Below are 57,671 nucleotides of genomic sequence, written 5' to 3'. Positions count from 1 at the left end.
CGCCGCTGACGAGGGTGCCGCCCACGCCGACGGCGAGGGCCAGGCGCGGGTTGGAGCGGTCGCCGAGGGCGTCGAACTCGCGCCGGCCGAGCAGCAGCGCGGCGACGAACAGGCCGGTGAGGGCGGTGGAGACCCAGTTGAAGGCGTGCTCGCGGAAGGGGGCGCGGGTGAGGGCGACGGCGTAGAGGCCGAAGAGGGGGCCCGCGAGGAGGAGGTTGAAGAGCCAGGCGGCCCGTTTGCGGCGGCGCATCACCACCGCGAGGAACAGGGCGAGGGCCGCCGAGACCAGGCCGGCGGTGGCCAGGTACGGGGTGAAGTACTCGCCCGCGTTGTGCTCGTGCACCTCCTCGCGGAACGGGAGGGACACGACCGCGGCGAGGTTCAGGACGGCCAGCAGCCGCAGGTACCAGACGGTGGCCGTGGCGGCGTGGCCGGGCAGCCGGCCGTCGCCGCCGAGGGAGCGGAAGCGGGGCGGGAGCAGACGGATGCCGCGGGAGGGGTTGCGGGGAGCGGGAACCTGTGGCGGGATCAGGGTCGTCTGTTGAGCGGGCATGGCGACGGGTCACCCTTGGGGACGGGGACGGGGCATGCAGACCCTACAGCTTGTAGGGTCCTGGGGGTACGGGCTGCGCACAGCCGGGGCACAGCGTCTCATCCGCCGGCTGCCATCGGGAAACCCGGCGCGGGTCCGCCGTCAGGTGCCGCAGTCGCCGCCCCCGCGCCGGGCCGCCGTCAGTATCCAGGCCAGGTTGCCCACCGCCGCCCCGGCGGCCACCGCGGCGGCGATCACCCCGCCCGTCGCGAGGCCGTCGCTGAACAGGTGCGGGCGCCGGTCCAGGCTGTGCAGGCCGAAGCCGCACAGCTCGTACACGCCGACGGCGGCGATGACCAGGCTGACGACCAGCAGGGTCAGCGTCGGCGCCAGATCGCGCGCAGCCGCCTCCGTGCCGGGTTCCGGTTCCGTGGTGTCCTGCATGGGTCCCCCGTTGAACAGGCGTGTGAACAGCCCGGTAGGTGCGGGCGGTTGGGAACCTACAATACGTAGGGTCGGTTAGGGTCGACGCCGTGCGGATCTACATCAGCGTGGACATGGAAGGCGTCACCGGGCTCGTCGACGCCGAGGACGTCCAGCCGGGCGGCCGGGACTACGAGCGGGGCCGCGCCCTGATGGCCGAGGACGTGAACGCCGCCGTACAGGGCGCCCTCGCGGCCGGTGCCGCCGACATCCTCGTCAACGACGCCCACGGTCCGATGCGCAACATCCTCCCCGAGGCGCTGCACCCCGCGGCCCGCCTGGTGCGCGGCAGGCCCAAGCAGCTGGGCATGCTGGAGGGCCTGACCGGGGAGTACGACGCCGCGCTGTGCGTCGGCTACCACTCCCGGGCCGGCGCGCTGGGCGTGCTCAGCCACAGCTTCATGGGTCATGAGATCGAGGACATGTGGCTGGACGGCCGCCCGGTCGGCGAGATCGGCCTCGCCCACGCCACGGCGGCGGCCCTCGGGGTGCCCGTAGTGGCCCTCACGGGTGACGACGCGGCGTGCACGGAGATGACGGAGTGGGACGCGTCGGTCGTCACCGTCCCGGTGAAGTACGCCCACGACCGCTTCGCGGCCGAGCTGCGGCCGCAGGCGGAGGCCCACAAGGCCATCGAGGAGGGGGTCGCCCGCGCGCTGACCCCGGCGCCGCGCCGCCCCGCACCGCCCGCCGCCGCGGCGACCCTCGCCGTCCGCTGGCAGTCCGCCTCGGTCGCCGCCACCCTGCTCGGCATCCCCGGCGTGACGGCCGAGGACGCGAGGACGGTCCGGGCGACCGGTCCGCTGCCCGCGCTGTACCGGCAGTTCGGGGTGTGGATGCGGGTGGCGACCGCGCTGACCAACCAGCCGCCGTACTGCTGACGCCCGCCGCCGTGGCGCTGCCGGTGCCCGTGGCTGCGCTGCGCGCGTGTTCCTGCGGATCCTGGCCGACGGCTTCGGCCCCCTGGAGGTGATCGACGCCGACGACACGGCCGTCACCTTCCGTCCGGACCGGGAGCGGGGCGTGGGGGTCAGTCCGTTGTGGGGTGGGCGGTGCGGCGGGCGTAGGCGCGGGCCGCGCGGGCGCGGTCGCCGCAGCGGGTGGAGCACCAGTGCCGGCGGCCGTGGCGCAGCAGGTAGCGGTTGCAGGGCGGGGAGCCGCAGGCGGTGAGGCGTTCCGCGTCCGGCCCGGTGAGCAGGTCGGCGGCGTCGGCGGCGAGGGCGGCCAGCGCGTGCTCGACGATCTGGGTGGTGGGGTGGGCCGCGGCCCGGTACAGGCCGCGGTCGGGGGACCAGTGCAGCAGTGAGGCGGCCGGGGCGAGGGTGAGCGCGTCGTTCAGGGCGGCGAGCGCGGCGGGCGGGGCGGGGGCGCCGTCGATACGGGCGGCGAGCAGCGCGCGGACCGGATCACGCAGGGCGCGCAGCCGGCTCGCGCAGGTCTCGCGCAGTTCTGCGCCGGCCGGGGCGAGACCGCGGTCCACCAGCCAGCGCTGGGCGGCGGCGGGGGTGTCGAGCAGATCCGCCGACTGGCCGCCGGGCAGGGTGATCGCGGCGTTGGCGAGATCGAGCGCCGGGTGCTGCTCGGCGCCGGGGGCGGGGGGCAGGGGCGGCTCGGACGCCGCGTCGCTCTCTCTCACGTATCTCATGGTAGGTCTTGCCCTCATCCGTGAGAAGGGGCTACCGTCTCTCACGGATGAAATCCCATCTATCCATGAGGTGAGTCGGCATGCAGATCCCCGTCCAGGTCCTCGGCGGCCCCACCGTCGTCATCGAGTACGGCGGCCTCCGCTTCCTCACCGACCCGACCTTCGACGAGCCCGGCGACTACCCGGCGCCCAGCGGCCGGGTCCTCACCAAGACCGCCCCGCCCCGCGTCGCCCTCGCCGAACTCGGCCCCGTCGACGTCGTCCTGCTCTCCCACGACCAGCACGCCGACAACCTCGACCACTCCGGCCGCGCCCTGCTCGCCGACGTCCCGCGCACCTTCACCACCCCGGCGGCGGCCGAACGCCTCGGCGGCACCACCGAGGCCCTCACCCCCTGGCAGTCCGTGGACCTGCCCCGCCCCGACGGCGGCACGGTCACCGTGACCGCCGCGCCCGCCCTCCACGGCCCCGAGGGCTCCGAGCCGATCGTCGGCGAGGTCACCGGCTTCCTGCTGACCGCCGCCGACCTGCCCACCGTCTACGTCAGCGGCGACAACGCCTCCCTGGACCTGGTCAAGGAGATCGCCGCCCGGTACGCCCCCGTCGACACCGCCGTCCTCTTCGCCGGCGCGCCCCGTCTGCCCGTACTCGACGACGCCCTCCTCGTCCTGGACGGTGCCGGTACGGCGACCGCCGCCCAGCTCCTCGAAGCCCGCCGGGTGGTCCCCGCCCACTGCGACAGCTGGGCCCACTTCACGGAGACCCGCGAGGACGTGGTGCGGGCGTTCGAGGAGGCGGGGCTGGCGGACCGCCTCCAGCTGGACTGACCGGCCGGTCACCGCACCCGTTCCGAGGCCGCGCCGACCCCGAGGACGTCCAGCATGGCCCGGGTGGCCGGGCTCGGGTTGAAGCGGCTCCAGGCCAGATACTCGACGCGATGCGGCCCGTCGACCACCGGGACCAGCGCGAGACCGGGGTCCCGGGCGGCCAGCGGCCGGATGAACGCCGAGGGCAGCAGCGCGATCCCGAGCCCGCGCCCGATCAGCCGGGTGATCAGCTCGACGACACCGGCCTCGTACGCCACATCGCGGACCAGGCCCGCCGCGGCGAACGCCTGATCCGACTGGGCCCGGGCCGGCGTCCCCGCCACGAAGTCCACGAACGTCTCCTCGGCGATCTCCCGCAGCGCGACCCGGGACGCCCCGGCCAGCCGGTGCCCGGCCGCCACGACCAGGACATGCTCATCGTGGTCGAGCACCAGGCTCTCCACCCCGGACGGCCGCTCGTCCTCCGGCAGCCCGAGGAAGGCGATGTCCAGGTCGCCGTCCCGGATCGCCGCCGCGAGCTCGTCACTGCGCCCCGACCGGAGCATCACCCGGACGTCCGGGTGCTGGGCGCGATACCGCTGCAACACCTCCGGTACGTCCACGGCGGCGGTGGTCACGATCACGCCGACGGCAAGCCGGCCGCGCACCACGCCCGTCGCGGCGGCGGCGTCCGCCACGGCGAGGTCGGCGGCGGCCAGCGCCTCCCGTGCCCGGGCCACGAACGCCTCGCCCGCACGGGTCAGTTCGACACGCCGGCTGGACCGCGCGAACAGCCGCACCCCCAACTCCCGCTCCAGGCCGGCGATCCGGTGACTGAGCGACGACTGCACCACGAAACAGCGCTCGGCGGCCCGGGTGAAGTTACGGGTCTCGGCGACGGCGACGACGTACCGCATCTGCTGAAGGTCCACACAGTCCATCGTTCTCGTTCATGGCTGCGATGACAACCATGTCTTGGACGCATGGCGTCGCGCTGCCGAGACTCATCACATGCCCGCCCACGCGCACCGATCGGCAACCGTCCTCCTGACCGCCCTCGCCCCCGCCTCCTGGGGCACGACCTACGTCGTCACCACCGAACTCCTCCCGCCCGGGCACCCGATGTTCGCCGGCCTCATGCGCGCCCTGCCCGCCGGGCTGGCCGGCCTGGCGCTCACCCGGGTCCTCCCCCGCGGGGACTGGTGGTGGAAGGTCCTCGTCCTCGGTGTGCTCAACATCGGCGGGATGCCTCTGCTGTTCGTGGCGGCCGAACGGCTCCCCGGCGGAGTCGCCGCGACCCTCGGTGCCTCCCAGCCGCTGCTGGTCGCCACCCTGGCCATCGCGGTGCTCCACGACCGGCCGACCGCCTGGCGGTGGACCTGGGGCGCGCTCGGTGTGGCCGGCGTCGGACTCGTCGTGCTCGGGCCGCATGCCCGGCTGGACGCCGTCGGCGTGCTCGCCGGTCTCGGCCATACGGCGACCATGGCGGCCGGGGTCGTCCTCACCAAGCGCTGGGGCCGCCCCGCGGGCGCCGGCCCCCTCACCTTCGCCGCCTGGCAGCTCACGGCCGGCGGCCTGCTCCTGCTCCCGCTGACCCTGACCACCGAGGGGCTGCCGCCCCGCATCGACGCCGGCGCGGCCGGCGGCTATCTGTGGCTCGGCAGCATGGGCGGCCTGATCGCGTACACGCTCTGGTTCCGTGGCATAGCCCGCCTCCCGGTCGGCGCCTCCGCGCCCTTGGTGCTGCTCTCGCCGCTGGTCGCCACGGTCATCGGCACGGCCAGGGGCGAGTCCCTGAGCCTGCCCCAGACGTTCGGCTTCGCCCTGTCCCTGGCGGCGATGCTCGCCGCACAACTCGACCCGCACAGAAGGAGAGAAGACCCGATGCCGGAAACAGCAGGCATGACGATCGCGGTACTCGGCGCCACCGGTATGGTCGGCAGCCGGGTGTCCGCCGAGGCCGCCGCCCGCGGCCACAGGGTGCTGGCCCTGTCCCGCAAGCCGGCGGGCGAGCACCCGAACGTGACACCGGTCCCGCTCGACGCGAACGACCCCGACGCCGTCCACCGGGCGCTGGCGGACTCGGGCGCGCACGCCGCCGTACTGACCGTACGCACCCACCCGGTGGACGAGGACTTCCTGCTCGGCACCACCCGGACACTCCTGGACGCCGCCGCCCGGCTGGGCATCCGCGTCCTGGTCATCGGCGGAGCCGGTGCCCTGCGCAGCCCCGACACCCCCGATCTCCTGGTGGCCGACGACCCGGCGTACGTGCCCCCGGAGTGGCGGCCGGTCGCCGCGGCCGGAGTGGCCCAGCTCCGCACCTGCCAGGCCCACCCCCACACCGACTGGGTCTACCTGAGTCCCCCGGCCCTCCTGGAACCCGGCTCCCGCACCGCCCGCTACCACCGCGGCACGGACACCCTCCTCACCACACCCGACGGCCAGTCCTGGATCACCGCGGAGGACCTGGCCGTGGCCGCCGTGGACGAACTGGAGACCCCGGGCCGGGACCGGCACATCACGGTCGTGCACGCCGACGAGGAGTGAGACGGGGACGCGGGCGCTGCCGGGTCAGAGCAGGAAGTCCAGCAGCGCCCTCGTCAGGGCCCCCGGAACCTCTTCGGCCAGGAAGTGGCCGGAGCCGGGAAGGACCAGGCCGGTGGCGACCTTGCGCATGTCCTGGGGCCGGGGGGGGTACCGGTGGTGACGGTGTGGCTGGTGAACGTGTCTGCGAACCCGGCGGGCAGGTTCGGCACGTCGTTGACGGTGAACGGCACGGGGGCCTCCTCGTGACGCGCGTGTGCCTGGAGACACGTGTGCCTGGGCACAGGTGGGCCGGGCACAGCGGCGTCACGCCGAAACGGATAAAGCCCTGGTCGCCCGCGCCGAACGAGCACTGACCGAGGGCGACCCCTGGCGGGCCCTGACGGGCTTCCTCGACATCACCTTGGAGGCGCAGCTGACGGACTCCTCGATCTCCCTCGCGCACCGCGGGGGTCGTGCGCGGCGTCGTCACCTGGGACGACCTGCGGCCACTCATGTGCGGCGTCGCCTACGCCGCGAGCGTCCACGCCGACGACCAGCAGACCCGCCAAGCGGCCACATTTGGCCATTCCGCCGGCCAGACGGTTTCCGCGGCGGCTACGGGGCAGTGTGAGGGCGGGGCCACAACTGGAGGCCCCGCGCCAGGGCACCCAGCCGACTCGCTGTCTCATCGAGACAATCCGCACGATGACACTGCATGTCATGCCAATTCAGGGCATGCCTGTATCTGATTGTCATCGGAGCGAGTGATTGAGGCGCGCAAACCAGAGCCAGAGCGCCCCGGGCAGGCATTTTGCAATTCTTTTACACTACCTCTTCACCTCGCGTGCTAGCTTTCCCGGCAAAGATCATCTTGCATGTTTAGCGGTGGTGGGGGTTGGGGGAAATGCGCAGGGTGCTTCCCGTTGTCTTGGTTTCCTATGACATCGGCGCAGCCTCTCCTGTAAAAATTGCTGCTGCCGCGAGGCGCGTCTGCGATGTGGTCTTTCTCGCCGACCGGGCCCGCCCGCATGTGGCGGATCAATATGAAAACCTGCTCCAAGTCGGACGGGTTGTCGATATCACGGGGTTGACGCGAGCGGACATCATCGCCGCGGTTTCGGAAATGAATCCGGCTGGCGTTGTGAGTTTCAGCGAGTTCCAGCAGTCACTGGTGTCCGACCTTGTCGAGGCGCTGGGACTCCGGGGTAACAGCCCTGCCACCGTGCATCTTCTGACGGACAAGCTGCGGCAGCGCCAGTGCCTCGCCGACGCCGGGGTGCAGTCGACGTGCTCCGCCGCGATAACCTCTCTCCAGGAGATCGAGGCAGCAGCGCTGCGTGTGGGATTTCCCGCGGTGTTGAAGCCCCGTCGTGGGAGCGGAAGCGTTCACACGTATCTTGTGAACTCTCTGGAAGAATGCGCGATCCGGGTCCGGGAGGTTTCGGGGACGGGTGTTGTCGATTTCGTCCTGGAGGAGCTCCTCGTGGGCGATACCAGTGGCCCGGGAGCCGGCTGGGGCGACTACGTCTCGGTGGAGTCCGTGGTGCAGAACGGCGAGGCGCAGACGGTCTGCGTCACCGGAAAGCACCCACTCGCCGAACCCTTCCGGGAGACCGGTGACATCCTTCCCAGCACCCTCGAGGACTCGCTCGCTGCCGAGGTCGTGAGCCTTGAGCGGGCGGCACTGACGGCGCTCGGCGTACAGGACGGCGTCTACCACACCGAGGTGAAGCTGACCGCGGAGGGACCTCGGATCATCGAGGTCAACGGGCGGATGGCGGGCTACGTGGGCGACCTGCTCATGCGGGCCGCCGGGCTGGATCTCACCAGGGTGGCCCTCGAGGTGGCCCTCGGGAAGCCGGTCTCCGTCAACGATGTGACCTTTGACCGGTTCACCTACCAACGTTTCGTGATTCCTCCGGCCGGCAGCCACACGGTGGTCTCCCTGGACCCCTTGCAGACGTTGTCGGAGATATCCGGTGTGCAGCGGGTCGAAGTGCGCACACAGGTCGGCGAAAAGCTGGATTGGCGCGACGGAACACAGGGGATGCTTGCCATCGTCTACGGCTCGGCATCCTGCCCCGAGGAAGTCCTTGCTTTTATTTCCGCGGCCGAGATCGCCGCGGCAGAGTCCTGCATGTGACGTTGCCGTCAGGGCTATTTTTCTTCCAGCTAGCGGAACCCAAGGACAAGAGCAAATGCGTGACAGTGTCGCTATCATCGGCATGTCCATTCGCACATCAGGCGCGCGGGATATCAACGAGTTCTGGGACCTGATCAGGAATGCCGAAAGCGGTCGGCACACACTGGATCACATTGAACTGGCCCGGCGTGGGGTGCCTTACCACCGGTACACACATGCCGACTTCGTGCCGGTCACCTATCCGTTGAAGCAGGCGCTGGAGTTCGATACCGAGGCGTTCCGATTCAGCGCGACAGAAGCGGAACTGACCGACCCCCAGCATCGCCTCCTGCTGGAGGAATGCTATAGGGCAGTGGAAAGCTCCGGGCACTACATCGGTTCTCTTCCCGGCGTGGTCGGGGTGTATCTCGGTGCCAAGCCGAGCAACCACGGAGCGCTGCTGGAGCGCGAGCTGTGGGCAAGTGGTGACAACCTGGAACTGACCAGGCTGGCCATCGGAAATCATCCCGACTACCTGTCGAGCCGGGTGGCGTACAAATACGGCCTGACCGGCCCGGCTCTCACCGTACAGACAGCCTGCTCGTCCTCGGCGGTCGCCATTCATCTGGCGAGCCAGGCAATTCTGTCCGGGGAGTGCGATTCCGCGATCGTCGGCGGTGTGGCGTACGACCTCCAGGACGCCGGCTACCTGTACTCCGAGGGCGGCATTTACTCGAAGCGCGGGCTGTGCGAACCGTTCATGACCACGGCCGACGGCACGGTGGAGGGCAACGGGGCGGTCGCGCTGTTCCTGCGGCGTCTCGATGTGGCGGTGGCGGCAGGCGACCCGGTGCTCGCGGTGATCGCCGGTACCGCTGTCAACAACGACGGCCAGGACCGGGCCGGCTTCTCCGCGCCGGGTGTCAAGGGCCAGATCGCGGTGATCGAAGAAGCCCTCGACGTCGCCGAACTCACCGCCGACCGGATCGGGCTCTTCGAAGCCCACGGCACCGGCACCGGCATCGGGGACACCCTGGAGGTCGAAGCGGCCGCCCGGGCGTGGTCCGCGCACGGCGCCACCAGGGAGAACTGCCGGCTCACCTCGATCAAGGCCAACGTGGGCCATCTCGCGGCCGCCGCCGGTGCCGCGGGCGTCGTCGCCGCCGTGCTGGCCATGCAGCACGAGGAAATCCCCCCGAACCTGCCTCTCACGCACGGCGCCACCCCCATGGACCTCAGTGACACCCCGTTCGTGCTGTCGGGCGAGGTGGTCGCCTGGCCCCGGGGCGAGGAGCCCCGCCATGCGGCCGTCAGTTCCTTCGGCCTCGGCGGGACGAACGCGCACCTCATCCTCAGCGATGCCGACATCAGCGGGCCGTCCCGGCAGACCCCTCAGCGCACCTGGCAACTGCTGCCCCTGTCCGCGGACGACTCCGAACGGCTCGACCAGAGCGTGCACAACGTCCGGGACCTGGTGAACGGAGCATCGGCGGAAGAGCGGTCTGGACTGGGCCGAACGCTGCGCACCGGCCGCCCCTCACTCGCCGTCCGCACCTCGGTCGTGGTCTCGACGCATCCGTCACAGGCGGACGCGGACTGGCCTGTCCCCGCCTCCTTCTCCCGGCCTGCCGAGCAGCACCCCGACGTGATCTACCTGCTGCCCGGCCAGGGCGGCCGGACCACGGCGGCCGCGCACGAGCTCTACACGGCGGAGCCGGCCTTCGCACAGAGCGTGGACCGAGGGCTCGCGCTCATGCGCCCGCTCCTCACCCCGAGGACGTACGAGCGCATCGTGGCCGCGTTCCACGAGGGCAGCCACACCGGGGACACCGAGGTCGCGCAGCCGGTCCTGCACCTGACGAGTGTCGGAGTCCACGCTTTCCTGGATCGGCTGGGTCTGCGTCCCACGGCCGTCCTGGGGCACAGCGTGGGCGAGGTCACCGGGGCGTACCTGACCGGAATTCTCTCGTTCGAGGACGCGGTGCGCGCGGTCTGCCGACGAGCCTCGGCCATGGCCGAGATGGCGCCCGGCGTGATGCTGGCCGTCCGTGCGGCCGTCGAGGACCTGCACGGTCTGCCGGAGGAGTGCTGCGTCTCCGTCGTGAACGGTCCGCGGGCGGTTGTCGTGGGCGCCGCGGCAGGCGCGGCCGATGCACTGATGGACTGGCTCGACCGGCAGGACATGCAGTATCGGCAGCTGGAGACCTCGCACGCGTTCCACCATCCGAGCATGTCCGGTGCCGCGATCCGTTTCACGCAGCACCTGCACGGCGTCGAGATGAAGCCGCCGACGCTCCCGCTGATGTCCTGCCGGAGCGGCCAGTGGCTGACCGATCTGGAGGCGACCGACCCGGCCTACTGGGGCAGTCAACTGCGCGACCGCGTCGACTTCGCGCGTGCGGTGAGGACCACGGCCACGCGATACCCCGACGCGGTCTACGTCGAGATCGGCCCCGGAACCAGCCTGGTGAGCGCCGTACACCGGGGCGGCGTGGCGCCCGAGCACTGTATGGCCGCCCTGCCGGGTGCCGATGCGCACAAGACCCTGCTCAGCACCGTGGGCCGGCTGTGGGAGCGTGGGCTACCGGTGGACTGGACGGCATACGGAGAAGGGGACGACGCATCGCGCGCGGTCGCGCCGCCACGGATCTTCCGGGGAACCCCGGTCCTGCACGCGCGACTGGCAGGCATGACTCCGGCCATCGACCCGGTCGACCTCGACCTGCGACCCCGGCAGGACCTGTCCGCCTTCGTGGCAGGACCGGGTCCGGAGCCGGCCGACGAGCTCCAGCCACTGGTGGACGAAGTGGTCACCTGCTGGGCGGCCGTACTCGGCGGCGCGCCGGGCGTGGCGGACGACTTCTTCGCGGCCGGCGGCGACTCCATCTCCGCCGGGCAGCTGGTGGCACGGCTGCGTGCCGTCTACCCGGTCGACATCCCCATCCACCTGCCACTGACCGCGCGCACGCCGCAGGCGATCGCCCGGGCTCTGGACAGCATTCTCATCGACGCGATCGCCAACAGCTGATGTCCCTTCATCCTGGGTACGGAAGGCAGAATTCGTGACTTCACACGAGGAAGGGGTTACTCCTTCCCTCACCGCAGAGCAGCAGGCCCGGCTGGCGGCCCTTCGCCGGGGAACGCGTCGTACGGTCCCCACCGGCAGCCGCACCATTCCGCGGACGGGGAGCACTCAGGCGCCCCTCTCCCCGGGACAGCAGCGCATCTGGTTCCTGAACAGGCTGCTGCCCGACGAGACGGTTTACAACATCGCGGGAAGCTTCCGCCTCACGGGCGAACTCTCCCTCAACACTCTTCAGGCAGCGATCGACGCCCTGGTACAGCGCCACGAATCGTTCCGCACGCGCTTTGCCGTGGTGGACGGTCTTCCCGTACAGATCGTCGACCCCGACCGCCGTATCGACGTCGAGGTGCGGAACATCGCCCAGGCGGACATGGCACGGGTGCTGACCGAATTCTCGCGGACTCCGTTCGACCTGGAGTCCGGTCCCCTCCTGCGGCTGCTGGTCGTCCGCACGGACGAGGGCGAATCCGTTCTGTCCCTCACGATTCACCACATCATCGCTGACGGATGGTCCCTGGGCATCATCATGCGTGAGCTGGGGCACCTGTACTCGGACCTGATGGCCGGCGAGCCCAGTCGTCTGCCGGAGCCGCCGATCAGCTACGTGGACTACTCGCTGTGGCTGCGGACACCGGCGAACCTGCGGCGCAACCAGGAACATCTCGACTACTGGACCAGCCGACTGGCCGACACGCCGCGACTCATCGACCTGCCGACCGACAGGGCCCGGCCGGCGCTGCAGTCGTTCAACGGCGCGGACCTGGCGTTCTCCATTCCCGGGGAGCTGAAGACACGGGTCGAGGAGCTGGCACGGGCCCACGGGGCGACCCCGTACATGGCCCTGCTCACCGCGTACTACGCGCTCCTGCACCGTTGGAGCGGGCAAAGTCGTCTGTCGTGCGCGACTCCCGTGGCCAACCGTCCCTCGGTGGAAACGGAGTCGGTGGTCGGTTTCTTCGTGAACACCCTGGTCCTGCCGGCCGACCTCGGTGGGCAGCCGACCTTCCTGGACCTGCTGACCCAGGTACGGGAGACCTGCGTCGGCTCCTTCGCGCACCAGGAGCTGCCCTTCGAGCAGTTGGTGGACGCGCTGTCGCTCGACCGCGAACCGTCCCACAACCCCCTGGCCCAGGTGATGTTCATCCTGCAGAGCGCCCCCTCGGACGCTCTCCGGCTTCCGGGCGTGACGCTCACCCCGATCCCCACGGACACGGGGACCTCGAAGTTCGACATCACCCTGGACCTCACCCCGACCGACGACGGTTTCATCGCCGACGTGCAGTACGCGTCCGACCTCTTCGACGCGTCGACCATGGAGCGTTTCGCCGGCCACTACGTGCAGCTCCTCCAGGCGATGGTGGACGACCCAGGGGCCGTGATCGCCACCGTCCCGATGCTCACGTCAGCCGAACGCCACCAGCTGGCGGCCTGGCACGCGACCGAAGCCGAAACCGGGTTCGACTCGTGCGCTCATGACGCGATCGCCCAGCAGGTGGCGGCACACGCGGACCGGACGGCTCTGATCACGGCGGACGGGACGCATGTCACCTACGCCATGCTCTCCGCGAACGCCGGGCGGATCGCGAACCTGCTCCGGTCCCTGGGAGTCGCACGTGACAGCCGGGTCGGTCTGTGTCTGAAGCGCGGCGCCGATCTGGTGTTCGCTCTCGTCGGAACGCTGGCCGCAGGCGGCGCGTACGTGCCGCTCGATCCCCGGCAACCCGCCGAGCGCATCGGCTCCATGGTGAGCAACGCGGGCATCGGGGTCCTGCTCACCACGGCGGACTGTGCCGCAGCGCTGAGCGGAGTTCCCGAGGGCGTGCACATCGTGAACCTGGACGACGCGGAGACGAAGGCGCGTCTGGCGGAGGTCGCGCAGACGTGGCCGGCCGGTGTCGCCGGTCCGGGGGATCTCGCCTACGTGATCCATACGTCGGGATCCACCGGCACGCCGAAGGGCGTCATGGTCGAACACCGGTCGATCGTGAACCGCATCAACTGGATGCACACGCACTACGGTCTGCGTCCGGACGACCGCGTGATGCAGAAGACCACCTACACGTTCGACGTATCCGTCTGGGAATTCCTGTGGCCCCTCATGAAGGGCGCCGCGATCGTGCTGGCCAGCCCGGACGCCCATCGGGAACCGACAGTCCTGGAAGCCGAGATCCGACGTCACGGAGTCACGCACATCCACTTCGTGCCCACTGCTCTGTCCGCCCTGCTGTCCCAGGGCAGCCTGTCGGGCACCTCCCTGCGCAGGATCTTCTGCAGTGGCGACGTGCTCCCTGCCGAGTTGTGCGAGCGTACCTTCGCCGACTGCGGGATCTCCATCGACAACCTCTACGGCCCGACAGAGTGCGCCGTGGACGTCACCTACTGGAGCTGGCAGCCGAACGCGTCGGGCCAGCCACCGATCGGCCGGCCGGTCGCCAACACCCGGGCGCACGTCGTCGACGCGGCCGGCAACGAACTGCCGGTCGGCGTGGCGGGCGAACTCTGGATCGCCGGTGTGCAGGTGGCACGTGGGTACCTGAACCGGCCCGACCTGACGCAGGAGCGCTTCCTGCCCGATCCGTTCTCCGGCCGGGAAGGCGACCGTGTGTACCGCACGGGAGACCTGGTCCGCCGACGCGGCGACGGAAACCTGGAGTTCCTCGGCCGTATCGACAACCAGGTCAAGGTACGCGGGTTCCGCATCGAACTCGGCGAGGTGGAAGTGGCCCTGCGGGAGGAGGCCGGTGTCCTGGACGCTGCCGTCGTCTGCCGCACGGACGCCTCCGGTGACAGGCAGCTGCTGGCCTACCTGGTGGCCGACGAGCATCGCCTGGCGTCCTCGGAAGAGGCCGACAGCCGGACGGACGACTGGTCCGCGGTCTTCGACCGGGCCTACGAGGAGGGCACCGACGCCCCGCAGGACACCCTCAACCTCAAGGGATGGGTCAGCAGCTACACCCATGAGCCGATCCCCGAGGACGAGATGGTCGAGTGGCTCGACTCCACCGTCGCCCGGATCCGGGCGACGGGAGCACGTTCCTTCCTGGAGATCGGTTGTGGCACCGGACTGTTCGCACTCAGGCTGGTCGCCGACAGCGACCGGTACGTGGGGATCGACATGGCGCAGGTCGGCCTCGACCACATCGCCGCCAGCGCGGACAGGCTCGGAGTCGGCGAACGCCTGGAACTGCTGAAGATGTCCGCCCACGAGATCTCTTCCCTCGCCGGGCAGAAGTTCGACTGTGTGCTGATCAACTCCGTGATCCAGTACTTCCCCGGCCAGCAGTACCTCGAGGACGTCCTCAGGGACGCTTCGGACCTGCTCAACCCGGGTGGCCACATCTTCGTGGGAGACGTCCGCAACCTCGCGCTCGCCGAGGCCTTCCACTATTCCGTGGCCCGGTACCAGGACCCCGAGGCAGCGCATGAGCAGCTGCTCAGCCGTGCGGTCCGCAGGGTCGCCGAGGAGACGGAACTGTTCATCGATCCGTCGTACTTCACCCGGATCAGCGAGCGCATCGCGGGAATCAGCAGGGTGGAAACGGCGGTCAAGCGCGGCCGCGGAGCCAACGAACTCAACGACTTCCGATACGACGTGCTGATGCAGTACCTGGGCGATCCCGCCAAGGAGGCCGACGGCTTCCTGGACTGGGAGTCCGAGGTCCGTGACATCGGCGAACTGAGCACACGCCTTGCCGGACTCAACACCGGCAGCCTGGCCGTGGACGGCGTACCCAACGCACGCCTGCTGCGGCACACGGCCTCGGGGACCGGGGCGGCGGTCCACCCGGACGAGCTGTGGGACCTCGCGGCGAGCCACGGCCTGGACGTCCAGCTGACCTGGTCCTGCTCGCACCCGGCAGAAGGACGGCTGGCCGCGGTGTTCCACCGGGAGGGCCACCGCCCCGTCGTCTCCCACCCGCGCGTCGCGCGGCAGAGCAACGACCCGGCACGTGGAGCGGGCCTGCGGCGCCTTCCTCAGACGCTGCGACGACGGCTGCGCGAGAAGCTGCCCGACTACATGGTGCCCGCATCACTCGTGGTGCTGCCCGAGCTGCCCGTCACGGAGAGCGGGAAGGTCGACCGGACAGCCCTCCTCGGAATCGTCGAGGAACGCCACTTCGACGTGGCGCACACCGCTCCGCGCACCGACACCGAGCGGCTCGTCGCCGAAGTCTGGTGCGACGTGCTGAACATCCCGGTGGTGGCGGCCCAGGACAACTTCTTCGACCTCGGCGGCGACAGCATCAAGAGCACCCAGGTGGCTGCGCGCCTGCGGGACGCGGGGCGCCCGCTGCTCATTCGCGACATCTTCGCGAACCAGACCGTCGAGAGGCTGGCCGAGTTCCTCGACACGCAGGACGTGACGCCGCAGACCCCGGTCGCGACCCCCACGGACGTGCCCTCCAGCGGCCCGTACGCCTTGTCGCCCCTGCAGGAGCACATGCTCCGCCTGCTGCCGGAGCGTGGGGACCAGGGGCTGTACGTGGTCCAGCGGATTCTGCGCTACGACGGCGAGATCTCACCGGACACGGCTGCCCGAGCCTGGGAAGCCACGGTGACGGACACCCCCTTCCTGCGCACCGTGCTGCACGGAGCCGACGGCGATCTGCGGCAGACGGTGACCGAACACCAGGCCGACCTGCCGCACGCGGTGATCTCGGTGGACTGGTCCGACAGGACGGCCTCCGACCAGCAGACCCTGCTGGAGGATCTCCTGCGGGCGGACCGGGCCACGGGGTTTGACCAGGCCACCTCACTGCCCACGAGGTTCACCTTCATCCGGCTCGCTGATCAGCGCGGCGTATGGGTGATCACCATGGACTACCGGCGTCTGGACGGCTGGAGCTTCCCGCTGTACCTGGGCCGGTTCCTGTCCCACTACCGTGCTCTGGAGGCCGGTGAGGCGACGAGGGCGCCCGCGAGCGACGACTTCGACTACGCGCACTACCTCGCCTGGCGTGAACGCCGGATGCGGACGGGCCGTGTGACGCAGTGGTGGAGTGAGGGAATCCGGCACTTCGACCAGCTGCCGACGGTGTCGCCGGCCGGCCGGGGACAGGACGCGTTCAACGTCGTGCAGATTCGGTTCACCCCGGAGGACGTCACCCGGTTCGGCAGCGCGGTCCGCCGTGCGCGGACCACACAGGCAGCCGCACTCCAGGCGCTGTGGGGTGCCACGCTGCAGCGCGTCGACGCCCGGCAGAACCCGCAGTTCGGTGTGACGACGTCCGGCAGATCTCCCGAGATCCGCGGCATCGAAACAGCCCTGGGCATGTTCATGAACACCCTGCCGATCCGCTGGGAGGCCACCCCCGACGACTCGGTGCAGCAGTGGCTGGACCGGGCCTCGGCATCCGTGCTCGACCTCCTCGAGCGCGACATGATCAGCCTGACGGAGCTGGAGACCATGGCAGGTCTCGCACCCGGCACAGGATTCTTCGACAGCTATCTCGTGTACCAGAACACGCCTTCACTGACCGCCGACGAGGGGGCGCCCACCGGCTTCGATTTCGTCGACGAGTCGCCCGTGGCCATCGCCCAGCAGGAGCACCGACTGCGCGTCGACATCTACCCGTACGCCGACGGTCACCTCGACATCCTGCTGTCCGGCTACGAACCGGTCGCACGGCTGAACACCTATCTGACCACGCTGCGCGACCTGATCCTCGGCCTGGCGTCCTACGACCCGGCCGAGTCCATGGCGGGGCTGCTCGCCCTCCCGGCACCGGACGACGCAGCGCACGTGGTGCCCGTGCAGCGCTGTCTCGAAGCGATCGTCCACAACGCACCGCTGCCCCATCGAACGAAGGAGCGCTGATGAACGGCTCCCAGACGCCTGAAGCCGCCTTCCCCGCCTCCTTCGCGCAGCGCCGGCTCTGGTTCATCGAACAGTTGGTCCCCGGAACCGCCCAGCACAACCTCGGCCTGCAGTACCGGGTCACAGGGACGGTCGACCCGGACGCCCTCGCATGGGCGGTCAACCAGGTCGTCATCCGGCACGAGGCGCTGCGCACACGGTTCGGGACCATCGACGGCACGCCGGTCCAGGTCGTCCGCGCGGAAAGCCCGGTGAACGTGGCTACCGTCGCCGTCCCGGACGACGCCGGCATCGAGGCCGCCGTCAGCTCACTGGTCCGCGAGCCGTTCGACATCGCGCGGCTTCCCCTGCTCCGGGTCGCTCTGGTTCAGGGGCCGACGCGCACGGTGCTCCTGTTCGTGATGCACCACATCATCGCCGACGCCTGGTCGCTCGGGATCTTCGCCGACGAGGTGGCCCACCTGTACCAGGAGCACCTGGAAGGGGCCACGTCAGCGCCGGAGCAACTGCCGCTCCAGTACGTGGACTTCGCGCTCTGGCAGCAGGAGCACGCCGAGTCGGCGGAGTACGCGGACGCCCGTCGCGCCTATGCGGACAGTCTCCGAGGAGCCCCGCAGCTCCTCGGGCTGCCCACCGACCGGTCCCGCCCGCCCGTGCAGACCTTCGCCGGCGACTCACTGGAATTCACCATTCCAGGGGACACCGTCCGGCGTCTGAAGGCGGTGGCGGACACCACGGACGCCACGTTGTATATGGCGCTGCTGGCCTGCTACTACATCGTGCTCGCCCGGTTGACCGGCCAGCAGGACCTTCTGGTGGCCTCTCCGGTGGCCGGCCGGACACGTGCGGAGACCGAGCCCCTGATCGGGTTCTTCGCCAACACCCTGGTCCTGCGCCTGGACGTGTCCGGCACCCCTTCCTTCCGGGAACTCCTCGGCCAGGTGCGGGAGAGCTGTCTCACCGCGTTCTCCGGGCAGGATGTGGCGTTCGAGCACCTGGTGGAGGACCTGGCGCCGGAGCGGAACCTCAACCACAACCCGCTCGCACAGGTGATGTTCATCCTGCAGAACGCCCCCTCGCAGTCCCTGCGGCTGCCGGGAGCCGATCTCGAACCCGTCGAGATCGACACGGCGACCTCGCAGTTCGATCTCACTCTCAACCTGACACCGGAGGACGAAGGGCTCGCCGCCCTGCTGCAGTTCTCCAGTGAGCTGTTCGACCGGAGCACCATCGAGCGGTTCGCCGGATACTTCACGGCGGTGCTCGAAGCCGTGGCCGCCGACCCCGCCGCAGCCGTCGTTTCGCTCGAGATGCTGGACGACGCCGAGCGGTCCCGGCTCATGGCCCTCGGCACCGGGCCGGCGCCGCGCCAGGACCTCGAGATGGTGCCCGACCGCATCCGGCGCATGGCGCATGACCGCCCCCATCAGGTTGCGGTGGTCTCCGGTGACCGCCGGTGGACGTACGCCGAACTGATCCGGCACGCGGACGCGGTGACCGAGGCGTTGGGCGAACGGAACGTGACACCGGGCGAGCTGGTCGGCATCTGCCTGCCCAGGAGCGGCGACATGGTGTCCGCACTGCTCGGTGTGTGGCGGGCGGGAGCGGCGTACGTGCCGCTGGACCCCGAATACCCGCAGGACCGGCTCGCGTTCATGTCCGAGGACAGCGCGCTCAGGGTGGTCCTCACGACCCGTGCACTCGCCGATCGTGTCCCGGTCGGCGATGCGGTGCGGCTGGTGTTCGTCGAGGACCTGAGCCACGGTCCGCACCGCGCATCGACGCCTGCCGCCACGGCACCGGACGCCCTTGCCTACGTGATCCACACCTCTGGTTCCACGGGGAAGCCCAAGGGGGTGATGATCGAACAGCAGAACCTGGCGAACGTGGTGCACAGCTTCATGGACCGCCCGGGATTCGGCCCGCAGGACCGCATGCTGGCTCTCACCTCGCTGTCCTTCGACATCGCCGGCCTCGAACTGTTCACCCCGCTGGCGGCGGGAGGGCTGCTCGTCATCGGTGGCTCCGGCGTCGCCGGGGATCCGCAGTTGCTCGACGAGCTGATCCGACAGCACGACATCACCGTCGTACAGGCCACTCCCTCGACCTGGCAGGCCTACTGCGGATACACGGCGGCCGCGCCCGCGTCCCTGCGGCAGATCTGGTGCGGCGGCGAGGAGATGTCCGGAGCGCTCGCCGGCCGCCTGACCGGACTCGGGGCGCGGGTCCACAACGTGTACGGTCCGACGGAGACGACGATCTGGTCCACCTGCACCGAGGTCACGGCCGACGCGGAGCCCGCCATCGGTACGCCGATCGCAGGCACCCGGCTGTTCGTCCTGGACGGTGCGGGCCGTCAGGTGCCGATCGGGGTGCCCGGTGAACTGTGGATCGCGGGCAGCGGGGTCGGCCGTGGGTACCTGCGGCGGCCGGAGCTCACGGCTGAGCGATTCGGTACGGCGCCGGACGGCACCCGGGCCTACCGGACGGGTGACCTGGTGCGTTGGTCCCCCGACGGGTCGCTCCGCTTCCTGGGCCGCATGGACCACCAGGTCAAGTTCCACGGGCACCGGATCGAACTCGGCGAGATCGACGCGACGATGCGCGCCCACCCGCAGGTACGGGACAGCCTCACCCTGGTGCGTCGGCGCACCGGGGCCGAGAGCCAGCTCGTCACGTTCCTCATCCCTGAGACATGCACGGAGGTCGATGCGGGACCGCCCGTGGAGGCCTGGCGCGGAGTCTGGGACGAGATCTACGGGCAGGGCGAGGCGCCGTCTCAGGGTGATCTCAACCTCAAGGGCTGGCAGAGCAGCTACACCAAGCAGCCACTGCCCGCCGACGAGATGAGGCACTGGGTGGAGAACACGGTGGCCTCCATCGCCGCGACGGACGCGCGCACCTACTGCGAAATCGGCTGCGGTACCGGCATGCTCCTGCTCCGGCTGGCCCCTGACAGCGAGCGGTACGTCGGCATCGACCTGTCCAAGGAGGCCATCCACCATGTCGACCGCGAGGTGGAGAGCCGCGGCCTGAGCGACCGGGTCGAGTTGGTGGTCGGGAGTGCCGACGACCTCGCGGCCGTGGCCGGCGGCCGCCGCTTCGACTGCGTGATCATCAACTCGGTGGCGCAGTACTTCCCGAGTGAGGACTATCTGACGCGCACCCTGTCCGCGGCGTGCAAGGTGGTGTCCCCCGGCGGGTTCGTCTTCGTCGGCGATCTACGGCATCGAGGCCTGGCCGAGGCGTTCCATGCGAGCGTCCTGGACCAGTACGGACTGCCGCAGGAACAGATACGCACGCAGGCCCCCCACCGGGCGCTGGAAGAGGAGGAACTTCTCGTAGACCCGGGCTATTTCGCCAAGCTCCGGAGCGTCGAGCCCTCGATCACCGGAGTCCAGGTCTCCCTCAAGCCGGCCGGACCCGACAACGAACTCACCCGCTTCCGGTACGACGTGCTGTTGCAGGTCGACGGGCCTGACCACCCGGGCGTCCCGGACACCGTCCTCGACTGGGCCACCGAGGTGGGCTCTCTGCGGCGCCTTGAGGAAGTGCTCGGCGCGGCGGAGGAGGACTTCGTGGTCGACGGCATCCCCAATGCCAGGGTCGCCCGCTTCGTCGACCTGCTGAAGCCGGCCGAGGCATCCGGCCCGGACTCCGGCGGCCGTGCTCCGGTGGCCGTCGAGGATCTCTCGGCGATCGCGGACACCCACGGCTGGCAGATCCATCATGACTGGTCGCCGGGGCACGGATCCGAAGGACGCGTCCGTGCGACGTTCCGTCGCCGTGCCCCACGGGGAGAGGTGCTTCAGCCGTTCCACGACTCGAAGCCGACCGCTGTCGAGCCGGTCACCAACCATCCCGCGGCAGCCGCGATCATGCGCTCGCTACCGCTCGCGGCCCGGACCTGGGCCCGTCGGACGCTGCCCGACTACATGGTCCCCCAACTCCTGCGTGTCCTGCCCACCATGCCGTTGACCCCCAACGGCAAAGCCGATCGGAACGCTCTCCACGCCATGATGACCAACCAGGGGCCGAGCCCTGCCGCGGCACCTCTCGACGGAGAAGCACAGCGCCGGCTCCATGCCATCTGGTGCGAGGTGCTGGGCGTCGCCCAGGTCAGCCCGACGGAGAACTTCTTCGACGTCGGAGGCACCTCCATGTCCATCGTGCGGGTGCGCCAGGAGCTGAGGTCCCGCCACGGGATCGACGTACCCATGGCGACGTTCTTCGCCCATCCCACGATCGAAGCCCTGGCAGCGCATCTGGCGGATCAGGAGAACCCGGAGCGGAACGGGCAGAGTGGCACAGCCGGACAGGGGACGCAGCGCCGACGCGGACCGGCAGCGGCCGCACAGCGACGCCGTGCCGGCCGTCAGGCAGGTGCCTGACATGACACGACGAGAAGGCGCGTTCCGCCTGCGCGAGGAACGGGACTTCGCCCGGTTCTGGGCAGGCCAGAGCATCTCGCTCATCGGCGGTCAGGTCACCGTGATGGCACTGCCGCTCACGGCGATCCTCGTCCTGCACGCGGACGAGGTGGACCAGGGACTCCTGTTCTTCTGCCAGTTCCTGCCGGCCCTGTTCTTCGGCCTGCAGATCGGCAGGCTGGTCGACCGCTTCGCGAAGAGGCAGCTCCTCATAGCCGCGGACCTGGTACGAGCGGTCCTGCTCGGAGCGGTCATCACCCTGACGGTCCTCGACCGGCTGAGCATCGTCGTGCTCCTGCTGATCGCCTTCCTGCTGGGTTCGTTCGACGTGCTCGGCACCGTCGCGGGGCAGGCCTTCATTCCGAAGCTGGTCCCCGAGGCGAAGCTCATGGACGCCAACGGAAAGCTCCAGAAGGTGTCGACCTTCGCCGAACTCTCCGGCAACTCGATAGCGGGCATGCTGGTGCAGCTGCTGTCGGCACCCATCGCCCTGCTCACGGATGTGCTGAGCTTCCTGGTGTCCGCCGTCTTCATCGGCCGGGTGCGGGAGCCCGGGGCCCCGGCTCCCGCGACGGACGACGGAACGAGCCCCCGTGCGTGGGACGGTCTGTTCTTCCTGTTCCGGGACGCGCGGCTGAGGACCATCTCGCTGTGCAGCGCCACCAGCAACCTCTTCAGCGCGATGATGGTGGCCATCTACCTGCTGTTCGTGACCCGGACCCTGGACATGAGCCCGGGCCTGGTGGGAGTGCTGCTCACGGTGGCCAGCGGTGTCGCGCTGCTCGCCAACACCGTGACGGCGCACGCCTCTCGCCGTCTGGGTACCCGCGGCACACTCGTCGCCGGACAACTGGTCATGGCGGCCGGCTGCCTCGTACTCCCCTTCGCCGGAGGCTCACTGGTCCAGAGGTCGGTGCTCCTGGTCCTCTCGCACGGGATCTTCGTCATTGGGATGATCGCGTTCTCCATCACCCAGGTGACCTACCGGCAGACCACGACGCCCGAAGACATGCAGGGCAGGGTGCACGCCGGGAACCACATGCTCACCCATGGCAGTTACGCCATCGGTGCCCTGATCGGCGGTCTGCTGGCCAGCTGGATCGGCATCCGGGAGACGCTCGCCATCGGGGCCCTCGGCCACGTGGTCGCGGCCGCCTGGCTGCTGGGCCGCGGGGTCTGGACGGCTGAGCGGGTGGCGGAAGAGGCGGAGGCCGTGCGTGTTGATTCGTAGTGTCTCGGACAAGCCCGAAGCCTCGCTGCACATCGTCGGCTTTCCGGGTGCGGGAAGTTCCCGGGCCCACTTCATGCAGTGGGACCAACTGCTCGGCCCCCAGGCGCGGCTGAGCGTGGTGGACCCCTGGCTGTTGTACTTCGAGCAGGAGAAGAAGGGCCTCGGGGTACTCGGTGACGTGGCCGCCCTGCTCGCCGCTGAGCTGCGGGAGTTGCGGTCGCCCGCGCTGCTGGTGGGCCACAGCCGCGGTTCCCTCCTCGCCTACGAGACGGCCCAGCAGCTGACGGCAGCCGGTTCGGGTGACCGTGTGGCCGGTCTCGTCGCGATGGCACATCGCGCACCGACCACCGTACCCACCTACCGGCTCGGGTCGGCCGGCACCGAGCAACTGCAGCGATTCCTCGAAGAGATGGGCGGTACGCCTCCGGAGATCTTCGCGGACCCCGAGCTGCTGGGCATGGTGCTGGACCGGCTGCGCAGCGAACTCACCATGTCGGAGAACTATCGGCACACCTGGCCCCGACCGCTGGACTGCCCGCTCCGTGTGTACCTGGGCGACGCGGACGGATCGGTGCCGCACACCGAAAGCGACCGCTGGCAGGACGTGGTGACCGGCAGGTGCACGAGCCGCACCTTCTCCGGCGGCCACTTCTTCCCCTTCGGCGACACAGCCGGACACGTCGTCGAGACGCTGCTGAACGACTTCATCCTTGCGGGAGACGCTCATGGACTCTAGCCGCCTCATGGCGACGGTGCCCGAGCAGGTGTGGGCCGTGGCGGAAGAGCACCCCGACCGCGTCGCCCTTCGCGACGACGCCGGTGAGTGGACCTTTCGCGAGCTGACGGACCGAGCGGCCCGACTGGCCGCGGCACTGACGGAGCGGGGCATCGGAGCGGACGCCCTGATCGGCCTCTACCTGCCCCGGGGCAGGGAAGCCGTGGCCGCAATGCTGGCCGTCTGGACCGTCGGCGGCGCCTACGTGCCCCTCGACGTCGGCTACCCCCGCTCTCGGCTCGAACTCATAGCGCAGGACGCCGGTCTCGCGGCCCTGCTGACCGTCGCCGACCTGGCGGGCACCGCCCCCGTCCGCGACGGCGTGCAGGTCATCGAGGTCGACGCGGCTGCCCTTCCGGACACCGTCGGGCGTCCGGCGGTACGGGCGACAGCCGACGGCCTGGCGTACGTCATCCATACGTCCGGCTCGACCGGCCGGCCGAAGGGGGTGATGGTCGAGCACCGCAACCTCAGCCACCTGGTCGCCTGGCACGGCGCCGAGTTCGACGTCACCACGGCCGATCGGTGCTCGCATGTCGCATCCATGGGCTTCGACGCGGCGGTCTGGGAGATCTGGGCGGCCCTCGCGCACGGCGCCTGCCTGTGCGTGGTCCCGGAGAGTGTCCGGCTGTCCTTCGACGAGATCATCGAATGGTGCCGCACCGAGCGGATCACCGTGGCGTTCATGCCGACCGCGCTCGCGGAGCACTTCCTGCGCAACGAGACGGGTGCCGGCAGCCCGCTCCGTCTTCTGCTGACAGGCGGGGACGCGCTGCGTGTCTGGCCGGACGGGCACAGCTACACGGTCGTGAACAACTACGGACCCACGGAGTGCACCGTCGTGGCCACCTCGACCGTGGTCGAGCCCCGAGCCGCAACGGGCGACGAAGGCCCTCCGTCCATCGGCCGCGCCATCGCGGGAACCGAGCTGTTCGTGGTGACGGAGCAGGGCGAACTGGCCGGACCGGGAGTGGTGGGCGAGCTGTGGATCGCGGGAGCGGGCGTGGCACGCGGATACCTCGGCAGGCCCGACCTGACCCGAGAGCGGTTCGTCTCCGCTCCGTTCGCCGCCCGGGCCTACCGGAGCGGGGACCTGGTCAGCTGGAACCCCGACGGCACGCTGCGGTTCCTGGGCCGGAACGATCAGCAGGTGAAGGTACGCGGACAGCGTGTCGAGCTGGGTGAGGTCGACGCCGCACTGCTGCGACTGCCCGACGTGCGCGACGGTGTCACCGTCGCCGAGCCCACGTCCGCCGGAGGACATCGCCTGGTTGCCTACGTCGTGCCGACAGAGGGCACTTCGGTTACGTCGGCGGAGCTCCGCGCGCAACTGTCCGAGCTGGTGACGGCGGCCATGGTGCCCGAGATCCTGGTTCCTTTGGACGCGCTTCCGCTCTCCGCCCACGGCAAGATCGACCGCAGTGCGTTGCCGATGCCGCCGGCACCTGCTGCGCCGGAGTTCGAGGAGGAGTCGGAGGACCCGACAGAGGCGGAACTGGTACGCGCCTTCGCGGACGTATTGGGTGTTCCCGGTGTCGACACGGAAAGCGACTTCTTCGATCTCGGCGGCCACTCCATCCAGTTGACGATGCTGTTGGCCCGTGTGCGCGACCGCTTCGGCCTCGACCTGAAGTACCGCGACGTCCTCCACGCCTCGACACCCCGGGAACTGGCCGAACTGGTACGAGAGGAATCGGAGGGCTTGCCGGATCCGAGAGCCACGAGCCTGGTGGCCCGTGCCTGGGACGGCACGTCGGGCCCGGTCTCCTACCCGCAGGAACAGCTCTGGCTGCTCGGCCAGTTCATCGCGGATGCCCCGGTGCACAACGTCCCTGTGGTCCACCGCCTGCGGGGCACCCTCGACCTCGACGCCCTGAGATGGTCGGTGACGGAGTTGGCACGGCGGCACGACGTGCTCCGTACCCGCTTTGTCATGGTGGACGGCGAACTGCTCCAGGTCGTCGAGGACATCACCCCCGAGGTCGAAGTCATCGACACGCGTCCCGGTGCCGAACTGGACGCTCTGGTGGCCGAGGTCGTGGCCAGGCCGTTCGACCTGGGCAGTGCGCCGCTCATGCGGGTCGCCGTCGTCGGCACCGGCAACGAGCGCGCACTGGTCTTCGTGATGCACCACATCGTGGTCGACGCCTGGTCGATCGGCCGGCTGCTGACCGAGATCGGTGCGCTGTACCGCCAGCGGCTCTGTGGCGGCTCGGACTTGCCCTCCCTCCCCGTCCAGTACCGCGACTACGCCGCGTGGCAGCGCGACTGGGTGCGCTCGGACGAGATGACTAGGCAGCAGCAGGAGTGGGTGAAGGAGCTCTCGGGCTTTCCGTCGTTTCTTCAGATGCCGAGTGACCGGCCACGCCCCGCGGAGCAGACCTTCACGGGTGCCGATGTCGCCTTCGAGCTGCCCGCCGAGCTGGTAACCGCCTTGGAGCGGATCGGCACGGAACACGGCGCGACGCTGTTCATGACGCTGCTGTCCGCCTTCCAGCTGGTCCTCAGCCGTTGGACCGGGCAGGAGAAGCTGCTGGTGGGCTCGCCGTCAGCGGGACGTACACGCGTGGAGACCGAGCAGCTGATCGGCTTCTTCGTGAACACGCTCGTGCTGCCCGGGGATCTCTCGGGCGATCCGGCCTTCGGTGAGCTGATCGAGCGGGTACGCGACCGCTGCACAGCGGCCTTCTCCTGCCAGGACCTGCCCTTCGAGCGCATTGTCGAGGAGCTGGCCCCCGAGCGGAACCTGGCCTACAACCCGCTGGTCCAGGTCATGTTCATTCTGCAGAACGCCCCCTCGGCCGAGTTGGAACTGACCGGAGCACGCCTGGAACGGGTCGAGCCGGCGGTCACTACCTCCGAATTCGATCTGACGGTGAGCTTCGCCCCGGTGTCCGGCGGCCTGGCGGGATCTGTGCAGTACTCGACGGAGCTCTTCGACCACGACACCGTCCGGAGCTTCGCGGGCCACTTGGTGACCGCGCTGCGCGCCCTGGTGGAGAATCCACTGCGGGCCATCTCGGACGTCCCGTTGCTGAGCCGCCAGGAGCACGAAGAACTGGGCACGCTGGGTGCCGGCCCACGACGCCCTGCCACAGGGCTCACCGTGGCCGATCAGATCCACCAGGCGACGCTCACGCACCCGGAACGGAAGGCGGTCGAGGACCAGAATGGCACCTGGACATACGCCGAACTGTGGGCGCGGGCCACGGCCGTCGCCGCTCTGTTGCGTCACCACGGTGCCCAGGGCGACACCTTCGTCGGTGTGTGTCTGCCCCGGGGCCGCGCCATGGTCGCCGCACTGCTCGGCGTCTGGATGGCCGGTGCGGCATATGTGCCGCTCGACCCGGAGTATCCTCCTGGACGCCTGGCGTTCATGGCTGAGGACAGCGGGCTCCGTATCCTGCTCACCACGACCGAGCTGACCGGCCGCGTGCAGGTCGGGGAAGACGTTGCGGTCGTCCACCTGGACGGCGGGACGACCCGGCCGGCGATCGAGGGGCACGCGGCCGAGAGCATCACGGGCGCGGCCCCCCGCCCTTCCGCGACGGTGCGGGACCCCGCGTACGTCATCTACACCTCCGGCTCCACCGGCCGCCCGAAGGGGGTGGTCGTGGAACACGGAAACCTGACGAACCTTATCGACTCGTTCGGCGCCGCCCCCGGGTTCGGTGCGGACGACCGGATGCTCTCCGTGACGTCCCTGTCCTTTGACATCGCGGCCCTCGAACTGTTCCTCCCGCTGGTGCGGTCCGGGCATCTCGTCGTGGCCCCGACCGGCGCCGGAGGCGATCCTTCGCTCCTTCACACACTCCTGGAACGCCACGGCATCACCACTGTCCAGGCCACCCCCTCCACCTGGAAGCTGTACATGGCACACACGACGACCCCTCCCGCAGGGCTGAGGCAGATCTGGTGCGGTGGTGAGGAACTTCCCGATCCGCTGGCAGAGGCCCTGACGAACATGGGACCGGTGCGCGTGTGGAATCTCTACGGCCCCACGGAGACCACGATCTGGTCGACTCAGGCAGAGGTGTCCACGAAGGCATCCGGGTCGATCGGCCGCCCGATCGCCAACACGCAGGTCCACGTGGTCGACCGGCGAGGCCGGCTGCTCCCGCGGGGCGTGCCGGGCGAGTTGCTGATCGGCGGGCACGGTGTGGCCCGTGGCTATCTCGACCGGGAGGAACTCACCGCGGAGCGTTTCGTCGTCGGCCCGGACGGATCTCGCTGCTATCGGACGGGCGACCTGGTCCGCTGGACGGCCGACGGCACCCTGCAGTACCTGGGACGGCTCGATCACCAGGTGAAGATCCGGGGACATCGCATCGAGCTCGGGGAGATCGATGCACACGTTCGCTCCCACGCATCCGTTCGCGACTGCGTGACCGTGCCGCGTGCCGACGGCTCCGGGGAGCAGCGTCTGGTGTGCTACGTGGTGTTCACCGGTGCGGGGGACCGGAGCGTGGACGCGGTCCGTGCCTTCCTCTCGGACACCTTGCCCTCCTACATGCTCCCCACCGCATGGGTGCCTCTCGACGCGCTGCCGCTCACCTCCAACGGCAAGATCGACCGTGCGGCCCTACCCGCTCCCCGTCTCGATGCGGAAAACGTCCGAGAGGTCCCCGGCACCCCGATGGAAGTCGCACTGGCCGAGATCTGGGGTGACCTGCTCGGTGTGACCGACATCGACAGGAACGACGACTTCTTCCACCGAGGCGGGCATTCACTCTCGGCGATGCGTGTCATCACGCGGATACGCCAGCGCTTCGGCTTGGCCGTCGAACTCCGAGAGCTGTTCGCCCGCCCGACGCTGAGGTCTTTGGCCGAGTACATGGGCTCCCTCGATACACAGTCGCAGTCGGAGAAGCCCGAGGTGCCTGCAATGGGCCGCCGTAACCGCTCGAACTTCCAGGCAACCGGACCATTGGACGACGTGTTCTGAGGACACGTCGAATACTTAGTTCAAGACAAAGAGATGATTCATGAGTTCTGAGCGCGACGTACTCGTATTTTCCAAGAGGTTTGCCGGCGGGGTGGACGTCATCGCGGAAATCCTCAAGGGCATGAACAGGCGTCCGGTCCTGGTGTCCGAAATTCCGGGTGACGTCAATGCGGAATCTTGCGCTGATCACGTGGTCGTGGATTGGGGCGGTGACTTCGAGCAGTTCACGGCAGCCATCGAAGCAGCGGGAGTCGCCCCCACGGCGGTGGTGAATCTCGTTGAGCCGCTCATCGAGTGGCAGGTGAGGGCCGCCCGCCACTACGGAGTTCCAGGAGGTGAGCCGGGCCGGGAAACTCTGCTCAGCAAGGCCTCGGTTCGCGCAAAAATGCGCCGGCTTCGGCTTTCCGACATCGAATACACGGCCGGTCCGGTCGCGTCCGTCGCGTCCGAGTTCATTGAGGAATACCCTGTCATAGTGAAGCCCGCGCGGGACTCGGGCGGCTCCCGACTCGTGCGCAAGGCTACAGATCCCGCACAGTTGTCTGCCAGGCTGCGAGAGATCGCCGAAATTTCTTGCAGTGAATTCGAGGTGGTTGTCGAGCAGTATCTGGACGGAGTCGAGTTCTCTGTCGACGGCCCAGTGGTGGACGGCAGTTTCCGTGGCCTCTTCGTGGTGGAGAAGACCGAACACGATGAGAGGCGGCATCACGACGCCGGACTGAGGATCTCACCGCCACCGTCGGACCACGTCCGTCGCGGCGCAACGGAACTGGCCGAGAAGATAAGCACGCTCTGTGCGGACCTCCAGATATCGGCTGGGTGGCTGCATGTCGAGGGACGGGTACGCCCCAACGGCAGAGCCGAACTCGTGGAGATAAACCCAAGGCCGGGAGGCGGCCTTCACCGGTCGGCGATCACACGCACCTGCGGTGTGGATCCCTTCAGGATCCTGGTTCTCATGGCGCTGGGGGAGCCCTACCTGCACGAGCTGGAGGGCGCTGCACGAAACGACGAGCTGCTGGCGCTGCTTCCGTTCGAGGCCGATCAGGTGGGAACGTTGGCGCACGCTACCCCGATCGACGTGATCAAGCGACTCCCCGGCGTGGTGGACGGATACCAGTTCACCTCCTTCTGGGTCACTTCGATGGAGCAGGAGAACTTTTTCACTGAGGCTCTGATCACCGCAGACACCGTGGAGGATCTGTCGACGGTGGCGAAGAATGTGATAGCTGCGTTCGAATTCAAATTTGAATGAGAATCGCTCCCGGAGGATGCGTTCGATGAGACACAGCGTGACTGCAGGCGATGTTGCTTGATGGGACTGGAATTCGTCCTGGTGAAACCCGCCCCGCTCGACGCGCCCGCACACCGTGTGCTGGATGCGGAGGAGCGGCGGCGAGTCGCCGCGTTCGCTCGCTCCGAGGACGCGGAGATCTACGCGGCGGCACACGCGGCGCTGCGATACCGGCTCGGCGCGCTGCTCTGCGTGGCTCCGCAGGACGTGATGTTCGTACGGTTGCCCTGCCCAGGCTGTGGTGAACGGCACGGACGCCCTGCGATCGCGGGGCGGCCAGATGTGCATTTCTCGCTCTCCCACACGAAGGGCTTGGCACTGCTTGCCTTCGCGGACCACCCCGTGGGCGCGGACGTCGAACGCCACCCCACGCAAGAGCAGATCGCGGACCTTGTGGCCCTACTCCACCCGAGTGAGCAGAGGGAGCTGCGGGCCTCGCGGTCTCCCGCCGGATTCACGCGCTGCTGGACGCGCAAAGAGGCGTTCCTCAAGGCGACGGGTGAGGGCATTGGCGGGGACGGTCTCTCTCGACAATACGCGGGGACCGGTGAGGTCCCAGCTGAGGTGCCTGGCGCAAGAATCATCGACCTGCCGAACCTCCCGGAGGGTTACGAGGCAGCAGTGTGCGTGCTCGATCAGGCCGCGACACTGTAGGCAAGCGGATCGACTCGGCGTGCGTCTGCCGGCACTGGCGGAGGCGGGACCTGAAGAACCCGCCCAATCCGCAAGAAACCCCAGATCAGGGCCACACCAGGCAATACGGCTGGTGCCCCGCCTCATGCAGACGTACCGAGAAGTCCTGCCATTCATGCAGCAACTGGTACACATTGAACGCGTCCCGCGGCCCCCCACGGTCCGGCACCGTCGACCAGATGAACGCCGCCGCGCCGACCGCCTCCTCGCCGATGTCGCGCAGGGGGTCGACGACCGTCATGGGGAGTTTGACGACCGCGTAGTCGGGGTGCAGGACGACCAGTTCGAGGGGCGGCACCTTGTGCAGGGGGACGCCTTCGATGCCCGTCAGGACCATCGCGGCCATCGTCTCCGGCTTGATCTTGGTGAACATGCCGTTCATGCCCAGCTCGTCGCCGCCGAGTTCCTCGGGGCGCATCGAGATGGGGACGCGAGCCGCGGTCGCGCCGTCCGGCGCGCCGAAGTATTTGTACGTCACCCCCACCCGACCACCATTCCTGCTCCCCGCCCGGAGGCGGTCGGCCCGTAGCCCCTGTACCTCGCGTGCGTCAGCCTGATGTGTGTCCTTCTGACGTGCTTCGGTCGTTTCCTCCGCGTCGCGCCGGTGCCTTCCCCGCCGGGCACGTCGAGGACCCAGGTCATCAGTCCCCTCGCCCAGTCCGCCACCGCGATGCATATCTCCACCCGACTGCTTTTCTAGGACGCGTGGCCCCCGCCGCGCAACCCGATCATCGTGTCAGTGACCTCCCCCACGGCCGCGCGCCGAAACGTGCGGTGGAACGACAGTCCACGTGGATCTTCGGGCCCTGATCATCCGGTCTTGATGATTACGTGCGTATGAGCTTTGTGTATCAGGTCTCAGTCTCGCAGATGCCCACCGGATGACGGCGCCGATGCCCGCCGGACGAGTCCGTTCCGATCTTGAGGTCGCCCGCGGTCCGGCCGGGGCGCGGCCTACCCTGAGGGGGTCACCCCGCAACCGGAGTCCGAGAAGCCGGAGAAGCCGCACGTCATGAGTGCCATGAGCGAAACGCCCTATCCCTACGACGCGCCCGTCTCACAGGCGCTCTTCGACCGCGCCTCCGTCGTCACTCCGGGCGGAGTGAACTCCCCCGTGCGCGCCTTCCGCGCCGTCGGCGGCACGCCCCGCTTCATGGTGTCGGGCAAGGGGCCCTACCTCACCGACGCCGACGGGCGCGAATACGTCGACCTGGTCTGCTCCTGGGGGCCCATGATCCTCGGGCACTCGCACCCCGAGGTCATCGGTGCCGTGCAGGAGGCCGTCGCCCGCGGTACGTCCTTCGGGACGCCCGGTGAGGGCGAGGTCGCGCTCGCCGAGGAGATCGTCGCCCGGGTGGAGCCGGTCGAGCAGGTGCGGCTGGTGTCCAGCGGGACCGAGGCGACCATGTCCGCCATCCGGCTCGCCCGCGGATTCACCCAGCGGTCCAAGGTGATCAAGTTCGCCGGCTGCTACCACGGGCACGTGGACTCGCTGCTCGCCGCGGCCGGCAGTGGCGTGGCCACCTTCGCGCTGCCCGACACGCCCGGCGTCACCGGCGCCCAGGCCGGCGACACGATCGTGCTGCCGTACAACGACCTGGAGGCCGTGCAGGAGGCCTTCCACCGGCACCCGGGCGAGATCGCGTGTGTGATCACCGAGGCCTCGCCGGGCAACATGGGCGTCGTGCCCCCGGACCCCGGGTTCAACCAGGGGCTCAAGGACGCCTGCCGGAAGAACGGCGCCCTGTTCATCTCCGACGAGGTCATGACCGGCTTCCGCACCAGCCGCGCCGGGTGGTACGGCGTCGACGGCGTCAAGCCGGATCTGATGACGTTCGGCAAGGTCATGGGTGGTGGGTTCCCCGCCGCCGCGTTCGGCGGTCGCGCCGACGTCATGGCTCACCTCGCGCCCGCCGGGCCCGTCTACCAGGCCGGCACCCTCTCCGGTAACCCCGTCGCCACCGCCGCCGGGCTCGCCCAGCTGCGGCTGCTCGACGATGCCGCGTACGACACCGTCGACGCCGTGTCCGCGCAGATCCAGGCCCTCGTCACCGAGGCGCTGAGCAAGGAGGGCGTCGCGCACCGGCTGCAGTCCGCCTCCAACATGTTCTCCGTGTTCTTCACGGACCGGCAGGTGCGCACCTACGAGGACGCCAAGCGGCAGGAGTCGTACCGCTTCACCGCGTTCTTCCACTCGCTGCTGGCGAACGGCGTCTATCTGCCGCCGTCGTCCTTCGAGTCCTGGTTCGTGTCCACGGCCCACGACGAGCGGGCCATCCAGATCATCGCCGACGCCCTTCCGGCGGCGGCCCGGGCGGCCGCGGAGGCCACGGCGTGAGCACCCCCAGCACCCCCAGCACCCCCGGCAACGGCACCAAGGACATCACCGTCGTCCACGTCATGCGGCACGGCGAGGTGGAGAACCCGGACGGGATCCTGTACGGGCGGCTGCCCGGCTACCACCTGTCCGAGCTGGGCCGGCAGATGGCCGACCGGGTCGCCGAGCACCTCGCCGCGCGGGACGTCACCTATGTCTGCGCCTCCCCGCTGGAGCGGGCGCAGGAGACCGCCACCCCGATCGCCAAGGCGCACGGGCTGGACCTGGACACCGACGAGCGGCTGATCGAGGCCGACAACGTCTTCCAGGGCAAGACGTTCGGCGTCGGGGACGGCGCGCTGCGCAAGCCGGACAACTGGAAGCACCTCGTCAACCCGTTCCGGCCGTCCTGGGGCGAGCCGTACGTGGACCAGGTCGTCCGCATGATGGGCGCGCTGAACGCGGCCAAGGACCAGGCGCGCGGCCATGAGGCGGTGCTGGTCAGCCATCAGCTGCCGATCTGGATCGTGCGGTCGTACGTCGAGCGGCGCCGGCTGTGGCACGACCCGCGCAAGCGGCAGTGCACGCTCGCCTCCCTGACGTCCTTCACCTATCAGGGCGACAAGATCGTGTCCGTGGGGTACAGCGAGCCCGCCATCGACCTCGTCCCGGTCCATCTGCGCGCCGGCGTCAAGCCGGTGAAGGGCAAGAGCAAGGCCTTCGGCGCGTAACAGCCGTTTCTGACGGTCCGTTTGAAGTGACTTGGCACGCTTTTGCGCGTTCTGTTACGAAAAGCGGATAAATCAAAGGAACCTCCCCGATCGTCCCGCCCTCTCACTGGGTGACCAGCAGGCGCGACGATCGGGGATTTCCATGCGCACCTTCTCCCGGGCCCTCTCCCGGCGCGGAGCACTCGGCCTCGGCGCGGGCGCGGCGGCTGCCGCCTCGCTCGCCGGTTGCGGGAGCCTCACGTCGTCGGACGGCGGCCGGCACCCGAACGGTTCCGGCCAGGGCGGGCCGGGGCGCGACGGCAAGAACGGGAGCGGTGCGCGTCCGGCGCGGCCCATCGGTGACGGCTCCACCTCCTTCACGGGCCGGCAGCCGCACCAGCCGGCCAAGCCCGAGCCGCTGGAGCCGGGCCAGACCCCGCCGCAGTTCGTGATCTTCTCCTGGGACGGCGCCGGCGAGGTCGGCAACGGGCTCTTCCCGCGCTTCCTGGACCTGGCCAAGGAGCACGGCGCGAGCATGACCTTCTTCCTCTCGGGGCTGTACCTGCTGCCCGAGGCGAAGAAGCGCATGTACGAGCCCCCGAACAACCCGCGCGGTGCCTCCGACATCGGCTACCTCACCGACGACCACATCAAGGCCACGCTGAAGAACGTGCGCCGGGCCTGGCTGGAGGGGCACGAGATAGGCACCCACTTCAACGGGCACTTCTGCGCCGGCACCGGCACGGTCGGCAACTGGACCCCGCAGCAGTGGGAGAGCGAGATCCGGCAGGCCAAGGCGTTCGTGAAGGAGTGGCGGACCAACACCGGCTGGAGTGACCTGCCGTCGCTGCCGTTCGACTACGACAAGGAGCTGGTCGGCGGCCGTACGCCCTGTCTGCTCGGCCAGAACAATCTGCTGCCCACCGCCAAGAAGCTGGGCTGGCGCTACGACGCCTCCTCGCCGGGCGGGCGTCAGATGTGGCCGGAGAAGAAGCTGGGGATCTGGGACCTGCCGTTGCAGCAGATACCTTTCCCCGGACGTTCCTTCGAGGTGCTGTCCATGGACTACAACATGCTCGCCAACCAGTCCGTGAACTCGACCAAGGCGCCCTCCTACAACTACCCGGGCTGGCGCAAGCAGTCCGCGCAGGCGTACATCCAGGGATTCCAGCGGGCATACGAGACAAACCGGGCGCCGTTCTTCGTCGGCAACCACTTTGAGCAGTGGAACGGCGGCATCTACATGGACTCCGTCGAGGAGGCCTTCAAGCACATCGCGCGCGAGAAGGAGAAGGGCGCGGACGTGCGCCTGGTCTCCTTCCGGCAGTTCGTGGACTGGATGGACGTGCAGAAGCCCGAGGTGCTCGCCAAGCTGCGCACGCTGGGCGTCGGGCAGAAGCCCGCCGGGGGCTGGAAGGAGTTCCTGCGGGACGCCAAGTCGGCCTCCGGTGATGCCGCCTGAACCGCGATCGGGTCCGAAATGTCCCGTGTAAATACGCCCTGAAATGGGGTTTTCCGCCCGGCAGGGGGCCGCGCAAGATCCCCGGAACAGGCATGCGAAACTTTTCACATGAGTACCCGTAGCCGCGCCGTCCTGCTCACCGCTGTGGCCGCCGCCGCGGCCCTGACCCTGTCCGCGTGCGGAAAGGGCGGCATCTCCGGTGGCGGTGGCGACACCAACTTCGTCACCGGCCACAACGGAATCGACACCGTCCCGGCCGGCAAGCGCGCCGCGGTCCCGGACCTGTCGGGCAAGACCATCGACGGCAAGACCCTCGACGTCGCCGACTACAAGGGCAAGGTCGTCGTCCTCAACGTCTGGGGCGCCTGGTGCGGACCGTGCCGGAGCGAGGCGGAGTACTTCGCGAAGGTCTCCAAGGAGTACGAGAACAAGGGCGTCCAGTTCGTCGGCATCAACACCCGGGATCCCAGCACCACCCCCGCGGTCGCCTTCGAGAAGGAGCACGGCGTCGAGTACCCGAGCCTGTACGACCCCACGGGCAAGCTCATGCTCCGCTTCGAGAAGGGCACCCTCAACCCGCAGCTCATCCCGTCCACGCTCATCATCGACCGGCACGGGAAGGTCGCCGCGCGCGCCCTGGAGGCGGTCGACGACACCACCCTGCTGAGCATGATCAAGCCGGTCCTCGCGGAGAAGTGACGTGAGCGCACTCCTCACGCTCGCGGCGGAGACGGGCAAGAACCAGACCGTGCTCAACGGCACCCTGCTGGTCGCGCTGCCGGTCGCCCTGTTCGGCGGGCTCGTCTCCTTCTTCTCGCCCTGCGTACTGCCGCTGGTCCCCGGCTACCTCTCCTACGTCACCGGGGTCGCCGGCACCGACCTGGCGGAGGCAAGACGGGGGCGGATGGTCGCCGGTGCCTCCCTGTTCGTGCTCGGCTTCAGCGCCGTGTTCATCTCCGGCGGGGCGCTGTTCGGCTTCTTCGGTTCCACCCTGCAGGAGTACAAGGACACCCTGTCCCAGGTGCTCGGCGTGCTCATGATCGCCATGGGCGTGTTCTTCATGGGGCTGATGCCCTGGTTCACCCAGCGCGAGTTCCGCTTCCACAAGCGGCCGACGACCGGCCTGGTGGGAGCGCCCATACTCGGTGCGCTGTTCGGCGTCGGCTGGACGCCCTGCATCGGCCCGACCCTCGCGTCGGTGAACTTCCTCTCCTGGCACGAGTCGAGCGCCGGGCGCGGCGCCGTGCTGATGATCGCCTACTGCCTCGGTCTCGGCCTGCCCTTCGTGCTCGCCGCAGTCGCCTTCCGCAAGGCGCTCGGTGCGTTCGGCTGGGTCAAGCGCCACTATGTCTGGGTGATGCGCATCGGCGGCACGATGATGATCGTGACCGGTGCGCTGCTGCTGACCGGGGCCTGGGACGGCCTCGTGCAGGAGATGCAGGGCTGGTCCGACGGCTTCACTGTGGGGATCTGATCGATGAGCAAGACCGACACCGACACGAGCCGGGACCAGGAGGGCCTCGGAGCGGCGGGCTCCCAGCTGTCCACCGCCCCGCAGGACGAGATCTCCACCCCGCCCGCCCTCGGCGTCATCGGCTGGACCCGCTGGTTCTGGCGGCAGCTGACCTCCATGCGGGTCGCGCTGCTGCTGCTCCTGCTGCTCTCGCTCGGCGCGATCCCCGGCTCGCTGATCCCGCAGACCGGCGCGGACGCGGCCAAGGTCGAGGACTTCCGCGCCGCCCACCGGACGCTCGCGCCGGTCTACGACAAGCTCGGCCTGTTCCACGTCTACAGCTCGGTGTGGTTCTCCGCGATCTACATCCTGCTGTTCGTCTCCCTCATCGGCTGCATCATCCCGCGCACCTGGCAGTTCGTCGGCCAGCTGCGCGGCCGGCCGCCGGGTGCCCCCAAGCGGCTGACCCGGCTGCCCGCCTACACGACCTGGCGTACGACCGCCGACCCGGAGCAGGTCCGCGAGGCCGCGCTCGCCCTGCTGAAGAAGCGCCGCTTCCGCGCCCATGTCGCCGGTGACGCCGTCGCCGCCGAGAAGGGCTATCTGCGCGAGCTGGGCAACCTGGTCTTCCACATCGCCCTGATCGTCCTGCTGGTCGCCTTCGCCTCCGGGCAGCTGTACAAGTCGGACGGCACCAAGCTGGTGGTGGAGGGCCACGGCTTCGCCAACGCGCTGCCGCAGTACGACGACTTCAAGTCCGGCAACCTGTTCCAGGCCGACGACCTCGTCCCGTTCAGCTTCGACCTCAAGGACTTCGAGGGCACCTACGAGGTCAGCGGCCCGAACAAGGGCACCCCGCGCACCTTCGAGGCGAAGATGCGCTACAGCGAGGGCGCGTACGGCAAGGAGAAGTCGACCACCGTCAAGGTCAACGAGCCGCTGGAGATCGGCGACGCCAAGGTCTACCTCGTCAGCCACGGCTACGCGCCCGTCGTCACCGTCCGGGACGGCAAGGGCAACAAGGTCTTCCACGACGCCGTACCGCTGCTGCCGCTCGACGGCAACGTCACCTCGAACGGCGTCGTCAAGGTGATGGACGGCTACCGCGACGCGAAGGGCAAGAAGGAGCAGCTCGGCTTCCAGGCGTTCTTCGTGCCGACGTTCGACGCCAAGAGCGGCACGATGCTCTCGCAGTTCCCCGCGCTGCTGAACCCGCTGCTCGCGGTGAACGCCTACCACGGCGACCTCGGCAGCGTGAACGCGGGCGTCCCGCAGAGCGTGTACCAGCTCGACAAGAAGCACATGACGGCGTTCAAGGACGGCAAGGGCAAGCTGCTGAAGAAGCTGCTCCAGCCGGGCGACACCCTCACGCTGCCGAACGGCGCCGGGTCCATCACCTTCGAGAAGGACATCAAGGAGTGGGCCGGCTTCGAGATCGTCCAGGAGCCGGGCAGCGGCTGGGCGCTCGGCGGCGCCGTCGCCGCGATCTTCGGCCTCGCCGGTTCCCTGTTCATCCAGCGCCGCCGTGTCTGGGTGCGGGCGGTGCGCGGCGCGGACGGCGTGACGGTGGTGGAGATGGCCGGGCTCGGCCGCAGCGAATCCGCGAAGGTGCCCGACGAACTGGGCGACCTCGCCGGAACCCTCTACGACCAGGCGCCGGGGGCACCCGACCCCGACGACAACCCTTCACCCACCCCCGACCCCCAAGTCGTACCTGCCGAAGGGGCTGAGAAGTGACTCTCGCCGCCGCAACCGACCTCGCCGCCGCAACCAACGAGCACCTGGCGAGCATCAGCAACACGCTGATCTACTCGTCGATGGCCGTCTACACCCTGGCCTTCTTCGCCTACATCGCCGAGTGGCTGTTCGGCAGCCGCAGCAAGGTCGGCCGTACGGCCGCCGCGCTCACCGCCGGCGCCGGGCAGCAGGCGGGCGCGCCCGCCGTCACGGTGCGGGGGGCCGGGGGCACCGCCGTGCTGGAGCGGCCCAAGGTCGTCGTCCGCTCGGCGTCCGGCGCCCGGGACGTGCCGGACGGGCCCGGCGCGCACGGCGGCGACGAGCAGGGCGACCTCTACGGGCGGATCGCCATCTCCCTCACCGTGCTCGCGTTCCTGGTGGAGCTGGGCGGCGTCGTCACCCGCGCGGCCTCCGTGGAGCGCGCGCCGTGGGGCAACATGTACGAGTTCAACATCACCTTCTCCACGGTCGCCGTCGGTGTGTACCTCGCGCTGCTGGCCCTGAAGAAGAACGTGCGCTGGCTCGGCCTGTTCCTCACCACGACGGTCCTGCTCGACCTGGGCCTCGCGGTCACCGTCCTGTACACGGCCAGCGACCAGCTGGTGCCCGCCCTGCACTCGTACTGGCTGTACATCCACGTCTCCACCGCGATCTTCTGCGGCGCGGTGTTCTACGTCGGCGCGGTCGCCACGATCCTGTACCTGTTCAAGGACTCGTACGAGAACAAGCTGCAGACCGGCGGCAAGCCCGGCGCGTTCGCGACCTCGGTGCTGGAGCGCCTCCCGGCGTCGGCGTCGCTGGACAAGTTCGCCTACCGGATCAACGCGGCCGTCTTCCCGCTGTGGACGTTCACGATCATCGCGGGCGCGATCTGGGCGGGCGACGCCTGGGGCCGGTACTGGAACTGGGACCCGAAGGAGACCTGGTCCTTCATCACCTGGATCGCCTACGCCTGCTACCTGCACGCGCGGGCCACGGCCGGCTGGAAGGGCCGCAAGGCCGCCTACCTGGCGATGATCGCCTTCGGCTGCTGGCTGTTCAACTACTACGGCGTCAACATCTTCGTCAGCGGCAAGCACTCCTACGCGGGCGTGTGACCGCCCGGTCGGTGACACTGGTGTCATGAGCGGTTCCATCGCACAGGGCACCAGTCAGACCCACGGGAACACGCACATACTCCACTTCCTGGTGCGGCTCCCGAGGTCCATGGAGGAGGTCTGGCGGTCGGTGGCCACCCAGGAGGGGCTCGCGGAGTGGTTCACCGCCGTGGACGTCCTCGAACCCCGGCTCGACGGCCTGGTCGCCCTGCCCGAGCTGGGCACCGGCCGGGTCACCGCGTGGGACGTGGACCGGGTCGCGGAGTACACCGTCGGGGACGGCGGCCGTATCCGGTTCCATCTGGAGCGGGCCGGGGACGGGGAGAGCGCGCTGCGCTTCACCCATGAGTTCCAGGGCGAGGGGGAGTCGGAAGCTGCCTGGCGCGCCAGATTCGAACGACTGATCGAACTGCTCCAGCGTCCTTGACCGTCCCACGACGCCCCTGGCCTCCTCAGGACGGCGGCAGACACTCCTTCCCCGGCGGCTTCTCCTCCGGCCAGGCGATCCGCACGAAGCGCGAGCCGCCCTCGGGGGTCAGCTCCACGATCGGCACCGCCTTGTCGTACGGGTTGCCGTGCACGTCCAGGCAGATCCAGCCGCTCGCCCCGCTCACCCGCAAAGAGCCCTTGACCTGCGGCCACTGCAGGCCGACGTCCGTGAGGGCCGGGACGGTCCGGTCGGCCGGCACCGCCTCGCGGATGCCGTGCACCGCGAGCAGCAGGGTGTCGTAGCCGATGATCAGCTGCCCGTCGTCCAGGGCGGCCTGGCCGATCGGGCCCGTCGGCTCCCGGGACGCGTCCGTCAGCAGCTGCCGCAGCGTCGAGAAGTCGGCCGCCGAGCCGCCCGTCCGCGCCGGGTTCTTCGTCCAGGCGTCCGGGTGGGCGAGGGAGGTGTAGCGGACGGAGAGGTTGTGCCGGAGCGCGCTGCGGTCCAGGTCCTTCTCGTGGGTCAGGTAGGAGGCCTCGTCGCCGGTCAGCAGCGTGAACTTCCGGTCCTGACAGCCCCGCCCGCCCAGGGCGTTGATGAACTGGCGCAGCTGGGTGTGCCGGCCGGCGAACAGGATCGTGTCCGTCTGCCGGGAGGTGTCGCACACCAGGTGCGTGATCTGCCGGAAGGTGTTCGCGGTCGTGCCCTCCTCGGTGCGGTCGGCGGGCGGGGTGAACGGCTGCGGCTCGTACGGCGACCCCTTGATCAGCGCCGCGAACGACTCCTGGAGGGTCCGGGTGTACGGGTCGCCGGGCTTGTCGTACACCAGCAGCGCCTTGCCCGCGCTCACCTTGGCGAAGGAGGCCAGCGCGCGCGCCTCGTCGGTGTTGGTCGGCGCCACCCGGGCCAGCCCCGGGTAGGGGTCCTTGCCGCGCTGCCCGTTGGCGAGGTCGTCGGCGGTGATGGAGGAGCCGACCACCGGGACGCCGTGCCGGGTCAGCTCCCTGACGGCCTGCTTGTTGGCGTAGGTGCTCTGCCCGATGCCCGCGACCGCCCGAAGCCGGTCCTCGCCCGTCGTCATCTCGATCAGCTGCGCGACGGTCTGCCGCCAGTACGCGCCGGTCGCCCCCGGGTTGGCGAGCACCAGCCGGATCTGCGGGCGCTCCCCGTTGGAGTCGTGGTTGGCCTGGTACTGGGCCAGGTAGGCGCCCTGGAGCTGGTGGCGGATGTCGTTCAGGTTGGTCGGCGACGCGGAGGAGTACGGCAGCATCAGCGCCACGGTCACATGGCTGCCGGGCTTGAGGCGGTCGTTCTCCCGGCCGATCGCCCGGACGACGTCCCGCAGCCGGGGCTGCCCGAAGTCGTACGGCTCGGTCGCCACGCCCACGCACTCGTCGCTGCCCTCCGGCCGGCTCACCCCGTGCCCGCAGGACCGGTCCTCGTGCAGCAGGACCCGGACCACGACCACCGCGCCGGCCACCAGGGCCGCCGCCAGCAGCAGCGCCAGATAGCGGCGCAGCGGGATCTCCCACACGCCCTCGCGTATCCACGTGCCCACACCCCTGCGCGCCATCACGCCTCCCCGCTCCGGTCGTCCGGGCCGTCGTCCGCGTCGTCCGCGCCGCCGGGGCCGTCCATCGGGCGCCCGGCCAGCGCCGCCGCCGGCCAGTCCCGCGAGGCCCGCCACAGCAGCGCGTTGCCCGCCGGCCGCAGGTTGGACAGCTGCTCCAGCTCGAACCGGAGCCGGTCGCACACCTGCGGATCGGGCAGGACCAGCGGGTCCGCGAGCAGCCACACCGCGTGCAGCAGCCGCCGTATCCGCAGGTGCAGTACGGCGTCCGCGCCCTCCGGTACGGCGTGCTCGGCGTCCGTGCGGCCGAGCGCGACCGCGGCCCGACGGTCGCCGCGGCCGGTGAAGTCGCGGCCCTCGGCGTCGTGCGCGTGGAAGTAGGGCGCGGACGCGATGAAGCGCAGGGTGCGCAGCCAGGCCCGTGGGTCCGCGGTGGGGAAGAGGTCGCGCAGGTGGGCGACGGCCGCTTCCGTGCGCCCGAGGGCGAGTTCGTGGTGCAGCCGGTACCGGGCGTGCTCGGCGTCGGCATAGTGGGCGATCAGCGTCTCGTGCGCGGTGCGCCAGGACGCGTGGCCGTCGTCCCGCAGGTGCAGCCGGAGCAACAGCAGCGTGCGCACGAACGGGTCGCCGACGAACCGTCCCGGCACGGCGGGCAGGCCCTCCTCGGCGAGCAGTGTCTGCAGCGCCCGGACGCTCGCCGGGCCGAAGGTGTCCGGCAGCAGTGCCGTGGCCAGCACGCAGGCCGACCCGTGGTCGTGGGCGGCGGCCAGGACGGTCAGCTCGTCCAGCAGCTCGGCCGGCACCAGCCGGTCCAGCAGCGCCTCGTAGGCGGGCACGGGGGGCCGGTCCTCGGCGGGCCGTAACCCTGCCGTGAGGAGTTCGCCCAGCGAGGACACCCCGGGCAGGGCCCGCGCGGCCGACTCGGCGAGCAGCACGATGCCCATCGGGTTCCCGCCGGTCAGCCGGTGTGCGGCGGCCGGCAGTTGCGCCGGGACCGCGCTGTCCCCGCAGACCGCGCCGACGATGTGCAGGGTGTCGTCCGCGCTCAGCGGCGGCAGCGCGAGCAGCAGCGCCCGCGAGGAGGCGGTCGCGTCCGGCGTCCAGTCGCAGCGCCGGGCCACCTCCGGCAGCTCCCGCCGCACCGCGCCCGGCAGTTCCTCGCGCCCCTCGCCGCGCCGGGCCGCGACGAACGCCACCCGGTCCGCGATGCCCTCGGTACGGTCCCGCAGCACGGCCGCGACCAGCCCCGGGCCCGGCGCCGACTGCGCGTTGTCCAGCAGCACCAGCGGCCGGCCCAGCCGCTGCATCCGCGGCAGCACCCCCGCGTACGCCTCCGTCAGGTCGGCCAGCAGCGCCCGCACGAGATGCCGCTCGGCGTGCTCGCGGGAGCCGCCGCCGTCCCGGAAGTGCTGGGACAGCAGGATCAGTCCGCGCTGGGGGTTGCCGCCCGCGTTCGGATACGTCCGGTACCACGCCGACACCCTCTGGTGCCGGCGGCCGGTGAACCCCTCCGCGACGGCCTCCAGGGTCGCCTCGATGGCGCCCGACACCTCCGGCCCGGTGCCGGTGGCCGCGGCGACCACGTTGGCCGCCACCTTCCCGGCCCAGCGCCCGGCCAGCCCGCTGATCCAGGAGCCGCTCTCGTTCAGCAGCAGGATCCGCTCGACCTCGCGGCGGATCCGCTCCGAGTCGGCGTCGCCCCAGCCGCCGGCGGCCACCGCGACCAGGCCCGGCATCAGCCGCGGGAAGGTGATCCGCCCGGCGCCCGTCACCGGCGCCGCGAGCTGTTCGGCGAGCACCAGCAGCGCCTGCCCGAGCGGTGACCAGGAGGCGGCGGGCCGGTCCGCGGGCGGGGCCCGGAACTGGTCCTCCGCGCAGTCGATCAGCGCGACCGGCGTATGCCCTTTGTAGGCGTCCCGCAGTTCGGCGAGGACCGCGCTCTTGCCGAGCCCGCGCGCTCCGGTGAGCACCACGAACGGCGGTTCGTCCGGATGCTCGTACGGATGTGCGCGGTGCTGGTGCGGGCGCAGGCCCACCAGCCGGGGCGCGAGGCCGGCCGGATCGACGTCGAACAGCGCTCCTCGCCCGTGCAACCGTCTGTGCACCGCATCTCCCCCTCAGCAGCAGTGCATCTCCCCCTCAACAGCAGTGTAGGAAGGGGGAGTTGCTTCCGGCCAGAATGCGTGGTGTCCGTTGGGTCACGAAACCGCCGGGAGGCTGCCGTGGGCCACCGAGGCGATCCGGTCCCGCAGCCGCTCGACGTAGAGCCGCATGTTCTTGGCCGCGGTGTCCGTGTCCGGGTACCGGCTCGCCAGCCACAGCCCCTCGGGCAGCCGGTTCACCCACACGCACACCTGGTCCCCGTACGACACCCTGAGCAGCCCGTACGCCTTCAGCTCGGCCCACTCCCCGGCGCCGGGCAGGGAGCGGGTGTCGACGTAGGAGACGATCGAGTGCAGGTCCGGGGAGGTCGGCCGGAAGTCCGTGCCGAGCAGCCCCAGCACCCGGGCCAGCGGCATCCGGGCCAGTGACCGGTTCGTCCGCAGCTCGGCGCGCACCGCCCGCAGGGCCTCCGGGAAGCCGTGCAGGCGGTCCACGGGCACCTCGATCGGGGCGCCGCCCACGTACCAGCCCACCGAGTCGTTCCACCGCGACGTGACGCGGGTGTGGAACGGCACCACCGTCCGGTACACCGGCTGCCCGCCGAGTTCGTGGACGATCAGCCCGGTCGCGGCCAGCAGCCCGACCAGGCTGCCGCCGTAGGGCCTGCAGTACGCCTCGAACGCCGCCGCCGCGCCGGCGTCCGCCAGCGGCTCGCACAGCATCCGCTGCGGGGGCAGCGGGCCGCCCGGCGCCAGGCCCAGGTCGACCGGGAAGCCCGGCAGCGTGCCGTCGCAGCGGCGGATGAACTCCCGCCAGCGTTCCACGATCGTGTGCCGGCCGTCGATGCCGTCCGCGTGGGCCCGCTCGATCTCGCAGAAGTCGACGTAGCTGGCGGCCGGCGCCGGGTCGCCGGGGTCGGTGCCGGGCCGGCCCGCCGCGTACAGCTCGTGGATCTCGGCGGGGATCCGGTGCACGGAGTAGGCGTCGACGTTGCTGTGGTCGAAGGCCAGGTACACGCTCGCGCCGTCGTCCCGGACGACCGCCGCGTAGATCAGGTTCGGCCAGCGCAGCGCGTCCGCGACCGTGTCGAACCGGTCCTGGAGGTGCCGTACGAGCTCGTCCGCGTCGGGGAAGTCGCCCGCCTCCTCCCGGTGCAGGGACACGTCGGCCGCGTCCAGCGTGAACCGGCGCAGCTCCGCACCGGCCCAGCGGAAGCCGCTGCGCAGCGTCTCGTGCCGTACGGTCCAGGCGCGCAGGGCCCGCTCCAGCGCGTCCAGGTCGACCGGGCCGGGCACGTCGAAGGCGACTCCGAGCCAGGTCGGCACGAACAGCCCCGTCTCCCGGACGCGCCTGGCCGTCCTGATGTGCGACTCCTGGATGTAGGCGGGCGGCCGGGAGTCCTCCGGGAGTGCCGTCGCCGCGGCGACGGTGGCCGGACTCAGCGTCCACTCGACGAGCCGTCCGGGCCGGATCTCGCAGCGCTGGATGTCAGTGATTCGCACGCGTCTCCCATCGCAGAAAGGGGGCCCCTGGATGCGGGCCCCCTGCAAGGGCAATGCCGTGGGACGCGGCCGGGACATGCCCGTCCGGTTCATTTCAACGGAACGGGTGGCCGGCCGAACGCGGAGTTGATTAACCGTCGGTGACCGGCCGGGGGTCTGCCCGGGAGTCAGCCTACGGTGATCGAGTCGAGCTTCTCGCGCAGGTACACGTGCGAGTCGACCGGCGGGTACGCCACTCGGCCCACCGGCGCGGGCACGGACTCCACCAGCGTGCCCGGGGTGCACTCGCCGAAGTAGACGAGGGACATCAGCTCCTCGGCGGGCGCGTCGACGGGCGGCGGCAGCACCCGGTGCCGCCCCGAGCGCCACCGGTCGCCGGTCCAGCGGGCCAGCAGGTCACCGATGTTGACGGTGAACGCGTCCGGGTCGTACGGCGCGTCCTCCCAGCCGCCGGCGTCGGTGTACACCTGGAGCCCGCCCTTGCCGGACTGCCGGTCCAGGATGGTGACGGTCCCGAAGTCGGTGTGCGGCCCGATCCGGAACTGCCCCGGCTCGGGCTCGCCGGTCACCTCGGTCCCCGGGTACCAGTTGATGTTGAAGCCGTACGTCGGGTGGTCCATGTGCCGGGAGAAGAAGTCGGGTGCGAGCCCGAGCGCGGACCCCAGCAGGAACAGCAGCTCCTTCTCCAGCGCGGCCATCCGGCCCAGGTACTCCTCGCACAGCGGCCGGAGCCCGGGGACCTCGCCGGGCCACACGTTGGGCGCGTACCACTCGGCGTTGACGACCGGGTCCTCGAACGGCTCGTCGGTCGCGAAGGTGAGCGACTCCTTCAGGTCGGGCGGGGTCTCGGTGCCCTCCGCGTACGCGTTGGCCTCGGCGCCCGGCCCGAGCCAGCCGCGCCCGCCGACCTTCGCCGCGTACCGCTGCTTGACCTCGGCGGGCAGCAGGAAGAACTCCCGCGCGGCCGACCGGATCCGGGCCCGCAGCCCCGGATCCACGCCGTGCCCGGTGAGCAGCAGGAACCCGGCGGTCTGCAGAGCCTGGTCGACGGCCTTCGCGAGCCGGGCCCGCGTCCCCGCGTCCCCCTCGGTCCAGGGCCGCAGATCGATGGTGGGAATCACACCGCCCATGCTTCCACCTTCACATCACGGCTGCGGACCGTCGCCGCCCTTGCCGTTGCGCGCGTCGAGGGACTTCAGGAACTCCGGGTTGTCGTCGGGGGCGACCCAACCCTCGGGGGTGCCCCGATGCTCCTCCGAGGGGGTCGGGCCGTCCGCCGGACCCCGCCGCAGCCGGCCGACGGAGTAGATGAACAGAGCCAGGACCAGCAGGAACGGCAGATACCCGAGCATGGCCGCGCGTACTCCCCACGCCGTGAGACGACCCTGGTGACCGGGCCAGGGTAGCGGGTGGCCGATACTGGGACGCATGGCTTACGACGATCTTCGCTCCCTGCTCAGGGCACTGGAGCGCGAGGGAGACCTCAAGCGGATCAAGGCCGAGGTCGACCCGTATCTGGAGGTCGGGGAGATCGTCGACCGGGTGCAGAAGGCCGGGGGACCGGCGCTGCTCTTCGAGAACGTGAAGGGCTCGGCGATGCCCCTCGCGATGAACGTCTTCGGCACCGACCGCCGCCTGCTGAAGGCGCTGGGGCTGAAGTCGTACGGCGAGATCTCCGAGAAGATCGGCGGCCTGCTGCGGCCCGAGCTGCCGCACGGCTTCGTCGGGGTGCGCGAGGCCTTCGGCAAGCTGGGCGCGATGACCCACGTGCCGCCGAAGAAGGTGAAGGAAGCCCCCGTGCAGGAGGTCGTCCTCACCGGCGACGACGTCGACCTCGACCGGCTCCCGGCGCTCTTCACCTGGCCCCAGGACGGCGGCTCCTTCTTCAACCTGGGCCTGACCCACACCAAGGACCCGGAGTCGGGGATCCGCAACCTCGGCCTGTACCGCCTCCAGCGCCACGACAAGCGCACCATCGGCATGCACTGGCAGATCCACAAGGACAGCCGGAACCACTACCAGGTCGCCGCGCGCCGGGGCGAGCGCCTGCCCGTGGCCATCGCCTTCGGCTGCCCCCCGGCCGTCACCTACGCCTCCACGGCCCCCCTCCCCGGCGACATCGACGAGTACCTGTTCGCCGGGTTCATCGCGGGCAAGCGCATCGAGATGGTCGACTGCAAGACGGTCCCGCTCCAGGTGCCGGCGAACGCTGAGGTCGTCCTGGAGGGCTGGCTGGAGCCGGGCGAGATGCTGCCGGAGGGCCCCTTCGGCGACCACACCGGCTTCTACACCCCGCAGGAGCCGTTCCCGGCGCTGAAGATCGACTGCGTGACGATGCGGAAGCGCCCGCTGCTCCAGTCGATCGTCGTCGGCAGGCCCCCGACGGAGGACGGCCCCCTCGGCCGCGCGACGGAACGCTTCTTCCTCCCCCTCCTCAAGATCATCGTCCCGGACATCGTGGACTACCACCTGCCCGAGGCCGGCGGCTTCCACAACTGCGCGATCGTCTCGATCGACAAGAAGTACCCGAAGCACGCGCAGAAGGTGATGCACGCGATCTGGGGGGCCCACATGATGTCCCTCACCAAGCTGATCGTGGTCGTGGACTCCGACTGCGACGTCCACGACCTGCACGAGGTCGCCTGGCGGGCCCTCGGCAACACCGACTACGCCCGCGACCTCACGGTCGTGGAAGGCCCCGTCGACCACCTCGACCACGCCTCCTACCAGCAGTTCTGGGGCGGCAAGGCGGGCATCGACGCCACGAAGAAGTGGCCGGAGGAGGGCTACACCCGAGACGGGGGCTGGCCGGACATGGTCCTGTCGGACCCGGATACGGCGGCCCTGGTGGACCGCCGCTGGAAGGAGTACGGGCTGTGAGTTCCGCGTCCGCCGCCCTCCCGCAGCCGGGACGCACCAAGGCGTTCCTGCGTCTGGTGATGATCGAGCACTCGGTCTTCGCGCTGCCCTTCGCCTACATCGCCTCCCTCACGGCGATGTTCGAGTGGGACAAGAACATCCACTGGGGCCGCCTGCTCCTGGTCACGGTCTGCATGGTCGGCCTGCGTACGTTCGCGATGGCGGTCAACCGGATCATCGACCGCGAGATCGACGCCCGTAACCCGCGCACGGCCCACCGCGAGCTGGTGACCGGCGCGATGTCGGTGCGGCACGCCTGGACGGGCGCGCTGATCGCCCTGGTGGTCTTCCTCGGCGCGGCGGCCCTCCTCAACCCGCTCTGCCTGGCCCTGGCCCCCATCGCGGTGATCCCGATGGTGGTCTACCCGTACGGCAAACGCTTCACGAACTTCCCGCAGGCCATCCTGGGCCTGGCCCAGGCGATGGGCCCGGTCGGCGGCTGGCTCGCCATCTCGGGCTCGTGGTCCTGGGACGCGGTGATCCTCGGCCTCGCGGTCGGCGTCTGGATCGGCGGCTTCGACCTGATCTACGCCTGCCAGGACGTCGAGACCGACCGCGAGATCGGCGTCATGTCGGTCCCGGCCCGCTTCGGCATCCCGGCGGCGATCTGGGGCGCGCGCGTCTGCCACACGATCACCACGGCCCTGTTCGTCTGGTACGCCCTGGCCACCCACGCCGGCGCGTTCTTCTGGCTGGGCCTGCTGATCGTGGCCGGCGCGTTCCTCTACGAGCACTCGATCGTGCGCCCGCACGACCTGTCCCGCGTGAACAGGGCGTTCTTCAGCGTCAACGGGTTCATCGGCATTGCCCTGTTCGTGTGTGCCTTGCTGGATCTCCTGGTTCGGGGTCTGACGGTCTGAGCAGCCTTCGATGACGCGCGGTTCGTCGCGGAGCCCCGCTGGTATGCCTCTCGGGGCATCGCGAACTATCCGGTGCCGGACCCGCTCAAGGGCCACGCCGGCCCCGAGCTGACCGTGAACTCCCCCCTCGGCAAGCTCACCGTGCCCGCCTCCCGTCTCCCCGTCGACCCCAAGGCGCCCCACCCGGCCTGAGCGCGCCCCGACCCGCCGGTACGCTCAAGGTGTGAACGCAGGAGAAACGCAGCGCGTGCCTTGGATCGTGGGGGTGTCCGGAGCTTCCGGGACGCCGTACGCGGCTGCCGTGCTGCGGGCGCTGCTGGCGGCCGGGGAGGCGGTGGACCTGGTGGTCAGCCGGGCCTCGCGGCTGACGCTGCTGGACGAGACGGGGATCTCGTTCCGGGACGCGCACTGGCAGGACGACCTGCGGGAATGGCTGGCCCGCGGGGCCGACGGCAAGCCCGGGACGTTCGACGTGGACGTCAGCGGGGTGCGGTACTGGAGCGCGGGCGATCTCGCCGCCGGCCCGTCCTCGGGGTCGTACCCGGCGAAGGGGATGCTCATCGTTCCGGCCTCCACCGCCTGTGTGGCCGGTGTGGCGCTCGGGCTGTCCAAGGATCTGCTCCAGCGCACGGCGAGCGTCACGCTGAAGGAGCGCAGGCCGCTGGTCGTGGCCGTACGGGAGACCCCCTTGAACGGCCAGACCCTGCGGCACCTCGTCGCGCTGGACGACGCCGGCGCCATCGTCGTACCGGCCTCACCGGCCTTCTACGCGGGCGCCACCCACATCCAGGATCTGGTGGACTTCGTCGCCGGCCGGGTGCTGGACGCGGCGGGTGTCGAGCACGGCCTGTACCGCCGCTGGCGGGGCGAGCTGGGCGGCGGCACGGCGGGCGACTAGCAGTACCAGTACCTCTCATCACTTCAGGAACTTTCACCGGAAGGCTTCGATCGCATGGACGCGGTGGACAGGCAGCTCATCCAGGCCCTGAGGGAGAACGGCCGGGCCTCGTACGCGGAGCTGGGGCGTCTTGTCGGCCTGTCGGGCCCCAGCGTCACCGACCGCATCAACCGGCTGGAGGCGGCCGGTGTCATCACCGGCTACCGCGCGACGGTGAACGCGGCCTCGCTGGGCCTCGGTGTCACCGCGCTGATCGGCATCTCGCTGTCGGACGCGGCGGACCACGAGGACGTGGCGCAGCGGCTGCGGGACCTGCCGGAGATCGAGGACTGCTGGTTCATCGCCGGCGACGACTCGTACATGCTCAAGGTGCGCTCGACGGACGTCGACGGCCTGGAGCGGACCATCCGGCGGCTGAGCGGCACCAAGGGCGTGTCCCGGACCCGTACCACCATCGTGCTGTCCACGAAGTGGGAGAACCGGGTCGGGGAACTGCCGGAAGAGGTCTAGGGATACCGTTGGTCGGGCTGTCGTAGAAAGGTGTTGCCATGGACGTCGGGCTCAAGCGCGAGCTGGAGGAGAAGGTCCGCTCCGGTGAGCGGCTGACCCGCGAGGACGGCATCGCGCTGTACGAGTCGGACGACCTGGCCTGGCTGGGCGGCCTCGCCCACGAGGTGCGGACCCGCAAGAACGGTGACGTGGTCCACTTCAACGTCAACCGGCACCTCAACATGACGAACGTGTGCACCGCGTCCTGCGCGTACTGCTCGTTCCAGCGCAAGCCGGGCGAGAAGGACGCGTACACGATGCGCATCGAGGAGGCCGTCAAGCTCGCCAAGGCGATGGAGTCGGAGAACCTCACCGAGCTGCACATCGTCAACGGCCTGCACCCGAACCTGCCGTGGCGCTACTACCCGCGCTCCCTGCGCGAGCTGAAGGCGGCCCTCCCGGACGTCTCCCTCAAGGCCTTCACGGCGACGGAGATCCACCACTTCGAGACGATCAGCGGTCTGTCGGCCTCGGAGATCCTGGACGAGCTGATCGACGCCGGTCTGGAGTCGCTGACCGGCGGCGGCGCCGAGATCTTCGACTGGGAGGTCCGGCAGCACATCGTGGACCACCGCACCCACTGGGAGGACTGGTCCCGCATCCACCGCCTGGCGCACGAGAAGGGTCTCAAGACCCCGTGCACCATGCTGTACGGCCACATCGAGGAGCCCCGCCACCGCGTCGACCACGTGCTGCGGCTGCGTGAGCTGCAGGACGAGACGAACGGCTTCCAGGTCTTCATCCCGCTGCGGTACCAGCACGACTTCGTGGACATGAAGGACGGCAAGATCCGCAACCGCCTTCAGGCCCGCACCCAGATGGCGACCGGCGCGGAGGCCCTGAAGACCTTCGCGGTCTCCCGCCTCCTCTTCGACAACGTCCCGCACGTCAAGGTCTTCTGGGTCATGCACGGCGTCCAGACCGCGCAGCTGGCCCTCCAGCACGGCGCCGACGACATGGACGGCTCGGTCGTCGAGTACAAGATCACCCACGACGCGGACAACTACGGCACGCCGAACAAGCTGACCCGCGACGACCTCCTGGAACTGATCCGCGACGCCGGTTTCCGCCCGGTGGAACGCAACACGCGCTACGAGATCATCCGCGAGTACGAGGGCCCGGACCCGGCGCGCCGCGAGTCTCCCCAGCCGATGCGCGTGTGACTTTCCGGGGAAGGCCGGCTGGTCCCGCTCAAGGCGCGATCAGCCACAACGCACCCGCAGACGACATGAGGTCCGAACCCCCACGGCGGGTACTCGGGCCTCATGGCGACTACTCGAGCCCCAGAAGACGCCTACACCGCAGAACCTTTCGTTCCAGAAGGCGCCGACCTCCCAGCCCTCCGCCAAGCCGCCGCAGGCTGCCGTGGCTGTCCTCTCCACCGCGCCGCCACCCAGACCGTCTTCGGCAAGGGAGACCCGCACGCCCGCGTGATGCTCGTGGGCGAGCAGCCCGGTGACCAGGAGGACCGCCGGGGCGAACCCTTCGTGGGCCCGGCCGGAAAGCTGCTCGACCGGGCCCTGGAGGAAGCCGGTATCGACCCGGCGGACGCGTACGTCACCAACGCCGTCAAGCACTTCAAGTTCACCCAGGCCGAACCCCGCAAGCGCCGGATCCACAAGGCGCCGAGCCTGCGGGAGATGACGGCCTGCGGCCCCTGGCTGGCGGCGGAGCTGGCGCTGGTGGAGCCGGAACTGATCGTGGTGCTGGGCGCCACGGCCGGCAAGGCGCTGCTGGGGTCGTCGTTCCGGGTGGGCGAGGTGCGCGGGACGGTACTGGAGCGGGAGATCCACGGCAGGCCGGAGCTGCTCGTGCCGACCGTGCACCCGTCCTCCGTGCTGCGGGCGCAGGGCGACGAGGACCGCAGGGCGGCGTACGAGGGCCTGGTGGCCGACCTCACAGTGGCCGCACGAGCCCTCAGGTAATAGATACACTCGCCCTGTGCCACTTACCTTCACCCTGGATCCCGCGATCACCCCCGCCCTCCGCGACGGCATCCTCGACCTGTGGGCCGACGTCTCGAACGAGGGCGGCGCCGTCGGCTTCGTGCCCCCGGTCACCCGTGAGGAGATACGTCCGGAGCTGGTACGGCACTTCGTGCAGATGGCCGAGGGGCGCACACGGCTGCTCGTCGGCCACGACGAGGCCGGCCAGGTGGCCGCGACCGCCTTCCTCACCCAGAACTCCCACCGCCTGATGCTCCACTGGCTGTGGCTGTACACGGTGATGGTCCACCCCCGGCACCAGGGCAAGGGCTACGGCCGTGACCTGCTGGACGCCGCCGCGGACGCGGCCCGCGGGATCGAGGGCGTCGACGCGATCCGGCTGACCTGCCGCGGCGGGCACGGCCTGGAGCGGTTCTACGCCTCCTGCGGCTACAAGGAGGTCGGCCGGGTCCCGGACGCCATCCGGGTCGCGCCCGGCGACGACCGCGACGAGATCTTCATGCTGCTGCCGCTCGGCTGACCCCCTTGCAAGATCGCCCCGCGTTCGTGCTTCACTGGACGATGACCCCTTTTGGAATCGGACGAGTGGATTGAGATGCTCCGCTACACGCTGATGCGCCTCGGAATCTTCGCGGGCTGCCTCGTGATCGTCTGGGGAGCCGTCTACTCGGGCATCTTCCCGCGCGGTTTCGGCGACTCCAACTTCCTCTGGGTCCTGCTGCTCGCCATGGTCCTCTCGGCGCCGATCAGCTGGGTGGTGCTGCGCAAGGAGCGCGACCGGGCCTCCGTGCGGATCGTGCACAAGGTCGACCGGATGAAGGCGAACCTGGAGGCCAGCCGCAGCCAGGAGGACGGCGTCGCCTGACTCCTGACGGTTCGGCCCGTTCGGCCCGACAGTCCCGCCCGGGGGCCAACTAGTCTTGCCCCCATGGGTGCCGTCAAGACCAAACGGATGCCGAGGGCGGTGCGGGAGCAGCAGATGCTCGACGCTGCCGTACGGATTTTCGGGCAGCGCGGGTACATGGCCGCCTCGATGGACGAGATCGCCGAACTCGCGGGTGTGTCCAAGCCGTTGGTCTACCTGTACCTGAACTCGAAGGAAGACCTCTTCACCGCCTGCATCCGCCGCGAGGCCGCCGCGCTCACCGCGGCCGTCCGCGCGGGTGCCCGGCCCGGACTGCCCGTCGACCGGCAGCTCTGGGAGGGCCTGCGGGCGTTCTTCGCGCACACCGCCGAGCACCCCGACGGCTGGTCGGTGCTGCATCTCCAGGCCCGCACGCACGGGGAGCCGTTCGCGGCCGAGGTCGCGGCGATGCGGGCGGAGATCGTGGCGTTCGTGACCCGGCTGGTCGCGGTCGCGGCCCGGGAGGCGCACCACGACCCCGACCTCCCCGATCACGAGGTGGCCGGGCTGGCCGAGGCGCTGGTGGGGGCGGCGGAGTCCCTCGCGGCGTGGGCGAACACCACGTCCGGTGTCACCGCCCGGCAGGCGGCGGCCACGCTGATGAACTTCGCCTGGACGGGATTGGGCAACCTGATGGGGGGCCAGCTCTGGACTCCGCCGGCTGAATCGGCCTGAGGGGCGCGGGGCTGTATCTGATGTGCGGCTCCGCCGCGTGGGCGCGACCGGCCACGACGGACCCGCACCCGGCAAAGTAGAGCACCCCCACGGCGCTCACCCCACCTCCCCACCCACATGCAGCCGCCCGTCCGCCCCGCGCAACTCGAACCGCCCACTCCCGTCCGCCCCGTACACCACCGTCCCCGGCAACAGCACCGGCGCCCGGAACCGTGCCCGCACCCCGGCGGAGCCGCCCGTGCCGTGGGCGGCCAGGCAGCGGGCCACCGTCCACATCCCGTGTGCGACGGCGCGGGGGAACCCGAAGAGCCGGGCGGTGAGGGGGGACAGGTGGATGGGATTCCGGTCACCGGACACGGCCCCGTACCGCCGCCCCACGTCCCCGCCGAGCCGCCACTCGTCAAGGACGGGCAACGGGACATCGGCGTCCGCCGGGCCTCCTCCCGGGGTCCGGGGCGGAGCCGGGTGCCGGGCGAGGTACGTGCTCCGTGACTCCCACACCCGCTGTCCGCCCACCCGAGCCTCCGTCACCACCGCCGCCTCGGTCCCCTTCCGGTGCGCGGTCAGCCCCTCGATCCACACCCCCAGCTCGTACTCCGCGTCGGCCGGCAGCGCCCCCGCGCGGACGATCTCGATCGACGTGTGGACCAGCCCCAGCAGCGGCAGCGGAAAGTGCCGCCCGCTCATCAGCCGCATGGCCAGCGGAAAGCCGAGGACGTGCGGGTAGGTGACCGGCAGGTCGGACGCGCCGGTCGGAAAGCCGCAGACCCGCTCGTAGGCGGCCAGCCTCGCCAGGTCGACACGCAGGCCGGGCAGCAGGAGCCGGGTGCGCGGGAAGCCCGCGTCCGGGGCCGGCCGCTTGAAAGGGGACCGCAGGGCACCCCGGGCCAGCAGCGGAGCCAGCGCGGGCGCGGCGCTGAGCGTGACGACGTCCATCAGACCCCCGGCAAGAGACTCGGTCCCAAATCCTTACTCTGGAGTAAGGTTACCGGAGGTAAGCCCACGAGGTCAGCAAAGTTGAAACCCCGTCACATAACCCCCGAGGCTGCACATCCCCGGCCCCGGACCATCCCCGAACCCGCACAACCCCCTCACAGCGGAGCCGTACGATCACCTGCCTAACCAGCGGTAACCCCCCTCCTGCCGGGCGCACCGCCGGTGCACGCACGCCAGAGGAGCCGCCCGTGTCCACGCCGTACCCGAACGCCCCCGTCTCCTCCGGCGCCCCGGTCTCCGCCACCGACTACGACGGCCGCCCGGTGCTCGTCGCGCCCGAGACGAAGCGGCTGAACGGCGCGGTGCGGGAGGCGGCGGTCCCCCCGTTCGCACCCCCGGTCACCCACGGCTCCCTCGCCGACCTGCCGTACGAGAACGCGGAGACGGACCCCGGCGCGGTCGTCCTCAGCCGCAAGCTGCCCGACGGCCGCTGGACGGACCTGACGGCGGACCGGTTCGCCGCCGAGGTGCAGGCGGTGGCCAAGGGCCTGATCGCCGAGGGGCTGATGCCCGGCGACCGGATCGCGGTCATGGCCCGCACGACCTACGAGTGGACCCTGCTCGACTTCGCCGCATGGGCCGCCGGCCTGGTCACCGTCCCGGTGCACCCCACCTCGTCCGTCTTCCAGACCCGCTGGATCCTGCACGACTCCGGCGCGGTCGCCCTGGTCACCGAGGATGCCGCCCAGGCCGCCGCGATCGGCCCCGAACTCGCGCACCTGCCCGACCTGCGCCATGTGTGGGTGATGGACAAGGGCCATGTGGACCGGCTCGCCGACGCGGGCGCGCCCGTGCCGGACGGGGAGGTGGCCGTACGCCGGGGCATGCTCGGCCCCGACACGCTCGCCACGCTGATCTACACCTCGGGCACCACCGGCCGCCCCAAGGGCTGCGCCCTCTCGCACGGCAACTTCTTCGCCGAGGTCGACAACGCGATCGAGCTGCTCTACCCGGTCTTCAAGGCGCAGGACGAGGAGCCGTCGGTCCTCCTCTTCCTCCCCATGTCCCATGTCTTCGGCCGGATGGTGGCCATCGCCTGCGTCCGCGCCCGGGTCCGCCTCGGCCACGCCCCCAGCCTGGCCCCGGACGACCTCCTCCCGGACCTGGCCGCGTTCCGGCCGACCTGCCTGCTGACCATCCCCTACATGCTGGAGAAGATCTACAACTCCGCGCGGGCCAAGTCGGAGGCGGGCGGCCGGGTGGCGGCCTTCGACCGGGCGGCGGCCGTGGCCCAGCGCTACGGCGAGGCGCTGGAGGCCCGCCAGACCGGCACCGGCAGCGGCCCGAGCCGCGCCCTGAAGACGCAGCGCACCTTCTACGACCCGCTCGTCTACCGTCGCATCCGCGCCGCCATGGGGGGCCGCGTCCGGTACGCGATCTGCGGCGGCTCCCCGCTGGGCCGGCGCCTCGCCGCGTTCTACGCGGGCGCGGGCATCGAGATCTTCGAGGGCTACGGCCTCACGGAGACCACCGGCGCGTCCACGGTCACCCCGCCCCTCAAGCCCCGCCTCGGCACGGTCGGCTGGCCGCTGCCCGGCACCCGGGTGCGGATCGCGGCGGACGGCGAGATCCTCCTCGCCGGCGACCACGTACTGCGCGGCTACTGGGACCCCCAGGCGGGCGGAGTCGTCCCCGCCTCCCGGGACGGCTGGCTGCCCACGGGCGACATCGGCGAACTGGACGACGAGGGCTATCTCACCATCACCGGCCGCAAGAAGGAGCTGCTGATCACGGCGGGCGGCAAGTCGGTGGCCCCGGCCCCGCTGGAGAACTGGCTGCGCCAGCACCCGCTGATCTCCCAGGTGATGCTGGTGGGCGACGCCCGCCCCTACGTCGCCGCGCTGATCACGCTCGACCCCGACGGCATCACGCACTGGCGCCAGATGATCGGCAAACACCCCGTGCCACCGGAACTCCTGGTAGGCGACGAGGAGTTGACGGCCGTCCTCCAGCGAGCGGTGGACGAGGCGAACAAGCTGGTCTCCCGCCCCGAGTCGATCCGCCGCTTCGCCGTCCTGCCGGTGGACTTCACGGAGCAGGCCGGCCACCTGACCCCGTCCATGAAGCTGCGCCGCGACCAGATCATGCGGGACTTCGCGACGGAGGTGGAGGCGCTGTACGCGCGCTGAAGCGGGGGGAGTTGACGGGTTGCCGTGGGGCCGCCCGCTTCTTCGGCCAGTGTCGTGCTTCCACGGTCCGCGTCAAGGGCGCTGCGCGTCGCCTTCGGCGATGGGCCTCCGGCCCACCCTTGACCCGGCCCGCTCCAGCACGGGTAAGAAGCGAGCGGGCAGCCCGGGGAAAATGGCCGGCTCACCGGTGCCGGGCCCTGGCGTCGGCTGCGTGCGTGCCGTGGGCGAGGGGGCGCGCTCGCGCCTCGCATGGACGCCGGGTGGGCTCGGCGGCTTGCGGGCCGGGGGGAGGGGGGCGGCGGCACCCCATCAGTCCCACAGGCAACACAGAACCGGTGATTGGCGCATCTGGGCCACCCCCAACCAGCCGTGCCGTCGCCACATGCTCCGCCTCTTGGCCCAAGTCCGCCATTCACCGTCTGACGAGCAAGCCGAGGCCTCCGGGAAGACGCGAGGACGCCCCCGGACCCCCGGGGACCCCGAGGGAAAGCCGCAGCCGCCGATCCCACCCGGCGTCCATGCGAGGCGCTGCCGCGCACCCACCCCCGACCCGGAAGCCGCTTAGCCGACCCGGCGTCCATGCGAGGCGCGACCGCGCACCCTCCCGACAGGGCGCTGTCAGCTGACCCGAGGGACCGGTGCCGGGCTGGGCCACTGCCTTTCCGGGCCGCTCGCTCGCTTCTCACCCGGGCTGGAGCGAGGTGTGTCAAGGGTGGCCCGGAGGGCCATCGCCGAAGGCGACGCGCAGCGCCCTTGACTCACTTCGCGGAAGCCCGACACTGGCCGAGAAGCGAGCGGCCCCACGGTCACTTGGTAGCGCCGTGACGGTAAGCACCCCCTCCTCGCCGGCCTCCACTGAGCGCCAACTCCACCCAGACCGTCTTGCCCACGTCCCGCTCGGACACGCCCCACAGGGTCGCCAGCACCTGTACGACGACGAGACCCCGGCCGTGCTCGTCCTCCAACCGCCCGTCCAGGAAACGGAGGGGACGGTCACCGCGGGTGTCGCTCACCTCGATGCGCAAGGTG

Annotated in this window: 42 protein-coding genes and 1 pseudogene (2 of these 43 cut by a window edge); 31 read left to right on the top strand and 12 right to left on the bottom strand. The window is 70.2% G+C overall.

Annotated features, from left to right (window positions below):
• Together ABZ937_RS02045 and ABZ937_RS02040 are read right to left on the bottom strand one after the other, a co-directional pair.
• On the bottom strand, nucleotides 1-553 hold the 5' portion of the coding sequence (locus ABZ937_RS02045; protein ID WP_361684633.1) for a phosphatidylglycerol lysyltransferase domain-containing protein. The gene continues 1,235 nt to the left of window position 1, outside the view; the window shows 553 of its 1,788 coding nt (coding positions 1-553); it begins with the start codon at nucleotides 551-553; the stop codon falls past the left edge of the window.
• 141 nt (nucleotides 554-694) lie between these two features.
• Nucleotides 695-976 carry a hypothetical protein gene (locus tag ABZ937_RS02040; RefSeq protein ID WP_361684631.1) on the bottom strand — a complete coding sequence of 94 codons (282 nt, stop codon included), beginning with the start codon at nucleotides 974-976 and terminating at the stop codon, nucleotides 695-697.
• A gap of 89 nt (nucleotides 977-1,065) precedes the next feature.
• On the opposite strand from ABZ937_RS02040, the gene ABZ937_RS02035 reads away from it, so the two are divergent.
• Nucleotides 1,066-1,896, top strand: coding sequence for a M55 family metallopeptidase (locus ABZ937_RS02035; RefSeq protein WP_361684629.1), 831 nt, complete (start codon nucleotides 1,066-1,068; stop codon nucleotides 1,894-1,896).
• Nucleotides 1,897-2,045: 149 nt separating this feature from the next.
• On the opposite strand, the gene ABZ937_RS02030 is transcribed toward ABZ937_RS02035, so the two are convergent.
• Nucleotides 2,046-2,660 carry an ABATE domain-containing protein gene (locus tag ABZ937_RS02030; protein ID WP_361684627.1) on the bottom strand — a complete coding sequence of 205 codons (615 nt, stop codon included), beginning with the start codon at nucleotides 2,658-2,660 and terminating at the stop codon, nucleotides 2,046-2,048.
• 80 nt (nucleotides 2,661-2,740) lie between these two features.
• On the opposite strand from ABZ937_RS02030, the gene ABZ937_RS02025 reads away from it, so the two are divergent.
• Complete coding sequence (locus tag ABZ937_RS02025) at nucleotides 2,741-3,487, top strand: MBL fold metallo-hydrolase (protein WP_361684625.1); 747 nt, start codon at nucleotides 2,741-2,743, stop codon at nucleotides 3,485-3,487.
• Nucleotides 3,488-3,495: 8 nt separating this feature from the next.
• On the opposite strand, the gene ABZ937_RS02020 is transcribed toward ABZ937_RS02025, so the two are convergent.
• Nucleotides 3,496-4,398: a LysR family transcriptional regulator gene (locus tag ABZ937_RS02020; protein WP_361684623.1), complete on the bottom strand. Its 903-nt coding sequence runs from the start codon at nucleotides 4,396-4,398 to the stop codon at nucleotides 3,496-3,498.
• A 79-nt stretch (nucleotides 4,399-4,477) separates the two neighbouring features.
• On the opposite strand from ABZ937_RS02020, the pseudogene ABZ937_RS02015 reads away from it, so the two are divergent.
• From ABZ937_RS02015 to ABZ937_RS01965, 11 genes and pseudogenes are all read left to right on the top strand, one after another.
• Nucleotides 4,478-5,329: pseudogene (locus tag ABZ937_RS02015) on the top strand (EamA family transporter); the annotation flags it as partial.
• Nucleotides 5,306-6,016, top strand: coding sequence for an NAD(P)H-binding protein (locus ABZ937_RS02010; protein WP_361684731.1), 711 nt, complete (start codon nucleotides 5,306-5,308; stop codon nucleotides 6,014-6,016). The pseudogene ABZ937_RS02015 and the gene ABZ937_RS02010, both read left to right, overlap by 24 nt.
• 892 nt (nucleotides 6,017-6,908) lie before the next feature.
• Entirely contained in the window at nucleotides 6,909-8,138 is a 1,230-nt protein-coding gene (locus ABZ937_RS02005) for an ATP-grasp domain-containing protein (protein WP_361684621.1), read from the top strand.
• A gap of 55 nt (nucleotides 8,139-8,193) precedes the next feature.
• Nucleotides 8,194-11,145, top strand: coding sequence for a type I polyketide synthase (locus ABZ937_RS02000; RefSeq protein ID WP_361684619.1), 2,952 nt, complete (start codon nucleotides 8,194-8,196; stop codon nucleotides 11,143-11,145).
• A gap of 34 nt (nucleotides 11,146-11,179) precedes the next feature.
• Nucleotides 11,180-17,020, top strand: a complete 5,841-nt coding sequence (locus ABZ937_RS01995) for an amino acid adenylation domain-containing protein (RefSeq protein ID WP_361684617.1) — start codon at nucleotides 11,180-11,182, stop codon at nucleotides 17,018-17,020.
• Nucleotides 17,020-21,411: an amino acid adenylation domain-containing protein gene (locus tag ABZ937_RS01990; RefSeq protein ID WP_361684615.1), complete on the top strand. Its 4,392-nt coding sequence runs from the start codon at nucleotides 17,020-17,022 to the stop codon at nucleotides 21,409-21,411. The genes ABZ937_RS01995 and ABZ937_RS01990 overlap by 1 nt, the downstream gene beginning before the upstream one ends.
• A 1-nt stretch (nucleotide 21,412) precedes the next feature.
• Nucleotides 21,413-22,681 carry an MFS transporter gene (locus ABZ937_RS01985; protein ID WP_361684613.1) on the top strand — a complete coding sequence of 423 codons (1,269 nt, stop codon included), beginning with the start codon at nucleotides 21,413-21,415 and terminating at the stop codon, nucleotides 22,679-22,681.
• A complete protein-coding gene (locus ABZ937_RS01980; protein ID WP_361684611.1) occupies nucleotides 22,668-23,417 on the top strand; it encodes a thioesterase domain-containing protein in 750 nt (249 codons plus the stop codon). The genes ABZ937_RS01985 and ABZ937_RS01980 overlap by 14 nt, the downstream gene beginning before the upstream one ends.
• The gene (locus ABZ937_RS01975; protein ID WP_361684609.1) at nucleotides 23,407-28,401 is read left to right on the top strand and encodes an amino acid adenylation domain-containing protein; all 4,995 of its coding nucleotides are present in this window, start codon (nucleotides 23,407-23,409) and stop codon (nucleotides 28,399-28,401) included. Before ABZ937_RS01980 ends, ABZ937_RS01975 begins: the two co-directional genes overlap by 11 nt.
• 40 nt (nucleotides 28,402-28,441) lie before the next feature.
• Nucleotides 28,442-29,656 (top strand): ATP-grasp domain-containing protein, encoded by a 1,215-nt coding sequence (locus tag ABZ937_RS01970; RefSeq protein WP_361684607.1) that lies wholly within the window; start codon nucleotides 28,442-28,444, stop codon nucleotides 29,654-29,656.
• A 60-nt stretch (nucleotides 29,657-29,716) separates the two neighbouring features.
• Nucleotides 29,717-30,349, top strand: a complete 633-nt coding sequence (locus ABZ937_RS01965; RefSeq protein ID WP_361684605.1) for a 4'-phosphopantetheinyl transferase superfamily protein — start codon at nucleotides 29,717-29,719, stop codon at nucleotides 30,347-30,349.
• Nucleotides 30,350-30,434: 85 nt separating this feature from the next.
• On the opposite strand, the gene ABZ937_RS01960 is transcribed toward ABZ937_RS01965, so the two are convergent.
• Complete coding sequence (locus ABZ937_RS01960) at nucleotides 30,435-31,064, bottom strand: hypothetical protein (protein WP_361684603.1); 630 nt, start codon at nucleotides 31,062-31,064, stop codon at nucleotides 30,435-30,437.
• Nucleotides 31,065-31,409: 345 nt separating this feature from the next.
• On the opposite strand from ABZ937_RS01960, the gene hemL reads away from it, so the two are divergent.
• The 8 genes from hemL (at nucleotide 31,410) to ABZ937_RS01920 (ending at nucleotide 39,591) form a co-directional block, all read left to right on the top strand.
• Complete coding sequence (hemL, locus tag ABZ937_RS01955; RefSeq protein ID WP_361684601.1) at nucleotides 31,410-32,726, top strand: glutamate-1-semialdehyde 2,1-aminomutase; 1,317 nt, start codon at nucleotides 31,410-31,412, stop codon at nucleotides 32,724-32,726.
• Between the two features lie 62 nt (nucleotides 32,727-32,788).
• Nucleotides 32,789-33,436, top strand: a complete 648-nt coding sequence (locus tag ABZ937_RS01950; protein WP_361684729.1) for a histidine phosphatase family protein — start codon at nucleotides 32,789-32,791, stop codon at nucleotides 33,434-33,436.
• A 142-nt stretch (nucleotides 33,437-33,578) separates the two neighbouring features.
• Nucleotides 33,579-34,877 carry a hypothetical protein gene (locus ABZ937_RS01945; RefSeq protein WP_361684599.1) on the top strand — a complete coding sequence of 433 codons (1,299 nt, stop codon included), beginning with the start codon at nucleotides 33,579-33,581 and terminating at the stop codon, nucleotides 34,875-34,877.
• Nucleotides 34,878-34,985: 108 nt separating this feature from the next.
• Nucleotides 34,986-35,576 (top strand): TlpA disulfide reductase family protein, encoded by a 591-nt coding sequence (locus ABZ937_RS01940; protein WP_361684597.1) that lies wholly within the window; start codon nucleotides 34,986-34,988, stop codon nucleotides 35,574-35,576.
• Nucleotide 35,577: 1 nt separating this feature from the next.
• Entirely contained in the window at nucleotides 35,578-36,351 is a 774-nt protein-coding gene (locus tag ABZ937_RS01935; protein ID WP_361684595.1) for a cytochrome c biogenesis protein CcdA, read from the top strand.
• Between the two features lie 3 nt (nucleotides 36,352-36,354).
• A complete protein-coding gene (locus ABZ937_RS01930; RefSeq protein WP_361684593.1) occupies nucleotides 36,355-38,067 on the top strand; it encodes a cytochrome c biogenesis protein ResB in 1,713 nt (570 codons plus the stop codon).
• Nucleotides 38,064-39,164 (top strand): c-type cytochrome biogenesis protein CcsB, encoded by a 1,101-nt coding sequence (gene ccsB / locus ABZ937_RS01925; protein WP_361684591.1) that lies wholly within the window; start codon nucleotides 38,064-38,066, stop codon nucleotides 39,162-39,164. Before ABZ937_RS01930 ends, ccsB begins: the two co-directional genes overlap by 4 nt.
• A 25-nt stretch (nucleotides 39,165-39,189) precedes the next feature.
• Nucleotides 39,190-39,591: a hypothetical protein gene (locus tag ABZ937_RS01920; protein ID WP_361684589.1), complete on the top strand. Its 402-nt coding sequence runs from the start codon at nucleotides 39,190-39,192 to the stop codon at nucleotides 39,589-39,591.
• Between the two features lie 25 nt (nucleotides 39,592-39,616).
• Here the strand turns inward: ABZ937_RS01920 and ABZ937_RS01915 are convergent, their stop codons facing one another.
• The 5 genes from ABZ937_RS01915 to ABZ937_RS01895 all read right to left on the bottom strand — a co-directional run bounded on the left by ABZ937_RS01915 (nucleotide 39,617) and on the right by ABZ937_RS01895 (nucleotide 46,118).
• The gene (locus ABZ937_RS01915) at nucleotides 39,617-41,164 is read right to left on the bottom strand and encodes a hypothetical protein (protein ID WP_361684587.1); all 1,548 of its coding nucleotides are present in this window, start codon (nucleotides 41,162-41,164) and stop codon (nucleotides 39,617-39,619) included.
• Complete coding sequence (locus tag ABZ937_RS01910) at nucleotides 41,164-43,266, bottom strand: hypothetical protein (RefSeq protein WP_361684585.1); 2,103 nt, start codon at nucleotides 43,264-43,266, stop codon at nucleotides 41,164-41,166. Before ABZ937_RS01910 ends, ABZ937_RS01915 begins: the two co-directional genes overlap by 1 nt.
• Before the next feature lie 93 nt (nucleotides 43,267-43,359).
• Nucleotides 43,360-44,766, bottom strand: a complete 1,407-nt coding sequence (locus ABZ937_RS01905; protein WP_361684583.1) for a condensation domain-containing protein — start codon at nucleotides 44,764-44,766, stop codon at nucleotides 43,360-43,362.
• Between the two features lie 167 nt (nucleotides 44,767-44,933).
• Entirely contained in the window at nucleotides 44,934-45,896 is a 963-nt protein-coding gene (locus ABZ937_RS01900; RefSeq protein WP_361684581.1) for a 2-oxoglutarate and iron-dependent oxygenase domain-containing protein, read from the bottom strand.
• Nucleotides 45,897-45,911: 15 nt separating this feature from the next.
• Complete coding sequence (locus tag ABZ937_RS01895; protein WP_361684579.1) at nucleotides 45,912-46,118, bottom strand: hypothetical protein; 207 nt, start codon at nucleotides 46,116-46,118, stop codon at nucleotides 45,912-45,914.
• A gap of 76 nt (nucleotides 46,119-46,194) precedes the next feature.
• On the opposite strand from ABZ937_RS01895, the gene ABZ937_RS01890 reads away from it, so the two are divergent.
• The 9 genes from ABZ937_RS01890 to ABZ937_RS01850 all read left to right on the top strand — a co-directional run bounded on the left by ABZ937_RS01890 (nucleotide 46,195) and on the right by ABZ937_RS01850 (nucleotide 53,517).
• Complete coding sequence (locus ABZ937_RS01890; protein ID WP_361684577.1) at nucleotides 46,195-47,646, top strand: menaquinone biosynthesis decarboxylase; 1,452 nt, start codon at nucleotides 46,195-46,197, stop codon at nucleotides 47,644-47,646.
• A complete protein-coding gene (gene mqnP, locus ABZ937_RS01885; protein WP_361684575.1) occupies nucleotides 47,643-48,545 on the top strand; it encodes a menaquinone biosynthesis prenyltransferase MqnP in 903 nt (300 codons plus the stop codon). The genes ABZ937_RS01890 and mqnP overlap by 4 nt, the downstream gene beginning before the upstream one ends.
• A 247-nt stretch (nucleotides 48,546-48,792) precedes the next feature.
• Nucleotides 48,793-49,443 (top strand): UbiX family flavin prenyltransferase, encoded by a 651-nt coding sequence (locus ABZ937_RS01880; protein WP_361684573.1) that lies wholly within the window; start codon nucleotides 48,793-48,795, stop codon nucleotides 49,441-49,443.
• Between the two features lie 54 nt (nucleotides 49,444-49,497).
• A complete protein-coding gene (locus tag ABZ937_RS01875; RefSeq protein WP_061928809.1) occupies nucleotides 49,498-49,953 on the top strand; it encodes an Lrp/AsnC family transcriptional regulator in 456 nt (151 codons plus the stop codon).
• Between the two features lie 38 nt (nucleotides 49,954-49,991).
• Nucleotides 49,992-51,155 (top strand): aminofutalosine synthase MqnE, encoded by a 1,164-nt coding sequence (mqnE, locus tag ABZ937_RS01870; RefSeq protein WP_201832529.1) that lies wholly within the window; start codon nucleotides 49,992-49,994, stop codon nucleotides 51,153-51,155.
• 102 nt (nucleotides 51,156-51,257) lie between these two features.
• On the top strand, nucleotides 51,258-51,917 hold the full coding sequence (locus ABZ937_RS01865) for a UdgX family uracil-DNA binding protein (RefSeq protein WP_361684570.1): 660 nt from the start codon (nucleotides 51,258-51,260) through the stop codon (nucleotides 51,915-51,917).
• A 16-nt stretch (nucleotides 51,918-51,933) separates the two neighbouring features.
• A complete protein-coding gene (locus tag ABZ937_RS01860; protein ID WP_361684568.1) occupies nucleotides 51,934-52,458 on the top strand; it encodes a GNAT family N-acetyltransferase in 525 nt (174 codons plus the stop codon).
• A 75-nt stretch (nucleotides 52,459-52,533) separates the two neighbouring features.
• On the top strand, nucleotides 52,534-52,803 hold the full coding sequence (locus ABZ937_RS01855) for a DUF4229 domain-containing protein (protein ID WP_361684566.1): 270 nt from the start codon (nucleotides 52,534-52,536) through the stop codon (nucleotides 52,801-52,803).
• Between the two features lie 63 nt (nucleotides 52,804-52,866).
• Nucleotides 52,867-53,517 (top strand): TetR/AcrR family transcriptional regulator, encoded by a 651-nt coding sequence (locus ABZ937_RS01850; protein WP_361684564.1) that lies wholly within the window; start codon nucleotides 52,867-52,869, stop codon nucleotides 53,515-53,517.
• 96 nt (nucleotides 53,518-53,613) lie between these two features.
• On the opposite strand, the gene ABZ937_RS01845 is transcribed toward ABZ937_RS01850, so the two are convergent.
• A complete protein-coding gene (locus ABZ937_RS01845) occupies nucleotides 53,614-54,453 on the bottom strand; it encodes a MaoC/PaaZ C-terminal domain-containing protein (RefSeq protein ID WP_361684562.1) in 840 nt (279 codons plus the stop codon).
• 248 nt (nucleotides 54,454-54,701) lie between these two features.
• Here ABZ937_RS01845 and ABZ937_RS01840 point away from each other — a divergent pair, with 248 nt between their 5' ends.
• A complete protein-coding gene (locus tag ABZ937_RS01840; protein WP_361684560.1) occupies nucleotides 54,702-56,642 on the top strand; it encodes an AMP-dependent synthetase/ligase in 1,941 nt (646 codons plus the stop codon).
• A gap of 806 nt (nucleotides 56,643-57,448) precedes the next feature.
• On the opposite strand, the gene ABZ937_RS01835 is transcribed toward ABZ937_RS01840, so the two are convergent.
• Nucleotides 57,449-57,671, bottom strand: the 3' end of a protein-coding gene (locus ABZ937_RS01835; protein WP_361684558.1) for an ATP-binding protein. Its footprint extends 245 nt past the window's final position; the window shows 223 of its 468 coding nt (coding positions 246-468); the start codon falls outside the window, past its right edge; its stop codon occupies nucleotides 57,449-57,451.

The organism is Streptomyces sp. NPDC046727, assembly GCF_040645635.1.
Classification (GTDB): domain Bacteria; phylum Actinomycetota; class Actinomycetes; order Streptomycetales; family Streptomycetaceae; genus Streptomyces.
This window is presented reverse-complemented; position numbering and strand designations above follow the sequence as displayed.

What these genes read in the sequence shown, in the direction of transcription:
- ABZ937_RS02040 (WP_361684631.1), bottom strand. Translation starts at nt 976, where the DNA reads ATGCAGGACACCACGGAACCGGAACCCGGCACGGAGGCGGCTGCGCGC.
- ABZ937_RS02030 (WP_361684627.1), bottom strand. Translation starts at nt 2,660, where the DNA reads ATGAGATACGTGAGAGAGAGCGACGCGGCGTCCGAGCCGCCCCTGCCC.
- ABZ937_RS02025 (WP_361684625.1), top strand. Translation starts at nt 2,741, where the DNA reads ATGCAGATCCCCGTCCAGGTCCTCGGCGGCCCCACCGTCGTCATCGAG.
- ABZ937_RS02010 (WP_361684731.1), top strand. Translation starts at nt 5,306, where the DNA reads ATGCTCGCCGCACAACTCGACCCGCACAGAAGGAGAGAAGACCCGATG.
- ABZ937_RS02000 (WP_361684619.1), top strand. Translation starts at nt 8,194, where the DNA reads ATGCGTGACAGTGTCGCTATCATCGGCATGTCCATTCGCACATCAGGC.
- ABZ937_RS01990 (WP_361684615.1), top strand. Translation starts at nt 17,020, where the DNA reads ATGAACGGCTCCCAGACGCCTGAAGCCGCCTTCCCCGCCTCCTTCGCG.
- ABZ937_RS01985 (WP_361684613.1), top strand. Translation starts at nt 21,413, where the DNA reads ATGACACGACGAGAAGGCGCGTTCCGCCTGCGCGAGGAACGGGACTTC.
- ABZ937_RS01975 (WP_361684609.1), top strand. Translation starts at nt 23,407, where the DNA reads ATGGACTCTAGCCGCCTCATGGCGACGGTGCCCGAGCAGGTGTGGGCC.
- ABZ937_RS01970 (WP_361684607.1), top strand. Translation starts at nt 28,442, where the DNA reads ATGAGTTCTGAGCGCGACGTACTCGTATTTTCCAAGAGGTTTGCCGGC.
- ABZ937_RS01965 (WP_361684605.1), top strand. Translation starts at nt 29,717, where the DNA reads ATGGGACTGGAATTCGTCCTGGTGAAACCCGCCCCGCTCGACGCGCCC.
- ABZ937_RS01960 (WP_361684603.1), bottom strand. Translation starts at nt 31,064, where the DNA reads ATGCATCGCGGTGGCGGACTGGGCGAGGGGACTGATGACCTGGGTCCT.
- hemL (WP_361684601.1), top strand. Translation starts at nt 31,410, where the DNA reads ATGAGCGAAACGCCCTATCCCTACGACGCGCCCGTCTCACAGGCGCTC.
- ABZ937_RS01950 (WP_361684729.1), top strand. Translation starts at nt 32,789, where the DNA reads ATGCGGCACGGCGAGGTGGAGAACCCGGACGGGATCCTGTACGGGCGG.
- ABZ937_RS01945 (WP_361684599.1), top strand. Translation starts at nt 33,579, where the DNA reads ATGCGCACCTTCTCCCGGGCCCTCTCCCGGCGCGGAGCACTCGGCCTC.
- ABZ937_RS01940 (WP_361684597.1), top strand. Translation starts at nt 34,986, where the DNA reads ATGAGTACCCGTAGCCGCGCCGTCCTGCTCACCGCTGTGGCCGCCGCC.
- ABZ937_RS01930 (WP_361684593.1), top strand. Translation starts at nt 36,355, where the DNA reads ATGAGCAAGACCGACACCGACACGAGCCGGGACCAGGAGGGCCTCGGA.
- ABZ937_RS01920 (WP_361684589.1), top strand. Translation starts at nt 39,190, where the DNA reads ATGAGCGGTTCCATCGCACAGGGCACCAGTCAGACCCACGGGAACACG.
- ABZ937_RS01915 (WP_361684587.1), bottom strand. Translation starts at nt 41,164, where the DNA reads ATGGCGCGCAGGGGTGTGGGCACGTGGATACGCGAGGGCGTGTGGGAG.
- ABZ937_RS01900 (WP_361684581.1), bottom strand. Translation starts at nt 45,896, where the DNA reads ATGGGCGGTGTGATTCCCACCATCGATCTGCGGCCCTGGACCGAGGGG.
- ABZ937_RS01895 (WP_361684579.1), bottom strand. Translation starts at nt 46,118, where the DNA reads ATGCTCGGGTATCTGCCGTTCCTGCTGGTCCTGGCTCTGTTCATCTAC.
- ABZ937_RS01890 (WP_361684577.1), top strand. Translation starts at nt 46,195, where the DNA reads ATGGCTTACGACGATCTTCGCTCCCTGCTCAGGGCACTGGAGCGCGAG.
- ABZ937_RS01875 (WP_061928809.1), top strand. Translation starts at nt 49,498, where the DNA reads ATGGACGCGGTGGACAGGCAGCTCATCCAGGCCCTGAGGGAGAACGGC.
- mqnE (WP_201832529.1), top strand. Translation starts at nt 49,992, where the DNA reads ATGGACGTCGGGCTCAAGCGCGAGCTGGAGGAGAAGGTCCGCTCCGGT.
- ABZ937_RS01865 (WP_361684570.1), top strand. Translation starts at nt 51,258, where the DNA reads ATGGCGACTACTCGAGCCCCAGAAGACGCCTACACCGCAGAACCTTTC.
- ABZ937_RS01855 (WP_361684566.1), top strand. Translation starts at nt 52,534, where the DNA reads ATGCTCCGCTACACGCTGATGCGCCTCGGAATCTTCGCGGGCTGCCTC.
- ABZ937_RS01850 (WP_361684564.1), top strand. Translation starts at nt 52,867, where the DNA reads ATGGGTGCCGTCAAGACCAAACGGATGCCGAGGGCGGTGCGGGAGCAG.
- ABZ937_RS01845 (WP_361684562.1), bottom strand. Translation starts at nt 54,453, where the DNA reads ATGGACGTCGTCACGCTCAGCGCCGCGCCCGCGCTGGCTCCGCTGCTG.